This window comes from Pedobacter metabolipauper, from assembly GCF_004362715.1.
Classification (GTDB): Bacteria; Bacteroidota; Bacteroidia; order Sphingobacteriales; family Sphingobacteriaceae; genus Pedobacter; species Pedobacter metabolipauper.
Map to the genome: position 1 here is coordinate 154,715 of NZ_SNYC01000008.1, position 57,671 is coordinate 212,385.

Annotated in this window: 57 protein-coding genes (2 of these 57 running past the window's edge); 34 read left to right on the forward strand and 23 right to left on the reverse strand. The window is 40.7% G+C overall.

Annotated elements, in window-relative coordinates; translation table 11 throughout:
* Positions 1 to 726, forward strand: the 3' portion of a protein-coding gene (porN, locus tag ATK78_RS21010; RefSeq protein ID WP_133578102.1) for a type IX secretion system ring subunit PorN/GldN. It extends 147 nt beyond the left edge of the window; only the last 726 of its 873 coding nucleotides appear in the window; the start codon falls outside the window, past its left edge; its stop codon occupies positions 724 to 726.
* A 39-nt stretch (positions 727 to 765) separates the two neighbouring features.
* Here porN and uvrC read toward each other — a convergent pair whose 3' ends face one another.
* The 3 genes from uvrC to porW are packed head-to-tail and all read right to left on the reverse strand — an operon-like array spanning position 766 to position 7,625.
* Positions 766 to 2,577, reverse strand: a complete 1,812-nt coding sequence (gene uvrC, locus ATK78_RS21015) for an excinuclease ABC subunit UvrC (RefSeq protein WP_133578103.1) — start codon at positions 2,575 to 2,577, stop codon at positions 766 to 768.
* A gap of 22 nt (positions 2,578 to 2,599) precedes the next feature.
* Positions 2,600 to 4,843, reverse strand: a complete 2,244-nt coding sequence (locus ATK78_RS21020; RefSeq protein ID WP_133578104.1) for a penicillin-binding protein 1A — start codon at positions 4,841 to 4,843, stop codon at positions 2,600 to 2,602.
* A gap of 1 nt (position 4,844) precedes the next feature.
* Positions 4,845 to 7,625 (reverse strand): type IX secretion system periplasmic lipoprotein PorW/SprE, encoded by a 2,781-nt coding sequence (gene porW / locus ATK78_RS21025; RefSeq protein ID WP_133578105.1) that lies wholly within the window; start codon positions 7,623 to 7,625, stop codon positions 4,845 to 4,847.
* A 93-nt stretch (positions 7,626 to 7,718) separates the two neighbouring features.
* On the opposite strand from porW, the gene ATK78_RS21030 reads away from it, so the two are divergent.
* The 10 genes from ATK78_RS21030 to ATK78_RS21075 all read left to right on the forward strand — a co-directional run bounded on the left by ATK78_RS21030 (position 7,719) and on the right by ATK78_RS21075 (position 14,753).
* Positions 7,719 to 7,946, forward strand: coding sequence for an AtpZ/AtpI family protein (locus ATK78_RS21030; protein ID WP_243732600.1), 228 nt, complete (start codon positions 7,719 to 7,721; stop codon positions 7,944 to 7,946).
* 47 nt (positions 7,947 to 7,993) lie between these two features.
* Complete coding sequence (locus tag ATK78_RS21035) at positions 7,994 to 8,380, forward strand: hypothetical protein (RefSeq protein ID WP_166664938.1); 387 nt, start codon at positions 7,994 to 7,996, stop codon at positions 8,378 to 8,380.
* 17 nt (positions 8,381 to 8,397) lie between these two features.
* Positions 8,398 to 9,528 (forward strand): F0F1 ATP synthase subunit A, encoded by a 1,131-nt coding sequence (atpB, locus tag ATK78_RS21040; protein ID WP_133578106.1) that lies wholly within the window; start codon positions 8,398 to 8,400, stop codon positions 9,526 to 9,528.
* A 40-nt stretch (positions 9,529 to 9,568) separates the two neighbouring features.
* Positions 9,569 to 9,778: an ATP synthase F0 subunit C gene (gene atpE / locus ATK78_RS21045; RefSeq protein ID WP_108553637.1), complete on the forward strand. Its 210-nt coding sequence runs from the start codon at positions 9,569 to 9,571 to the stop codon at positions 9,776 to 9,778.
* Positions 9,779 to 9,856: 78 nt separating this feature from the next.
* Entirely contained in the window at positions 9,857 to 10,351 is a 495-nt protein-coding gene (atpF, locus tag ATK78_RS21050; RefSeq protein ID WP_133578107.1) for a F0F1 ATP synthase subunit B, read from the forward strand.
* Positions 10,352 to 10,384: 33 nt separating this feature from the next.
* Positions 10,385 to 10,933, forward strand: a complete 549-nt coding sequence (gene atpH / locus ATK78_RS21055) for an ATP synthase F1 subunit delta (protein WP_133578108.1) — start codon at positions 10,385 to 10,387, stop codon at positions 10,931 to 10,933.
* Positions 10,934 to 10,992: 59 nt separating this feature from the next.
* A complete protein-coding gene (atpA, locus tag ATK78_RS21060) occupies positions 10,993 to 12,567 on the forward strand; it encodes a F0F1 ATP synthase subunit alpha (protein ID WP_133578109.1) in 1,575 nt (524 codons plus the stop codon).
* 26 nt (positions 12,568 to 12,593) lie between these two features.
* The gene (atpG, locus tag ATK78_RS21065) at positions 12,594 to 13,478 is read left to right on the forward strand and encodes an ATP synthase F1 subunit gamma (RefSeq protein WP_133578110.1); all 885 of its coding nucleotides are present in this window, start codon (positions 12,594 to 12,596) and stop codon (positions 13,476 to 13,478) included.
* Positions 13,479 to 13,556: 78 nt separating this feature from the next.
* A complete protein-coding gene (locus ATK78_RS21070; protein ID WP_133578111.1) occupies positions 13,557 to 13,772 on the forward strand; it encodes a hypothetical protein in 216 nt (71 codons plus the stop codon).
* A 132-nt stretch (positions 13,773 to 13,904) separates the two neighbouring features.
* A complete protein-coding gene (locus ATK78_RS21075; protein ID WP_133578112.1) occupies positions 13,905 to 14,753 on the forward strand; it encodes a DUF4349 domain-containing protein in 849 nt (282 codons plus the stop codon).
* Between the two features lies 1 nt (position 14,754).
* On the opposite strand, the gene ruvC is transcribed toward ATK78_RS21075, so the two are convergent.
* Positions 14,755 to 15,321: a crossover junction endodeoxyribonuclease RuvC gene (gene ruvC, locus ATK78_RS21080; protein ID WP_133578113.1), complete on the reverse strand. Its 567-nt coding sequence runs from the start codon at positions 15,319 to 15,321 to the stop codon at positions 14,755 to 14,757.
* A 43-nt stretch (positions 15,322 to 15,364) separates the two neighbouring features.
* Here ruvC and ATK78_RS21085 point away from each other — a divergent pair, with 43 nt between their 5' ends.
* The 4 genes from ATK78_RS21085 to ATK78_RS21100 are packed head-to-tail and all read left to right on the forward strand — an operon-like array spanning position 15,365 to position 19,198.
* Positions 15,365 to 16,342, forward strand: coding sequence for a lysylphosphatidylglycerol synthase domain-containing protein (locus ATK78_RS21085; RefSeq protein ID WP_133578114.1), 978 nt, complete (start codon positions 15,365 to 15,367; stop codon positions 16,340 to 16,342).
* A complete protein-coding gene (locus ATK78_RS21090; protein WP_133578115.1) occupies positions 16,320 to 17,462 on the forward strand; it encodes a glycosyltransferase family 2 protein in 1,143 nt (380 codons plus the stop codon). The genes ATK78_RS21085 and ATK78_RS21090 overlap by 23 nt, the downstream gene beginning before the upstream one ends.
* Positions 17,462 to 18,553 (forward strand): ABC transporter permease, encoded by a 1,092-nt coding sequence (locus ATK78_RS21095; protein ID WP_133578116.1) that lies wholly within the window; start codon positions 17,462 to 17,464, stop codon positions 18,551 to 18,553. Before ATK78_RS21090 ends, ATK78_RS21095 begins: the two co-directional genes overlap by 1 nt.
* 33 nt (positions 18,554 to 18,586) lie before the next feature.
* On the forward strand, positions 18,587 to 19,198 hold the full coding sequence (locus tag ATK78_RS21100) for a ribonuclease HII (RefSeq protein WP_133578117.1): 612 nt from the start codon (positions 18,587 to 18,589) through the stop codon (positions 19,196 to 19,198).
* Between the two features lie 18 nt (positions 19,199 to 19,216).
* Here ATK78_RS21100 and ATK78_RS21105 read toward each other — a convergent pair whose 3' ends face one another.
* Positions 19,217 to 21,067, reverse strand: coding sequence for a TlpA family protein disulfide reductase (locus ATK78_RS21105; protein WP_166664939.1), 1,851 nt, complete (start codon positions 21,065 to 21,067; stop codon positions 19,217 to 19,219).
* A gap of 659 nt (positions 21,068 to 21,726) precedes the next feature.
* On the opposite strand from ATK78_RS21105, the gene ATK78_RS21110 reads away from it, so the two are divergent.
* From ATK78_RS21110 to ATK78_RS21135, 6 genes are read left to right on the forward strand one after another with little or no spacing between them, the layout of a single operon-like run.
* On the forward strand, positions 21,727 to 22,254 hold the full coding sequence (locus ATK78_RS21110) for a hypothetical protein (RefSeq protein ID WP_133578119.1): 528 nt from the start codon (positions 21,727 to 21,729) through the stop codon (positions 22,252 to 22,254).
* Between the two features lie 50 nt (positions 22,255 to 22,304).
* A complete protein-coding gene (locus ATK78_RS21115) occupies positions 22,305 to 22,823 on the forward strand; it encodes a hypothetical protein (protein WP_133578120.1) in 519 nt (172 codons plus the stop codon).
* 28 nt (positions 22,824 to 22,851) lie between these two features.
* Complete coding sequence (locus ATK78_RS21120; RefSeq protein WP_133578121.1) at positions 22,852 to 23,391, forward strand: hypothetical protein; 540 nt, start codon at positions 22,852 to 22,854, stop codon at positions 23,389 to 23,391.
* Between the two features lie 40 nt (positions 23,392 to 23,431).
* Positions 23,432 to 24,634, forward strand: coding sequence for a glycosyltransferase family 4 protein (locus tag ATK78_RS21125; RefSeq protein WP_133578122.1), 1,203 nt, complete (start codon positions 23,432 to 23,434; stop codon positions 24,632 to 24,634).
* Positions 24,635 to 24,674: 40 nt separating this feature from the next.
* Complete coding sequence (gene gcvT, locus ATK78_RS21130) at positions 24,675 to 25,754, forward strand: glycine cleavage system aminomethyltransferase GcvT (RefSeq protein WP_133578123.1); 1,080 nt, start codon at positions 24,675 to 24,677, stop codon at positions 25,752 to 25,754.
* Positions 25,755 to 25,780: 26 nt separating this feature from the next.
* Positions 25,781 to 26,500, forward strand: coding sequence for a 2-phosphosulfolactate phosphatase (locus ATK78_RS21135; RefSeq protein WP_133578124.1), 720 nt, complete (start codon positions 25,781 to 25,783; stop codon positions 26,498 to 26,500).
* Here ATK78_RS21135 and ATK78_RS21140 read toward each other — a convergent pair.
* A complete protein-coding gene (locus tag ATK78_RS21140) occupies positions 26,493 to 27,281 on the reverse strand; it encodes a patatin-like phospholipase family protein (RefSeq protein ID WP_133578125.1) in 789 nt (262 codons plus the stop codon). The two genes, ATK78_RS21135 and ATK78_RS21140, sit on opposite strands and share 8 nt — an antisense overlap.
* 7 nt (positions 27,282 to 27,288) lie before the next feature.
* Positions 27,289 to 28,404 carry a gliding motility lipoprotein GldB gene (gene gldB, locus ATK78_RS21145; protein ID WP_133578126.1) on the reverse strand — a complete coding sequence of 372 codons (1,116 nt, stop codon included), beginning with the start codon at positions 28,402 to 28,404 and terminating at the stop codon, positions 27,289 to 27,291.
* 18 nt (positions 28,405 to 28,422) lie between these two features.
* Between gldB and ATK78_RS21150 the strand changes: the two genes are divergently transcribed.
* Both ATK78_RS21150 and ATK78_RS21155 read left to right on the forward strand, forming a co-directional pair.
* Positions 28,423 to 29,091, forward strand: coding sequence for a porin family protein (locus ATK78_RS21150; RefSeq protein ID WP_133578127.1), 669 nt, complete (start codon positions 28,423 to 28,425; stop codon positions 29,089 to 29,091).
* Between the two features lie 37 nt (positions 29,092 to 29,128).
* The gene (locus tag ATK78_RS21155) at positions 29,129 to 30,769 is read left to right on the forward strand and encodes an NAD+ synthase (protein WP_133578128.1); all 1,641 of its coding nucleotides are present in this window, start codon (positions 29,129 to 29,131) and stop codon (positions 30,767 to 30,769) included.
* Here the strand turns inward: ATK78_RS21155 and lnt are convergent.
* The 3 genes from lnt to rsmI all read right to left on the reverse strand — a co-directional run bounded on the left by lnt (position 30,761) and on the right by rsmI (position 33,886).
* Positions 30,761 to 32,335 carry an apolipoprotein N-acyltransferase gene (lnt, locus tag ATK78_RS21160; protein WP_394346957.1) on the reverse strand — a complete coding sequence of 525 codons (1,575 nt, stop codon included), beginning with the start codon at positions 32,333 to 32,335 and terminating at the stop codon, positions 30,761 to 30,763. The two genes, ATK78_RS21155 and lnt, sit on opposite strands and share 9 nt — an antisense overlap.
* 151 nt (positions 32,336 to 32,486) lie before the next feature.
* The gene (locus ATK78_RS21165; RefSeq protein ID WP_133578130.1) at positions 32,487 to 33,143 is read right to left on the reverse strand and encodes a PH domain-containing protein; all 657 of its coding nucleotides are present in this window, start codon (positions 33,141 to 33,143) and stop codon (positions 32,487 to 32,489) included.
* Between the two features lie 35 nt (positions 33,144 to 33,178).
* A complete protein-coding gene (rsmI, locus tag ATK78_RS21170; protein ID WP_133578173.1) occupies positions 33,179 to 33,886 on the reverse strand; it encodes a 16S rRNA (cytidine(1402)-2'-O)-methyltransferase in 708 nt (235 codons plus the stop codon).
* 75 nt (positions 33,887 to 33,961) lie between these two features.
* Between rsmI and serS the strand changes: the two genes are divergently transcribed.
* Positions 33,962 to 35,233, forward strand: coding sequence for a serine--tRNA ligase (serS, locus tag ATK78_RS21175; RefSeq protein ID WP_133578131.1), 1,272 nt, complete (start codon positions 33,962 to 33,964; stop codon positions 35,231 to 35,233).
* 160 nt (positions 35,234 to 35,393) lie between these two features.
* Here serS and ATK78_RS21180 read toward each other — a convergent pair whose 3' ends face one another.
* From ATK78_RS21180 to ileS, 5 genes are all read right to left on the reverse strand, one after another.
* A complete protein-coding gene (locus ATK78_RS21180; RefSeq protein WP_133578132.1) occupies positions 35,394 to 35,708 on the reverse strand; it encodes a hypothetical protein in 315 nt (104 codons plus the stop codon).
* Between the two features lie 117 nt (positions 35,709 to 35,825).
* Positions 35,826 to 36,530, reverse strand: coding sequence for an SIMPL domain-containing protein (locus tag ATK78_RS21185; RefSeq protein ID WP_133578133.1), 705 nt, complete (start codon positions 36,528 to 36,530; stop codon positions 35,826 to 35,828).
* A gap of 82 nt (positions 36,531 to 36,612) precedes the next feature.
* Positions 36,613 to 37,215 (reverse strand): lipoprotein signal peptidase, encoded by a 603-nt coding sequence (locus ATK78_RS21190; protein ID WP_133578134.1) that lies wholly within the window; start codon positions 37,213 to 37,215, stop codon positions 36,613 to 36,615.
* Positions 37,215 to 37,598 (reverse strand): TraR/DksA family transcriptional regulator, encoded by a 384-nt coding sequence (locus ATK78_RS21195; protein WP_133578135.1) that lies wholly within the window; start codon positions 37,596 to 37,598, stop codon positions 37,215 to 37,217. The genes ATK78_RS21190 and ATK78_RS21195 overlap by 1 nt, the downstream gene beginning before the upstream one ends.
* A gap of 5 nt (positions 37,599 to 37,603) precedes the next feature.
* Positions 37,604 to 40,996, reverse strand: coding sequence for an isoleucine--tRNA ligase (gene ileS / locus ATK78_RS21200; RefSeq protein ID WP_133578136.1), 3,393 nt, complete (start codon positions 40,994 to 40,996; stop codon positions 37,604 to 37,606).
* Between the two features lie 239 nt (positions 40,997 to 41,235).
* Between ileS and ATK78_RS21205 the strand changes: the two genes are divergently transcribed.
* The 4 genes from ATK78_RS21205 (at position 41,236) to ATK78_RS21220 (ending at position 44,506) form a co-directional block, all read left to right on the forward strand.
* On the forward strand, positions 41,236 to 41,874 hold the full coding sequence (locus ATK78_RS21205) for a hypothetical protein (RefSeq protein WP_133578137.1): 639 nt from the start codon (positions 41,236 to 41,238) through the stop codon (positions 41,872 to 41,874).
* 346 nt (positions 41,875 to 42,220) lie between these two features.
* Entirely contained in the window at positions 42,221 to 43,219 is a 999-nt protein-coding gene (gene hflK / locus ATK78_RS21210; protein ID WP_133578138.1) for an FtsH protease activity modulator HflK, read from the forward strand.
* Positions 43,219 to 44,154 carry a protease modulator HflC gene (gene hflC, locus ATK78_RS21215; protein WP_133578139.1) on the forward strand — a complete coding sequence of 312 codons (936 nt, stop codon included), beginning with the start codon at positions 43,219 to 43,221 and terminating at the stop codon, positions 44,152 to 44,154. Before hflK ends, hflC begins: the two co-directional genes overlap by 1 nt.
* A 79-nt stretch (positions 44,155 to 44,233) precedes the next feature.
* Positions 44,234 to 44,506, forward strand: a complete 273-nt coding sequence (locus ATK78_RS21220; protein WP_133578140.1) for an isoleucyl-tRNA synthetase — start codon at positions 44,234 to 44,236, stop codon at positions 44,504 to 44,506.
* Between the two features lie 37 nt (positions 44,507 to 44,543).
* On the opposite strand, the gene ATK78_RS21225 is transcribed toward ATK78_RS21220, so the two are convergent.
* The 7 genes from ATK78_RS21225 to ATK78_RS21255 are packed head-to-tail and all read right to left on the reverse strand — an operon-like array spanning position 44,544 to position 51,308.
* Entirely contained in the window at positions 44,544 to 45,902 is a 1,359-nt protein-coding gene (locus tag ATK78_RS21225) for an alkaline phosphatase family protein (RefSeq protein WP_133578141.1), read from the reverse strand.
* A 1-nt stretch (position 45,903) separates the two neighbouring features.
* The gene (gene eboE, locus ATK78_RS21230) at positions 45,904 to 47,112 is read right to left on the reverse strand and encodes a metabolite traffic protein EboE (protein ID WP_133578142.1); all 1,209 of its coding nucleotides are present in this window, start codon (positions 47,110 to 47,112) and stop codon (positions 45,904 to 45,906) included.
* The gene (locus tag ATK78_RS21235; RefSeq protein WP_133578143.1) at positions 47,102 to 48,313 is read right to left on the reverse strand and encodes a 3-dehydroquinate synthase; all 1,212 of its coding nucleotides are present in this window, start codon (positions 48,311 to 48,313) and stop codon (positions 47,102 to 47,104) included. Before ATK78_RS21235 ends, eboE begins: the two co-directional genes overlap by 11 nt.
* A 16-nt stretch (positions 48,314 to 48,329) precedes the next feature.
* Positions 48,330 to 49,217: a UbiA-like protein EboC gene (gene eboC, locus ATK78_RS21240; RefSeq protein WP_208112416.1), complete on the reverse strand. Its 888-nt coding sequence runs from the start codon at positions 49,215 to 49,217 to the stop codon at positions 48,330 to 48,332.
* 5 nt (positions 49,218 to 49,222) lie between these two features.
* On the reverse strand, positions 49,223 to 50,209 hold the full coding sequence (locus ATK78_RS21245; protein WP_133578144.1) for a TatD family hydrolase: 987 nt from the start codon (positions 50,207 to 50,209) through the stop codon (positions 49,223 to 49,225).
* A 19-nt stretch (positions 50,210 to 50,228) separates the two neighbouring features.
* Positions 50,229 to 50,930, reverse strand: coding sequence for an EboA domain-containing protein (locus ATK78_RS21250; RefSeq protein ID WP_133578145.1), 702 nt, complete (start codon positions 50,928 to 50,930; stop codon positions 50,229 to 50,231).
* Between the two features lie 6 nt (positions 50,931 to 50,936).
* A complete protein-coding gene (locus ATK78_RS21255; RefSeq protein ID WP_133578146.1) occupies positions 50,937 to 51,308 on the reverse strand; it encodes a transmembrane 220 family protein in 372 nt (123 codons plus the stop codon).
* A 198-nt stretch (positions 51,309 to 51,506) separates the two neighbouring features.
* Between ATK78_RS21255 and ATK78_RS21260 the strand changes: the two genes are divergently transcribed.
* From ATK78_RS21260 to ATK78_RS21280, 5 genes are all read left to right on the forward strand, one after another.
* Positions 51,507 to 52,982, forward strand: coding sequence for a PQQ-dependent sugar dehydrogenase (locus ATK78_RS21260; RefSeq protein WP_133578147.1), 1,476 nt, complete (start codon positions 51,507 to 51,509; stop codon positions 52,980 to 52,982).
* A 129-nt stretch (positions 52,983 to 53,111) separates the two neighbouring features.
* A complete protein-coding gene (locus tag ATK78_RS21265; protein ID WP_133578148.1) occupies positions 53,112 to 54,455 on the forward strand; it encodes a PAS domain S-box protein in 1,344 nt (447 codons plus the stop codon).
* A gap of 74 nt (positions 54,456 to 54,529) precedes the next feature.
* A complete protein-coding gene (locus ATK78_RS21270) occupies positions 54,530 to 54,760 on the forward strand; it encodes a hypothetical protein (protein ID WP_133578149.1) in 231 nt (76 codons plus the stop codon).
* Between the two features lie 52 nt (positions 54,761 to 54,812).
* Positions 54,813 to 55,469, forward strand: a complete 657-nt coding sequence (locus tag ATK78_RS21275; protein ID WP_133578150.1) for a PAS domain-containing protein — start codon at positions 54,813 to 54,815, stop codon at positions 55,467 to 55,469.
* A gap of 105 nt (positions 55,470 to 55,574) precedes the next feature.
* Positions 55,575 to 55,838: a CBU_0592 family membrane protein gene (locus ATK78_RS21280; RefSeq protein ID WP_133578151.1), complete on the forward strand. Its 264-nt coding sequence runs from the start codon at positions 55,575 to 55,577 to the stop codon at positions 55,836 to 55,838.
* Here ATK78_RS21280 and ATK78_RS21285 read toward each other — a convergent pair.
* Positions 55,806 to 56,432, reverse strand: a complete 627-nt coding sequence (locus tag ATK78_RS21285) for a TetR family transcriptional regulator (RefSeq protein WP_133578152.1) — start codon at positions 56,430 to 56,432, stop codon at positions 55,806 to 55,808. The two genes, ATK78_RS21280 and ATK78_RS21285, sit on opposite strands and share 33 nt — an antisense overlap.
* 184 nt (positions 56,433 to 56,616) lie before the next feature.
* Here ATK78_RS21285 and ATK78_RS21290 point away from each other — a divergent pair, with 184 nt between their 5' ends.
* On the forward strand, positions 56,617 to 57,671 hold the beginning of the coding sequence (locus ATK78_RS21290; RefSeq protein ID WP_133578153.1) for a SusC/RagA family TonB-linked outer membrane protein. 2,155 nt of this gene lie beyond the right edge of the window; 1,055 of the gene's 3,210 nt are visible here — the first part of the coding sequence; the start codon lies at positions 56,617 to 56,619; its stop codon lies beyond the right edge, outside the window.

Consider the following 57,671-nt stretch of genomic DNA (forward strand, 5'->3'; position numbering starts at 1 on the left):
AGCGGTGTGATGGTGAAGTATCCTGACATCAGGGAAGAGGACGTTTTCTATTCCAAAAGAATTTGGCGTGAAATTGACTTGAGAGATACCATCAATTCTGTGTTAAAAGCAGAGAATGCGAAACTGATCGATGTCTTACTGGAAGCGATAGGAAACGAGGAACTGCGGACATTCTCTAATAAAGATACGACTGCCGGAAGGGTTTTAGAGGACAATGATTCCTTCAAAATAGAACTGACGGCTAAGCAGGCGCTTGAAAGTGCAAGGGGGATCCGTGAGGGTGAAGCCGACAGTACCGGTAAGATAGGTGAGCCTACTCTTGGGAAATTGAGATCTGATGATTTCCAGAAGTACCGCATTAAGGAAGACTGGGTACTGGATTCTAAGCGTTCTGTATTTGAACCGAGAATTATTGGTATTGCACCAATGAAACAGGTTGAAGGTAACTGGCAGCCGGTGTTTTGGATTTACTATGAGGATGCCCGTGAAATTTTGAGCAAGAAAAAGCTGGTTAACCCAAGCAATGATGCTTCTACATTAACATTTGATGATTTTTTTGTAAGACGTCTGTTTGCGAGTTATATCATTAAGGAAACGAATCCTGCTAATAAAAGCATCATAGATATTTTAGGACAGGTTGATCCTAAGGATCCCCGGAAATTATATGAGTCTGAGCGCATTAAGAAATCAATCTCTGACTTTGAACAAAGTCTTTGGGAATACTAATCGCTTAAATTTTTCAAGATATATAACAAAAGCCTTAATTTAATTAAGGCTTTTGTTTTGTTCAAAATAATTGAGAAGTGTTTTTACCTGTGCTTTATTGAGTACCAATGCCAACTCTTCTTCTTTTGCTTCCCGGATTCTTTTGACGGATTTAAAATGTCTCAACAACTTATCTGCTGTCGTTTTGCCAATGCCTGCAATTTGCTCCAGTTCTGTTTTTAAAGTGCCCTGGTCTCTCTTTTTACGGTGAAACGTGATTCCAAACCTGTGGGCTTCATCTCTCAACTGCTGAATCACCTTTAGGGTCTCCGACTTCTTATCCAGATAAAGCGGATAGGAGTCTCCCGGATAATATAATTCTTCCAGCCGTTTGGCGATTCCAATGACGGTAACTCTTTTCTCTATACCTAGTTTTTTTAAACTCGTCAATGCAGAGGATAGCTGGCCTTTGCCGCCATCAATGATGATCAGTTGAGGCAATGTATCCTCTTCTTCCAGCATGCGCTTATATCGCCTGTAAACAGCCTCTTCCATCGTCGCAAAATCATTGGGACCTTCTACCGTTTTTACATTAAAGTGCCGGTAATCTTTTTTAGATGGTTTTGCGTCTTTGAATACGACAATGGCAGATACCGGGTATTGGCCCTGAAAGTTTGAGTTATCAAAACACTCGATGTGTTTTGGCAGCTGTGTTAACCTCAGGTCCTTTTGCATTTGTGTGAGGATCCTGTCGATTCTCAGATCCGGATTTAGTTTTTCATACTGGTTCAGCTTTTCTTTTTTAAAGAAGAGCACGTTCTTTTGCGACAGTTCCAGCAGTTTTTTCTTTTCACCTAATTTTGGAACGGTAAATTTAAGGTTTGCATCAAGCAATGTAATCTCAAAAGGAACGATGATCTCTTTGGAGGTACTGTGAAACTTGGTACGGAATTCGGTGATGGCTATGGTCAGTAATTCTTCATCACTTTCATCCAAACGTTTTTTGATCTCAATGGTCTGCGTTTGTATGATACTCCCGTTCATGACCTTCAGGTAATTCACAAACGCATATCGTTCATCTGATGCAATACTGACTACATCTATGTTGGTGATGGCGCTGTTTACTACGGTAGACTTGCTTTGATATTTCTCCAATACCAGTAATTTTCGCTGGTATTGGTGCGCATATTCAAAGTTCAGTTGTTCTACGGCTGTTTTAATCACCTGGTTTACATTTCTGATTACATTTCCGATCTTTCCATTGAGGATATCTTTGATCTCTTCAATGTTCGATTCGTAATCTTCCAGTGTTTGATAGGCCTGACAGGGGCCTTTGCAGTTTCCGATCTGGTATTCCAGGCATACCTTAAACTTACCATCGTCAATATTTTTAGGTGTAAGTGGAAGATTGCAAGTGCGGAGGGGATAGGTTTCTTTGATGAGGTCCAGAATGGTATGCATCATCCCTACGGAAGCATAGGGGCCAAAATACGTAGATCCGTCCTTAACCATGTTCCTGGTCCAGAATACCCTGGCAAATGGTTCTCTTTTGATGATGATCCATGGATAGGTCTTGTCATCCTTAAGCATGATGTTATACCTTGGCTGATGTTTTTTTATCAGGCTGTTCTCCAGCAGCCAGGCATCAATCTCCGTATCCACGATGGTAAAAGTGATCTTTCTGATCTTAGACACCAGTACACGGGTCTTTCCGTTTAACTGTTTATCGAGGTTAAAATAAGAACCTACCCGGTTTCTCAGATCCTTGGCTTTCCCGATATATATAAGCGTATCGTCAACATCCCAATACTGGTAAACGCCAGGTTTATGGGGAATATCGGCCAATGCCTTTCTATGATCGAAAGCACTCATTGATAGGGTCTGTGATTAATGGTTAAAAGCCTAACTTCTCATCCAGCTCTGTATTTTGATCCTGTTGCTGGTATTGGTTACAATCGTATACGATCGTTCCCTTACTTTTAGGAGGTTCAAAGTCTGCCTGAGAAATCTTAAGTTTTGGATTTGCGTAAACGCGTTTCATGAAGCCTGCAAAAATAGGCAGGGCCGTGGTTGCACCATCACCCTGTGCGGTGCTTGTAAAGTGAAAGGCACGGTCTTCGCAGCCGGTCCATACTCCGGCTACCAACTGCGGACTGATTCCCATAAACCATCCGTCTGAGTTGTTTTGGGTTGTTCCGGTTTTTCCGCCAATTGCGGCTTTAACACCGAACTTGCTTGACAATCTCCAGCCTGTTCCACTGGTAATTACACCCCTGAGCATGCGGGTCATGACGTAGGCAACTTCTTCATCCAATACCGGGACAGGTATGGGTTTTTCTGTATGTATTACTACGCCGTTCTTATCTTCTATTCTTAAAATGTAAGTGGGTTTGGTCCACACCCCTTTGTTTGCAAATACGCTGTAAGCACCCACCATGTCGTAAACGGATGCATCAAATGAGCCCAATGCAATAGATGGGTATGCGGGTACTTCTGAAGTGATCCCCATCTTTTTTGCCAGGGTAGCTACTGCTGGTGCACCGACTTGTTTCATCAGGTAGGCTGCAATATAATTTTGGGAAAGGGCAAGTCCTTTTTGTAAGGTTAAGTAGCCGGGTACTGTTCCTCCGGAGCGGGGGATCCATGGTTTACTTCCCGGAATTTCGATGGTTACCGGTTCATTCAATACCGTATAACATGGTGAATAGCCATTTTCTACAGCCACGGTATAGGTGAATGGCTTAGCTGTTGATCCGACCTGGCGGGTCCCCATTCGTACCTGATCGTATTTAAAGTGTTCAAAGTTAATGCCGCCAACCCATGCTTTTACATAACCGGTTTGCGGATCCATGGCCATCATGGCGTTTCTAAGAAGCATTTTGTAATACTTCACAGAATCTATGGGTTTCATGAGCGTATCTAAATTTCCTTTCCAGGTAAAGATCGTTAAGCGTGTGGGGGTATTGAAATCTTCTGCAATCTCAGCTTCTGACTTTCCTTCCAGTTGCAAGGCCTTATAGCGATCTGAGCGTTTAATACCCTGCTGGATCTGCATTTCTTTTCCTTTAAAGGGATTTCTGCCTTTCCAGCTTTTGGTAAAGGATTGCTGGAGGGTTTTCATATATTCTTTCTGTGCCTCTTCTGCATAAACCTGCATGTCATAATTGATGGTGGTGATGATCCTTAGTCCATCCCTGTCCAGGTCGTAAGGTGTTCCGTCAGGTTTAAGGATAGAGCGTTCTTCGAAGATCTTACGGATGTCGTTCTTTAATACCGATCTGAAATAGGGTGCAATACCATCGTTTACCGTAGCCGCACTAAATCTAAGACCAAGCGGTTTTCCCTGTTCAGCTTCCAGCTGCTGTTCTGTAAGGTACTCTGCTTTAACCATTAGTCCCATGATGGTGTTTCTTCTGGCCAGTGAACGGTCTGGATTTCGGGTAGGTGAATATCTTGTAATTCCTTTTAGGATACCAACCAGTGTAGCAGACTGTGCTACAGATAATTGATCCGGGGTGGTATTGAAATACACACGGGCAGCTGATTTGATACCATAGGCCTGGTTTCCAAAGTCTACCGTATTTAAGTACATGACAATGATCTCTTCCTTGGTATAGTTACGCTCCAGTTTCACGGCAATTACCCATTCCTGGAATTTTTGAAGCAGTCTTTTTGCGAAGTTCTTTTGTCTTCCTTCTTCAGAGAACAGGTTTAGGGCCAGCTGTTGGGTAATGGTACTTCCCCCTTGTTTCTTCCCGATCAGGGCATATAGAAATATAGTGAACGTACGTTTAAAATCTATGCCTGAATGTTCTTTAAAACGAATATCTTCCGTTGCAATCAGGGCATTGATCACATTTGGTGATATTTCCTGGTAGCTTACACTGGAACGGTTTTGTACAAAGTAGGTTCCAAGCACGCGCCCATCATCGGTAACGATCTCTGAAGCCTGGTTGCTCTTAGGGTGTTCTATATCGCGGAATGATGGAAGCTCTCCGAACAATCCGAACCCTATTGAGACGATGAACAGGGCGAATATGACCATTGCCCCGATCAGTATTTTCCACAATGTAAAATTATACTTTCTAACATCCTGAGGCGAAAGTTGTTTATTCGTTTTAGAAAGTGGTCTATTCATTTTAATAGTTGTTTTTATAAAATTCCAGGTACATGTTCAGCAATGCCTTACCCGCAACTTTATCAAAATTCTCTTTACTGATGATAAAGCTGGTGTAGATGTTAACGGGAACCTTCATGATTTGTTTTAACTGAGGATCGATTCCTGCAGCGTATGTTTTTGCGTCTTCAAAATTACTAAAGTTCCCCACATAAATGAGCTGATCATTGTCAAATTCTTTTAGCTGGTGTTTTAAGTTGCTCCCCGTATAGTTTCCACGGTTAAACTGGCCAATACCAAACCTGGAGGAGCTTAAGGTTAGCGAAGCATCTGCCACGTGGATCACGTAATAGTATACGGTTGATGTTACCGTACTGAACGGACCATTTACTTTTACCGGGTTTGCCGGTACAGTTGTTTTTTGATCAACAGGTACTTTTACGGTCTGCACAGGTACCTGAACAGCAGGAGGAGGGGCTTGTGTTGTAACGGGCGTATTAACTGGTGCCTGTGTTTTAGCGAGTGTAGCTGAGGTATTCTTTATTGGTGCAGGAACAAGGAATTCATTTGAATCGGATTCCGGAAGGGCTATTTTACGGTCTTTAAACTCTGATAAATGCTGTGTAATAAATGCCAGATGATCTTTTACAAGCGGGGTGACCAGCTTGTCTTCAGGAAATTGAACCGTAATGCTGGTAAATGCCGTAATCAGGCTGTCAGCCGTACTGGTTCTGCCGATAGCGATGGCACGTAAATAAGAAAGCTGCGGGGACAAATAACTGCTGCCGCTTGTTTTTAATGATTCATCTACCTGCTCAATAACGGCTGGATACGCTTTCTTCTCGTATTGCTGGAAGATCTCGTTATATCTTTTGTTGGCTGCAGTTTCCAGTTCAGATTGTTTGATGGAAAATGAGGGGTCGAGGATGGTCTTTGCATAGGCAGAAGATGGAAACTCTTTCAGGATCTTATCTTTAAAATCAGCTGACCGGGCAGGGTTGGATTCCTTGTTGATCAAGAACAGGCTATAATATATCGCTGCCAGGTGGTTATTTGATGGAAAGCGGTCCAGTAATTTCTGATATACCTGTTCTGCTTCTTCCGTGTCATTCAGTTCCTGGAGGTAAAAGTTAGCAATGTCATAATACGCATCAATGATCTTTTGATTGGATTTGGCAACGAGTTCCGGAGTAAGGGGAAGGCTTGTGCTGTATTGTTTAACCAGATCTCCCTGGTCTGCAGTAACTGTGGTACTATCCGGATTGGAAGGTACACCACTGATGTTGGCTGCAATATCCTGTATGGTTTCCTGTGCAGAAGATTTGATGCTTTGGCGCCAGTTGTTGTCTAATTTCCGGTTTCCCCATTTTTTCCTGAAATCAGAAAAACCAATGCCTACAGCGGCAGGGTTGCTGAAATAGAATGAACTTTGGCTCACTGCTTTATTGTTTGAATTGGGATTTGCAGCGATCTGACTATAATTAAACGCAGTGCCTGTGGGTGTTGCCGGCATTTGCACTACCGGGTTTACAAAGGCTTCAATTCTGGCCATCCGGTTGTCTTCCGGCAGCCGGGCAATGAACTGCAGCGTATCTTGCAGAGTTACGGCCTCATACCTGTCGGTCAGGTATTCTAAGTTTTGGTTCTTTTTAAGGATCAGGTCGTAGCCGGGGTAATTCTTTGGCAAGGTATTCACCGTACTGTCGTAATAGGATTTTGCCTTCAGGTAGTTCTTGAAATATTTGAAGTTCAGATCTGCCATGCTCAAATAGGAGCGTCCTTTTTGGTAGGCGTTGGTTGTACTTTTTTGAATGGACAGCAGGTAGTATTTTTCTGCCTGCCGGTAATCACCGTCTGCCGCATAGCTTTCAGCTACCTGATAGTATACCTGGTCGTTATATTCGAGGTTTTTGTCGTCTTTTAAGAGTGCCAGAAGCTGATCCTGTTTATTGGTTTTGATACCGCTCATGGCAGACTTTATTTTAATGCGGTTGAGGTTGGCATTAAAATACATCTCAAAGGGGGCATTACTTTTTTCTACCTTTCTATAGTTTGCGAGGGCTTCAGTGTCATTCTTTTGTTTTTCATAAAGCTGGGCCAGGATATAGGTCCACCTGATCTTGTGCTGGTTTTGGTTGGTTGCTTTAATTGCATCTTTTAGATAAGCAATGGCTGAGGTGATGTCATTTTTATAAATGCTCATCTGGGCCATTGTTGCCAGTGGTTCTGCCTGATTTTTTGACTTGATCTGGTTAAGCAATGGGCTAAGGCTGTCCAGCGTGCTGCTGGCTTCTGAGATCCTTCTGGTCTGCATCAGGCTCCGGGCTTTCCAGTTCAATGCTTCTGTATAGCTGTTGAGGTTGCTTTTGTAGTTTGAAGCGGTATAATCGAAATATTCTGAGGCGTTAAAGTAATTGGCGTTGAAAAAGTTGGCTTTGCCGAGCAGGATGTAGGCGTCGTCAATATAATTGCTATAGCTTTTTTCGAGGATGATGAGCTGGGCCTTTTTGATGATGTCGTCCATCGACTTGATGTTCAGCGATGCATTTGGCTGGCTATTGTCTGCTTCAGGTGCAATATAAACGGGAAGAACCTGGTCGTAATTATCGGCATAGGTTTCTGCAAGTTCCAGCTGGTGGTTATTCAGCATCACTTTTGTATTGTAGATATAGTTGTAGCGTGCGGTTAAATTCTGCATACCCCTGCTCATGGCGGTATCTTTTTGTGAGCCGCATGAATATAATACGCCAATGCATAAACTAAATAATATTACCTTTAAATTGCGGGTGTTAAAATTTTTCAAAAAACAAGGTTAAGTTTAAACAACAAAATATATACAAAAGTATTTTATTCAACTATAACTTCTTAACAAAACGTATTTTATTTAAAGAGGTTGATGATGACCGATCCAAAAGAACAAAAAAAGAATGTAAATAGCTTTGCGAAGTACTCCTCAATCAGCTTCCAGATGCTGGCTACCATTGGGTTGTTTGCATTTGCAGGCTATAAAATTGATGAATATAAACAGAGCAAGACCCCTATATTTACGGCGATACTGAGTATAGCCGGAGTGGTGATCTCCTTATACCAGGTTGTAAAACAACTTAATAAAAATGAAAAGTGATGGTTTAAACTGTGTGTAATTCTATACTTTTGTGAAAAATTATAGAATTGAAATTATCCCGGTTTACGTTGTTTTATTTGATCTATAGCGGCTTCCTCGCTATTGTGGCTTACCTGCTGTCTGCATTATTTCCTGATGTTACCATTCTGGCCGGTAAATTCTGGTTTGTATTCGCCTTTCTTGCAGGCATTACCTTTATTGCTTATGTGGTTGCTGATCTGGGTATCAAACGGAATCCTGAAACAGGCATTATGGCCATTATGGGATCAATTGCATTGAAAATGATTTTTTCTATGGCTTTTGTGCTGATTTACAGCTTAAACACTAAAGAGAAGGGGATGGTTTTTGTGCTGAATTTTTTTTCTTTATATTTATTGTTCAGCTTCTTTGAAATATACTGTTTGTTACGTAACTTGCGCCACCAAAATAAATAGTAAAAATCTGCGAGTAAATGGATTGTAGCCACGTTTTTGAGTTTAAAGTTAATAGGTTAATTGTTGTTTTTGCGCTTTTTTTAGCGTTTTTTTCTGTAACACACGCTGCTTTAGCTCAGGCAGACACCTTACATACTCCTGCAAGTTCTTCTCATGAGGAACCTCAGAAGAAAAAATTTGACATCGGCAAGTTTGCGCTGCACCATATTGGAGATTCGCACAGCTGGCATGTGATTGGTGATACCTATATCAGTCTGCCAATCATCCTATATACTTCTAATGGTTTTGTGACCTTCAGTTCTGCTGATTTTCATCATGATGACGAGGCAAAGATCCTTGTGGAAAAAAAAGGGTTAACGTTTGTAAAGCTTCATGAGAAAATCTATTACGGATCTCCAAAGCCCAATGCGCATGGTCAATTCATTGATCTTGATGAAAAGCACCACGCCAGCAACGCACGTCCTTTAGACATCTCTTTCACCAAGAACGTTTGTACCTTATTCTTATCTATTGTTATTATCCTTGCAGTTTTCTTAAACGTTGCCAATGGCTATAAGGTCCGTAAAGGTAAATCACCAAAAGGATTACAGTCCTGGATGGAGCCGATCATTCTTTTTGTTCGTGATGATATTGCAAAACCAAACCTTGGTCATAAATATGAGCGTTTTATGCCTTATTTATTAACGGTGTTTTTCTTTATCTGGTTTAATAACATGCTGGGTCTTGTTCCTTTCCTTCCGGGAGGGGCCAACTTAACCGGTAATATCGCGGTTACTTTAGTGCTTGCTGTTTCTACGTTTTGCTTAACTGTATTTAACGGTAACAAATACTACTGGAAGCACATCTTTATGCCTGATGTACCATGGTGGATGTATATTGTTATGGTTCCCGTAGAGTTGTTCGGGATCTTTACCAAGCCAATCGCCCTGATGATTCGTCTTTTTGCGAACATCACAGCAGGACACATTTTAGTTTTATCTTTGATCTGCCTTGTATTTGTATTCAACAGTCTTTATATCGCACCGATCTCAGTTGCATTTGCAGTGTTCATTGGCGCAATAGAATTGCTGGTTGCATTTATACAAGCCTTTATATTTACCATATTGTCTGCCTTGTTTATTGGTATGGCGATAGAAGAACACCATTAATTAGAATTATTTTTTAACACAATTAACATATAAAATCATGATTACAGGAAGTATTGCTGCAATTGGTGCAGGATTAGCTGCGATTGGCGCTGGTCTGGGTATCGGTAAAATTGGTGGTTCTGCAATGGACGGTATTGCTCGTCAACCGGAAGCAGCCTCTAAAATCCAAACTGCAATGTTAATCGCTGCCGCTTTCGTTGAAGCTGTTGCGCTTTTCGCAGTTGTTGTTGCCCTAATGGGTAATGGCTAAAACTAATTTGTACCGGGTGTAATTACCCGGTACATTTTTTTGTTAAAGAAGAATAAAAAATATTAAAAATATACTTAGATGGAATTATTAGTACCTGAAATTGGCTTGGTTATCCTTCAAACAATAGCATTCTTATTGCTAATGTTTTTATTGGCTAAATTTGCATGGAAACCTGTTTTGGCAGCAATTAAAGAGCGTGAGTTATCAATTGATGAAGCCTTAAATAAAGCTGAGCTTGCAAAACAGGAGATGACCCGCTTAACAGCTCAGAACGAAGAATTGATGAAAGAAGCGCGTAATGAGCGTGATTTGATCCTTAAAGAAGCGAAAGCACTTAAAGACAGTATTGTTCATGAAGCTAAAACACAAGCCCATACGGAAGGTGTTAAGTTAATTGAGAAAGCTAAGATTGAAATTGAGAATCAAAAGAAAGCAGCTTTAGCTGAATTAAAGAACCAGGTTTCTACGTTGTCACTTGATATTGCAGAACGTGTTTTACGCGGACAGCTGGAAGATAAGTCAAAACAGCAGGATTTAGTTGCTAACCTTTTAAAGGATGTTGAATTAAACTAGTTGTAGTTTGTTTAGCCAGATATAACAAAGAAAATGTCAGAAAATAAAGCAGCATCGAGATACGCCAAATCATTAATTGATCTTTCCAATGAGCAGAATTCATTTGAGGAAGTGAAGAATGATATGGTTCTTTTAGCTCGGATTATTGATGAGAACCCTGAACTGGAGGCAATCCTTAAAAATCCAATCGTTCCTTTGGATAAAAAAGCAGGGATCTTAAACGATCTTTTTGGGAGCAAGGTACAATCGCTAACCACTATTTATATGAAGCTTGTGGTAGCAAAAGGACGTTCAGCGATCTTGTTTGATACGGCTAAAGCTTTTGTTGCCCAATACAATGCGATCAAAGGTATCGTTACTGCAGAAGTTACTTCGGCAGTTGAACTTACTGCAGCAAACAGGGAAGAGATTGTGGCCATCGTTAAAAGAGAAATGAATGCTAAAGAAGTACTGATCAAAGAGAAGCTTAATGATAAGCTGATTGGAGGCTTCATTTTAAAAGTTGGTGATAAGCAGTTTGATGCAAGTATTGCCAGCGGTTTAAATAAACTTAAAAAAGAATTTGCTCAGGGCATTGTTTAACTGGGTTGAAATAATAGATTATCATATATACTGATTTACAAAAGAAATAATATAAAATTATGGTAGAGGTAAGACCAGACGAAGTATCGGCAATTATCAGGCAACAATTGGCGGGCTTTAAATCAGAAGCAGAACTTGAAGAAGTTGGTACCGTATTGCAGGTGGGTGATGGTATTGCCCGTGTTTATGGTTTAACTAAAGTTCAATCGGGAGAATTAGTTGAATTTGAAACCGGATTGCAAGGTATCGTTTTGAACCTTGAAGAAGATAATGTTGGTGTGGTTCTTTTGGGCCCGTCTGACAATATCAAAGAAGGTGATACCATTAAACGTACTAAGAAAATTGCCTCTATTAAAGTTGGTGAAGGTATGTTGGGCCGTGTTGTTAATACACTTGGCGAGGCTATCGATGGTAAAGGACCAATCTTAGGTGAGACGTATGAAATGCCGATCGAGCGTAAAGCTCCCGGTGTAATTTATCGTCAGCCGGTTACTGAGCCTTTACAAACCGGCATCAAAGCGATTGATGGTATGATTCCAATTGGCCGCGGACAGCGTGAGCTGGTGATCGGTGACCGTCAGATTGGTAAAACTGCGGTATGTATTGATACCATCATCAATCAAAAAGAATTTTACGAAGCAGGAAATCCTGTATTCTGTATATATGTAGCTTGCGGACAAAAAGCAAGTACGGTAGCGAACATTGTTCGTACGCTTGAAGAGAATGGTGCAATGCCTTATACGGTTGTTGTTGCTGCTTCTGCTGCTGAACCTGCTCCATTGCAGTTTTATGCTCCTTTCTCTGGTGCAGCAATTGGTGAGTTCTTCCGTGATACGGGCAGACCAGCTTTAATCGTTTATGATGACTTGTCTAAACAAGCTGTTGCTTACCGTGAGGTTTCGTTGTTATTACGTCGTCCACCGGGCCGTGAAGCTTATCCTGGTGACGTGTTCTATCTTCACAGCCGTTTGTTAGAGCGTGCTGCTAAGATCAACTCAAATGATGAGATTGCACAAGCCATGAACGATCTTCCTGAATCTTTAAAAGGTATTGTTAAAGGTGGTGGTTCATTAACCGCACTTCCAATTATCGAAACTCAGGCTGGTGACGTTTCAGCGTACATTCCAACCAACGTAATTTCAATTACTGACGGACAGATCTTCCTGGAAAGCAGTTTGTTTAATGCGGGTATCCGTCCGGCTATTAACGTAGGTATCTCGGTATCCCGTGTAGGTGGTAATGCCCAGATTAAATCCATGAAAAAGGTTGCTGGTACGTTAAAATTAGACCAGGCTCAATACCGTGAGTTAGAGGCATTCTCTAAATTCGGTTCTGATCTGGATGCGGCTACTAAATCTGTATTGGATAAAGGTGCGCGTAACGTAGAGATCTTAAAGCAAGGTCAGTTCTCTCCAATGACTGTTGAGAAACAAGTTGCGATCATTTACATCGGTACTAAAAACTTAATGCGTTCTGTTCCTATCAATAAAGTAAGGGAATTTGAAGCTGAATATTTACAGCAGCTGGAATTGCGTCATCCTGAAACTTTAAAAGCCCTTAAAGCTGGTAAGTTTGATAATGACATTACAGGTGTATTAGAAACGGTAGCTAAAGAGCTTTCCAGTAAATACTAATTACGCTGAACTGAAGATAAAGAAGAATGGCTAATTTAAAAGAAGTAAGAATTCGTATAGCATCGGTACAATCTACCCAGCAGATTACCAAAGCCATGAAAATGGTTTCGGCTGCGAAGTTAAAGCGTGCTACCAATGCCATTGTACAGTTACGTCCTTATGCGACCAAGCTGAAAGAGATCCTTGGAAATCTATCAGCAAGTTTGGAGGGATCATCATCACCTTTTATTCAGGAGCGTGAGCCCAACAAGGTTTTAATTGTTGTGGTTTCTTCTAACCGTGGTCTTGCTGGTGCATTTAACATGAATGTAATTAAGGCAACCAACAATCTAATTGCTGATAAATACAGTGAGCAGTATAAGAACGGGAATGTAAGCATCGTGGCTATTGGTAAGAAATCTCAGGATTTTTACGAGAAACGGAATTACAATACGATCGGAAATAACAACGAGGTATACACGGCCCTTACTTTTGAAAACGTAACTAAAATTACGGATTCGATCATGGCCGGCTTTGTGAAAGGTGAATTTGATAAAGTAGAACTGGTTTATAACCGCTTTAAAAATGCTGCCGTTCAAATTGTTACTACGGAACAATTGCTTCCCCTGCCTAAAACTGCTGAAGCAGCAGTGAAGGTTAAAGGATCGAATGTAGATTATATCTTAGAACCTTCTCAGGAAAACATTGTTGAACAGTTAATTCCTAAGTCGATCAAGATCCAGTTGTATAAAGCCGTATTGGATTCTCATGCTTCAGAGCATGGTGCCCGTATGACTTCTATGGATAAAGCTACTGAGAATGCAGGCGACCTGATCAAAGCGTTAAAACTATCTTACAACCAGGCAAGACAGGCCGCAATTACCACAGAACTTACAGAGATTGTAAGTGGTGCTGCAGCATTGAACGGTTAAGAAAGAATTTAAATACAGATCTATTTCCGTATTTATTATAAAATATATTATTTTTGAAACGTAAATAAAAACAATAACATGGAACAAACACCAAAACATAATACAGAAAGCATGAAAACGGCTAATGAAACAGGAATCTATAAACTGATCACTGTAGGTATATTGGTTGCCATGCTGGGCGTTTACCTGCGTTTTGCAGCTGATAATTCCATCTTATCTATTGTATCCTGGGTGATCTTATTTCTCGGTGCTTTTATCGCTTGTAAAGGTGTATTTAAAATACTGGGCGCATAATCCATTCTTAAAATATTTTTCTAAAAAGTCCTGAACTGCATACGGTTCAGGACTTTTTTTGTGATCTGCCCTTTTTTATAGGTTACCTATTACAATATTTTGTATTAAGGTAAAACAATCACAATTACCATCATGAAAAAATATTTAATTTATTGTGTAATCACGATAGCGGTTTTGGGCTGCAACAGTGAAAAGAAATTTAATAATGAAAGTGCCGATACGGTTTCGTCAAACCTTTTAGCTGAAGATACCACTTTATCAGCGAAGATCATTAAAACTGCTGATATGCGCTTTAGGGTTAAAGATGTTCAGCAAACCAAAGAACAATTGAGCAGTGCCGTTAAAACAATGGGTGGCACCATTGCTGAATTTTCTATTCAGAGTACGATTGCAGAAACCGATAAGGTTAAATATTCTACAGATTCCCTGCTGGAACTTACTTCTTACCATACTGAGGGTTTAATTCTGGCTAAGGTACCTTCAGATCAGCTTGATGAGTTTACCAACCGGGTAGCAAAAATGGCGTTGTTTGTAGACAACCAAAGTATGAAGCTGGACGATCAGAGTATCTCTTACCTGGAAAACAACCTGAAGAATCAGAACCGGGTTGAGGCTGTTGCCCAGCTGAACAAACATGCTACAAAAAAGAGTAATAATGTGGAGACTTCTTTATACATAAAGGATGATTATGTAGATAAAAAGATAGAGAATATGCGAATTAATGATAAGGTTAAGTATAGTAACATTACACTTAATTTTTACCAGGCCAATACCATTAAAAGCACACTTGTTCTTAACGACAATTTATACGATTACCGTCCTGGATTCTTTAAACGGCTTTGGCTGGGTATTGACAACGGCTGGACAATATTTAAAGAGTTTATACTGGCCATCTCCAACTTGTGGATGCTGATTGTGATTGGAATTGCCGGTTATTTAATGTACAGATACTTCCGTAAGAAGAAATTAGAAGCCGTTTAAATTATTTAAGTCTTTTCTTATTGTCCTTTGCAAAAGCCTCCCAGCCGGAATAGGATTTACTGCTTCCTCCGCTGGTACTGATCCGCTGAAAAGAATGACATACTGCTACCGACAATCCGTCGGTAGCATCTAAAAATTCAGGTGTTTCCTTAAAGTTGAGCAATCTTTGCAGCATTGCGGCTACCTGTTCTTTACTTGTGTTTCCGTTTCCCGTTATGGATTGTTTAATTTTACGGGGTGCATATTCAACCACCGGGATGTTTCTGGATAAGGCGGCAGCCATGGCAATTCCCTGGGCCCGTCCGAGTTTCAGCATAACCTGAATGTTCTTTCCATAAAATGGGGCTTCCAGTGCCAGCACATCGGGTTTATATTCATCCAGAAGTTTTACTGTTTTTTCAAAGATCCGTTGAAGTTTCAGGAAATGGTCATCCAGATGGTCCATCCTAACAATGCCCATCGTAATCAGTTCAATTTTACTGCCTTTTTCTAAAATCAATCCATAACCCATAATTGAGGTTCCCGGATCAATTCCCATGATCACCCTTTCCTTTTTTTCAACCAACATAAAACAATATTAAGCATATTTGCAGAGAGTAAAAGTAAAAAAGTTGACAACGAGATATAAAAAGATAGTTTCACTGATACTTAAAACGGCAATTGTTCTGCTTGCATTTTGGATCATTTATAGCAAACTATCTGCTAATGAGAATTTAGAGGAATTTAATAACCTCCTTAAACAGATTCCGCAAACAGAGATCATCCTGGTTATGACCTTTGTTTTTCTGCTGATGCTTTTAAACTGGTGTATTGAAGCACTGAAGTGGAAACGTTTAATTGCACAGGTTGAACGGATTAGTGTGTGGCGGGCTATAGAATCAGTTTTTTGCGGTCTAACCTGGGCCGTTTTTACACCTAACCGGATTGGGGAATATGGCGGACGGGTTTTCTTTCTATCCCCTAAAAGAAGGGTAGTGGGAGTCGTGGCTATGGCGGTAGGGAATATCGGACAGATGGTGCTGACCAACATTTTCGGGGCCATTGCACTTTTTGTGTTCATGTACCGGTTTGTTGAAATTGATTACCGGCTTCTGTATGCCCTGCTGACCTTATCAGTCATGTTTTGCCTCTTCTTTATTATTTTTTATTTTAATATCAAGTGGCTGAATGGAATATTACTGTCTATGCGCTTTACGCGCAAGTACAAGAAGTTTTACAGCATTCTTGGCCGGTATGATAAAAAAGAACTGTTCAGGATCTTAATGTTCTGCCTGGCAAGGTATGCGGTTTTCAGCAGTCAGTATTTCATCTTGTTTTTTTGGCTTATTCCCGAGATACATTACCTGGATATTTTTATGCTGGTGAGTATTCTTTTCTTTGTTCAGTCTACCTTACCCTCACTGGATCTGTTTGATATTGGTGTTAGAAGTGCCACGGCATCTTATTTTTTTAGTTCGGTTACAGATCAGAATGTTGCAGTTATTGCATGTACGGCGAGTATTTGGCTAATTAATATTATTATTCCTGCTATATTAGGATCTTATTTCGTCTTTAAACTCAATTTCTTTGGAAATCTTAAGCGCAATTAGCTACATCTCCTTATTTCTGGGTGTTTTTTATATACTGGTCATCATTGCCTTTATCCGGGGATGGTACCGGTTAAGCGATTACACACCTGCACTTTCTTCCAAACAAGTAAGGACAAAAGTTTCTGTTATTGTTGCGGCCAGGAATGAGGAAATGAACATTGCTAAGACGCTGGATGACCTCGTTGCACAGAATTACGATAAGAATCTTTTGGAGATTATCTTTATTGATGACCATTCAACCGATCGAACTTCTGAGATTATCTCTTCTTATGCAGACAGAGGTGTGAAATTGATTACATTAAATGAATCGAAACCTTTAAATTCCTATAAAAAGAAAGCCATCCAAATTGCCATCGCGCAATCTGAAGGTGATTTGATCGTTACTACCGATGCCGATTGCAGAATGGGTGCAAACTGGTTAAAAATGATTGTTTCTTTTTATGAAGAGAAGAAATATAAGATGATCTCATCGCCTGTGGCCTACCACCAGGAGCAGGGCTTTTTTGAGCGTGCACAATCTCTTGAATTTTTATATTTAATTGGGTTGGGTGCATCTACCATCGGCAATGATAAGCCATCTACCTGTAATGGGGCTAACCTGGCCTATGAAAAGGCTGCTTTTTATGAGGTCGGCGGATTTAAGGGTATTGATGATCTGGCTTCGGGTGATGATGAGTTGCTGCTGCATAAAATGGCGGCAAAGTATACAGGCAGGATTGGTTTTTTAAAGAATGATGCTGCTGTTGTTTATACACATGCCAAGGCTACATTGGCTGATTTTATTCAGCAGCGTAAGCGCTGGGCTTCTAAAAGCACGAGCTATAAAAATAAAGCGATCATTGTATTGGGTGTTTGTATCTGGTTGTTTAATGTGGATATTTTTGTGAACCTGATCTCTGGTATCTTTGTTGGTTATTATTTCAAGGTTGCGATTGTTCAGCTACTGATCAAAATGTTCTTCGAATTCTTATTTTTATACGATGTAACCAAGTTTGCCAAGCGGCAAAGTTTGCTGGTATTATTTCCGGCTGTTAGCTTGCTGCACATCGTTTATATCGTTTATATTGGCATTGCAGGTAACTCCGGAAAATACAATTGGAAAGGAAGAATGGTAAAATAATGGAAGCGCATGAAAGCCCGTCGAAAAAGATCTGGAAGCGGTTTAAGAAAAATAAACTTGCTTTTGCCGGATTGCTATTTATTGGGCTATTGATGGTGATGGGTATTTTAGGATACGTGATTACCCCGGATCAAACGCCATATTCAAATACCATGCATTTGCAGCTTAGCAATAGAAAGCCGGGCAGAAGTTTTGACTTTTTGATTGTCAGCAAAAACAACCAGGTTCCTAAAGTAAATATTTTTGAAAAGATGCTTAACGGACAGGAAGCAGATTTTAAAAGTATCCCAATCAGTTCTTATCGAGAGGCGAATGGTAAAGTTTATGCCCGGGAATATATTGGTGACGATGAGCAGTCGGAAGAAACCGTTTATCCGTTAATAAAGGGGGAGAACAGGTACAGCCAAACGTTTTGGCTGGGGACTGATATTTATGGCCGGGACTTACTGAGCCGGTTAATCATTGGTATCCGGGTGTCTTTATCTGTGGGACTTATCGCTGTACTCATTTCCCTTTTTATTGGGGTTAGTCTCGGGGCACTGGCAGGTTATTTCGGCGGACGTACTGATGCGTCGATCAGCTGGTTTATGAATGTGATCTGGTCGCTGCCATCCTTGCTGCTGGTTATTGCGATCTCATTTGCATTAGGGAAGGGCTTCTGGCAGATATTTATTGCTGTAGGTCTTTCTACCTGGGTTGATGTTTCGCGCCTGGTACGCGGGCAGGTGATGGCTTTAAAAGAGGTTGAGTTTGTTGAAGCTTCCAAAGCACTGGGATATTCCACTTCCAGAACGATCATTAAACACATTCTGCCGAATATTGCAGGACCGGTTTTGGTTGTCGCCTCTGCAAATTTTGCAGCAGCTATCTTGCTTGAAACGGGACTGAGCTTTTTAGGTTTTGGTGCCCAGCCGCCTATGCCAAGCTGGGGGGGCATGATCAAGGAACATTATGGCTACATCATCATGGATGCCGCGTACCTGGCTATTTTACCCGGACTTGCAATTATGCTCACGGTTTATGCGTTTAATCTTTTAGCCATTGGGCTGAGGGATGCATTTGATGTGAAGTCTCAAAATATTTCTATTTAATCAACGTATCGAAATCGTTAACTTTGTTTGCGTATGCTTTTAAACTGTTATCAGAATGAATTTTTAGAAGCCGGCTGTGATGAAGCTGGCCGTGGTTGCCTGGCAGGTCCGGTATTTGCTGCCGCTGTAATTTTGCCTCCCGATTTTATTCCTGGCGAATTAACTGATTCTAAGAAATTGACCCATAAACAGCGCTGCAGCTTAAGGCTGATCATTGAAAAAGAAGCAATTGCCTGGGCTGTGGCCGAAGTTGATAATTTGGAGATCGATAAGATCAATATTCTAAATGCTTCTTTTCTCGCAATGCACCGTGCCGTTGAAAAGTTAAGCATTCAACCGCAGTACTTAAGTATTGACGGGAACCGGTTTAAAGCGTATCCGGATATCCCGCATACCTGTATTATAAAAGGGGACGGTAAGTACCTGAATATTGCTGCCGCTTCTATTCTGGCCAAAACCCATCGTGATGAGTTCATGGATAATTTATCAGGTCAGTATCCGCATTATCAATGGCATCAAAATAAAGGATATCCTACTATTGTTCACCGGACTGCTGCCATTGAGCATGGTTTATCACCCTATCACCGTAAAACGTTCACGATTACCAATCCGCAGTTGGATCTGTTTTTAGAAACTGAAAGGTAATCTAATAGGTATTATTGATTATTCAATATGCCATTTCATGTATTTGCCAACCAAATCTTTATAATCACTTCTAAGTGGAAGGGGTAAATAAGTGCCATTTGGAAGTATCAGCAGTTTGGTTGGGTAATGACTGATTTTGGTTTTTTTCTCTATTATGCCGTCTGACATCAACACTGGAAAAGAATATTGATTGCCTGACATATACTTCTGGATATTTTCCTTCTTATCAAAACAAGCGATGGTAATAACCTTTAGATCGGTATTTGCCTGATTTGATTTGAAATAGGCATCAATGTTACCCATCTCAGGCAAACATGCACCGCACCAGGTTCCCCAGAAATCAATAAAGATAAATTTACCTTTATGGTCCAGTGAGTTAAAGTTTGAACCCAGGTAATCGTCTAGTTTAAAGTCTACCGATGGCAAATATTTCTTGATTTGACTGTTAAAATACACTTTAAAGTTGCCCTCCGGATGTAATCGCTTATATTCACTTTCCAGGGTTTTATACCGAAGTGGTTCAACAATGCACATGGAGGTTAATTCTTCTAAATATGCATCCGGATCTGTATCTTTAGCTGAAGAGAGGTAAAATTCATCAGGCCGATTTGGCAGAAAATCATTTTCTATTTTAATCTCCAGACCTAGGTCTGCGATTTCTTTTAAATCAGGACGGTACTCACGGGCAAGTTTTTCATAGCTATTTTTAAGTTCAGGGCTACTTTCGCTTTTTCTGGAATAGGCCTGGCTTAAGTATATTTTGTACAGTAGTCTTAATTTCGGCCGATATCTTTTCCAATAATAGCTATCTGAATTTGTTCCCGCAGCAAGTGAATCAATAACTTTTATATCTTTTTGAATTCCATTTAAAATGCTGTCTAAATATACCGTGGATACAGAATCTGATATTTTAATTTTTTTAAGGAAATCGTAGGTCATCAATTTATACCTCCAGGTATATTCAGAAAAAGAGCGTGAGTCCTCAGCCAATAGTTTGAAAATCAGATCAGTATCCTGGGATTTGCTCAACTCTATATAATCAAAAAGCGTCAGAAATGGAGCCGCTATTCGCTTATTTTTAGCGGTTAAGATTTTTGCGCGAAAATTATCAAAGAATATCCTTTCTTTGGAATTGGTTGATGTCAATGCCTTTTTTGCAAACTCAGTATTTATTAACTCATCCAGGTCTTCTGTAAATATATTTATTTCAGTTCCTGCATCATTGGTATTATATAATCTGGTAAGCGTAGATAAAAAAGCATCTGCATCTAAATCTTCGAAATTCCTGCTGAGTTTTTCAATAAGAATTAAATAATTAGTCATAAATGTTACCGGCACTTTCTCAAGTAAATCATCGAGGTCATCTCCAATATACAAACTTACTTCCAGACGTTTGTTCCAGTATTCATAATCATTTGCAGGCATATGCCGATCTATCAGTTCAATCTGCTTTGTATAAAATTCTTCGGAGTTTTCAAGTTTGTTATCTTCATACTTCTTAAGCAGTGCATCCAGCTTCCATACTGCACTTGGATCGTTATTGATATATCCATTTGGATATAATTCCTGATAGGCCAACTTAAGGGTCTTTGATTCTTTGTCTGCATGATTTAAGCGCGTAATAACCCGTCTTTCTGAAAAAAGCTTTGTGGAGGATTTGTAGGTTACAGTTGAATCAAAACTATAATTAGCCAGTAATCCATTTACATCATATTTAATATCAGTTTTGTAAATCAGACGACCTAAATTGTTATTGACTTCTTTAGTTTCGCTTTTTTCGGGTTTAAAAATCTGCCTGCATATGTTCAGAAAACCTGGATTTTTTACAAAGTTAGCTGCCCCCTTTTCAAACCTTGTCCGATCTGTCATATCAATGTATTTGTATTGTTCTTCCAGGATCTTTTTTTGCAAATTATCCCTGTCCTGAACATTCAAGATATTTCCAGAATTATCGATTTGTATATACAGTGGTATGTAACACAGGAGATTATCTTGAATTAGATAGGGTAGTGGATCATATCTTAACTTTGAATTGGTATCATATTTACCAAAAAATGGGTTAAATGTAATTGTTCTGGGTTGCTTTACTGATATTAGGTAACCAGCTTTATTTTTTTCCTTTATAGTTAGTTCGATTTTGAGGTATTTTGTTAACGAGCCATCGCTCATTGGTTCCTTGTGAATTTTAACAATCAAATATTCATAAGAAAATGTTTCACCTTCTAATAATTTTAGTTCTTGGCTAAATGCGGAACAGGTTAAGAATAGAATAATAATTAAAAGAAGGTTTTTTTTTAAGAATTTCATGTGAGTGTTAACAATAGTTCTGTAAGATATATAATTAATTCTGTTACCTTACTTGCGGTTAAAGTATAGCCATGTTAAGATATGTTAAATTTTTATAAACAGTGTTTAATTAATAGGCTAAAGAAGCACTCATAAAATGAATACAGGGATTTGTTTTTACTTAACAATAAATTGCAGAACTTCCATAATAAGATTATGTTTCTAATAAAAAAGACCTTCGCGTGAAAAAATATATTCTCTTCATAAGTGTCCTAGCTTTCTATTATCTACCTGCTCAATGCCAAGGAATAAAGAAAAAGGATATCCTTGAAGTTCACCAATTGGTTATTGATTTTCATAAGAAATATAAACTTGGAATCGTTCTCCGTTCAACTACGAATAAGAATATTTTGAAGGAATTCGAGTTTAATGATCTTAATACTATTTCTGGTAATTTTAAGAAAAAACTTGAAGAGAATGATTTAATTGACTTTTTAAACGAAATTGACACGTCCAAAATTCGTGATTATAAATTGGAGAGCAAAGGTGAATTAGTTTTGGATACAACTAAATATCCCCTAACAGAGCACAAACTAACATTTTCTCCAGCCATTATTTCCAACGACTCTAAAAAGGCTATGGTTTTAGCTAAAATATACATAGTTACTACGTATGGTTCCACCTCGGGGTCAATTATGGCTTGGTTTTTTGAAAAAATAGATCATAAATGGGTAATGAAAATCGTAGAAACATTAATGTATTTGGATTAATGGGATTAAGCCATAACGTATCCTCAATTCTACAACAAACGGATGTTAGTATGAAAAGATACTTAACTGTTTGTTTAATTTTCATGTTTTCATCATGCAACATTTTGCATGGTCAAAGAACAGAGCAGAATGAATCTTTTAATATTTATAATCTTGTAATAAAGAATTTAAAGAAAGCCGATAAGTTAACTGTTCGTGAAAAAACAGAAAAAAGTTATTTGAAAGATTTTGATTTTAAAAACCCAATATTTGGTTATGACGTTAATGGATCATTTAATCAGAAAGACTGGATCTTATTTTTGAATGATGTAGATACCGGCACTATTAAAGATTATAAATTACAAACAAAGGGAGATAAGTGGTTTAAGGATAATTTGGAAAATAATCCATCATATGAAATAATATTTGCGCCAGTTATTTTCTCAAATAACTTAGATAAAGCAATAAGCATTTTTGGCTTATACTCCACATTAAGTAAGTCTTCTGGAGGAACAACGGTATTCTTTTTTGAGAGACAAAAAAATGAGTGGATGTTAAAATCATATGTAACCGTTCTATATTTTGATTAATTTATAGGCCAATAAACAGAAAGTCAATTTGAGAAGATATTTAAATAGGACCCTGCTGTTTTGTGCTCTTCTGCTAACTGTAAGTAAGACTTCTTATGCTCAGAAATTAAGACGAAGTGACACTATATCAATTCATAATCTTGTTGTTGACCGATTAAAAATCCACAAAAATCAGATAACAATAAATCTACAAACAGACAGGAGTGATTATCTAAGGTATTTCGATTTCAAAGATTTAAATACTGTAGGAGGTGATACGAAAAGGTTTCTGGAACAAAAAGAATGGCGTACTTTTTTAAGTAACGTAGACACCTCAAAAATTGCAGATTATAAATTGGAAACCAAAGGCAAGAGATGGTTTAAGGACATTGAAGGTATACTGCCAGCGGAGCGACTTATATTCTCTCCAGTTATTTTCTCGAAAGAATCAAATAAAGCTATAGTAATGTTTACTTTGTTGTCTTTCTCTGGATCAAACCTTTCAGGTTCAAAAACGGCATGGTTTTATGAAAACCTTAAAGGTAAATGGCTTTTGAAAACAGGCCAAGTTATCGTGTATATAGATTAATTGATGATTTTTTTGCAGATAATGTGTATTTTCACATGATTTGAAAACTCTGATCCTCACAAACCGCGTCCCCTTTCCGCCAAACAGCGGATATCCGATTGTAGTTTACAACACGATCAAGGGATTGCTGCGTTTGGGGGTCGACATTACGCTTTTTAGCATCAATACCAATAAACACCGCGTAGATACAGACGACATCTACGATCCTGTATTTGAAAACATCAATTTTCATTCATTTAACCTGGATACTGAAGTAAATGTTTGGGGTGCACTCTTTAACATCTTCTCCAACGAATCTTACAACGTTTCCCGGTATTTTGATGATGATGCGGCTAAGCTGCTCGAAGATATTTTAAAGGAAAAGCAGTTTGATGTCATTCAATTTGAGGGGCTGTTCGTGGTTCCTTACCTGGATATTGTTAAAGCAAACAGTTCTGCCAAAATAATATACAGGGCACACAACATTGAGTTTGATGTATGGGAGCGCATTGCAATTACCGAACGGTTTACGCCAAGGAGGAAGTATCTCCAATTCCTTGCCCGCCGTTTAAAGATCTATGAAACCGAACAGATCAACCGTTTTCACCAGGTCTTTGCCATTAGTGAGCAGGACAGGCATGCCATCCTTCGGTTTGGCTGTGAGGTAGGAATTGAAGTATTCCCTGTAGCATTAGATTTTGAAAGATATGTTATAAATACAGCGAAACCCAGTTTCCCGACCTTATTTCACATTGGTTCGATGGACTGGCGCCCTAATAAAGAAGGATTGGAATGGTTTCTGGATGAGATCTGGCCAGATATTGAAAAGCTAAACAGTGAACTTCGTTTCTATATTGCCGGTAAGAACATGCAGCGGGAATTCTTCGAATACGACTCCGACAACCTCGTTGTGGAAGGTGAGGTTTTTGATGCCGTAGAATTTATCAACTCTAAATCGATCATGATCGTTCCTCTATTATCAGGCAGTGGTATGCGCGTTAAGATCATTGAGGGGATGGCCATGAAAAAATGTGTGATTGCTACCAGTATGGCTGCCGAAGGGATCAGGTGTGAGCCCGGAAAAGACATCATGATTGCCGATACTGCCGATGAATTTTACCGGTCTATCCTTCAATGCATCACCAATCCCAATAAATGGCACGAAATCGGTGAAAATGCCCGTAAAACCGTGGAGCGGGACCATGATATTTCTACTATATCTGAAAGAATGTTGAATATCTATCAAAAATTAGTTAGTGCTTAAATTTTATGTACTTTTGCCCACGTTTTTACAGATATAAAATATGAATAATACCGCATTAACAGACAAACACATTTCTTTAGGGGCTAAAATGGTACCATTTGCAGGGTACAATATGCCGGTACAATATGAAGGCATCAATGCAGAGCATGCTGTAGTTCGAAACGGTGTTGGCGTTTTTGACGTTAGTCACATGGGTGAATTTATTTTAAAGGGAGAAAATGCCCTTGATTTGATCCAACGCGTTACCAGTAACGATGCTTCAAAACTTTATGATGGTAAAGTTCAATACTCTTGTCTTCCAAATGAAGATGGCGGTATTGTTGACGATCTATTGGTTTATCGTATTGACGAAAAAACATACATGCTGGTTGTTAACGCTTCCAATATTGAGAAAGACTGGAACTGGATCCAGAAATACAACGATAAGGATGTAGAAATGCATAACATTTCTGATCAAACATCTTTGCTTGCTATCCAGGGCCCAAAAGCTGCAGAAGCATTGCAGAGCTTAACTGAGGTTGACCTCGCTTCTATGGAATATTACAACTTCGTAAAAGGCCGCTTTGCCGGGATCGATAATGTGGTAATTTCTGCAACTGGTTATACTGGTGCCGGTGGTTTTGAGATCTATTTCGAAAACGAACATGCTGACCAGATCTGGGATGCTATTTTCAAAGCTGGCGAGTCTTTAAACATCAAACCAATTGGTTTGGGTGCAAGAGATACCCTACGTCTGGAAATGGGATTCTGCCTTTATGGAAACGACATTGATGATACTACTTCGCCGATTGAAGCTGGTTTAGGATGGATCACTAAGTTCACTAAAAAGTTCACCAATTCTGAAGCTTTACTGGCTCAAAAGGAAGCTGGCATTACCCGTAAACTTGTTGGATTTGAAATGATCGACAGAGGTATTCCCCGTCACGATTATGAGATTGTTGATGCTGAAGGTAATGTAATTGGTAAAGTGACTTCAGGTACCCAGGCCCCATCTTTACAAAAAGCAATTGGAATGGGTTACCTTAACAAAGGTTTTGACAAAGAAGGAACGGAAATATTTATCAATATCCGTAACAGCAAGATCAAAGCTAAAGTGGTTAAGTTCCCATTTTATAAATAATTCCTGTACCGTATCCCCAATTTCAGATGCAAAGAAGAATAGAAGTTTGTTTAACCCCGGCACTGCTTAATCTATATACCATCGATAGTAGTATCGTGGTTGTTATTGATGTGCTCAGGGCAACTTCGTCCATTGTATATGGCATAAATAATGGTGCAGAAGCCATTATTCCCGTTGCCAATGTAGAGGATTGTTTGACGTATGCTGATCAGGGGTTTTTATTGGCCGCAGAGCGGAATGGAGAAGTGGTTGAAGGATATGACTTCGGCAATTCTCCATTCTCTTATACTAAGGAAAAAGTTGGCGGTAAAACAGTTGTTTTAACCACCACCAATGGTACCAAAGCCTTGCATATGGCGAGTACAACTGCACACCAGGTGGTAATCGGTTCCTTTCTAAACCTGAAGTCCCTCTGTAACTGGCTTAAAGTACAGGATAAAGATGTGCTGTTACTTTGTGCCGGATGGAAAGATAATTTTAACCTGGAAGACACCCTGTTTGCTGGTGCTGTTGTTGCTGAACTGCGTAAGGACTTTACCCATTTTGATGATTCTTGTGTTGCTGCCGAAGATTTGTATCAGCTTGCAAAAGACGACCTCAGGGCTTATCTTCACAAGTCTTCCCATAGTCACCGCTTAGCGGCGCTTAACATCGAAGAAGACGTTAAATTCTGTCTGCAGTTGGATATTTGTGAAGCGATACCTGTATTGCAGGGAGACAGCCTTGTGCTCCTTAAAACTACGTAACTTTCTGTACGGGTTTTTTGATTAATTCCGACAAGCTATCGCTGTTCTTAATGGTTTTAAGTGTTTCTTCATAGGCCAGCCAATAGATCGTCTCTGCCTTTTTCATATCAAACGTACTGATCTCACCCATTCCTTTTGGCTCAATCAATACATTACAGAACTTTACCTTTTCTTCCATATCCTTATTGATGGACATGATGCCGGCCCTGGTCATTAACGAGGTAATGTTGGTGATCTTATCTACCTTCTTTAAATGGTTGCAGGATGAACCGATGATAAAGTCGCAGGTCTTCAATAACGGTTCAACCGGGAAGTTATTTAGAATCCCGCCATCTACATACATCTGCCCATCAATCATGATCGGCTTAAAGATACCGGGAATACAGCTGGATGCCTGTATCGCCCTGATCAATGGTCCCTTATTGAAATAAACCAATTCGCCTTCGCTAAAGTTCGTTGCCGCAATGGTAAGCGGGATCTTCAGGTTTTCTATTTTATCGTCCGGAAAATATTCTTTCAGCAGATCTGCGGTATGCTCAATATTGATTAGTCCCAATGAGCCTACAGCTGGCCTTATAAACCTTAGTAATTTTGTTTTGATAAATATATTAAGTCCTTCTTCCGGATCAATCCCTGCGGCGTAGAATGCACCGGCAATAGAGCCTGCACTGGTTCCGCTAATGTGGCTAAATTTTATTCCGGCATTGATAAAGGCTTTTAAAACACCTAAATGTGCAATGCCCCTGATTCCACCACCAGATAATACGATTCCAACTTTCATGTTCGGGCTATTTAGGTTTATATCTTGATAAGTTTAAGATCTTTTGTGTATCCTGTTCTTTCATCAGCTGCTGCAGGGTAATGTCTTTATTCTCTTGCATGTACTTTCTTACAATTTGCCAGCCAACCCATACACCCAACTTAGGTGCAGATTCTCTTTTTTCTCCGAGTCCAGGTGTAAATGGCCCCTCGCTCAAATAAACCTGGATCTTTTGATAGTCCGTTTCAAACAGCAGGTTATTCTCCAGGAAAAATCCCCAGATGTCTGGTTCAAATGTTTTACACCATTCCAGCTGGTTCATGGTATAGCCAATTTTAACCGAATCGGGTACTTGCCCCGATAATACCTGGTCCATAAAATACAGGATCTTTCCATTCTGGATCATCCTGGATATTAATGTCCGGTCTTCATCACGTGCCGGGAACAGTTCTTCACGGGAATAGGTTTCTGTAAGGCGCGGTACGATGTATTCCGGGCTAAAACGTCTGGAAAGATAGGTGGGTACGCTGGTTACAATGGCGCCATAAAATTTACTGTTCTTGCCTAAAAACATATCCAGGCCAATGCCCATGTAATTGTCGCCGATTGGCGTTTGCACGGCAAAGCCTGAGATAAAGGAAATGAACCTGGGTGTGCGCGATTTCGGATAATAATATTTGATGTATTTAAAGGCTTCCGTAAGTTCTTGCTCAATGGGCTTTAAATCTTTAAAAACACTGTCTGTTTCGGTATACAGATCTGTAAATGCCTGATCCTTATATAGGGTGCTTAATATTTCTGGATTGGTATAACTCGGATTACCAATGATCCGCTGCATAAAGTCATCATAAAAGAAACCGTATTTTTTCTTTAGCGTTTGATCGGTACTGCTGATGTCCTTCGTTTTTCCGGCATAGAGGTCCTGGTCAAAACGTTCAATTTTTACATCCAGATGTATAGCAGAAATATCAGGTTTTGTACTTTGCGTGCAGGATGCTGTTAACAGTAAACCACCTAAAAGAAAGCCTGAATAAACAGCCCGGAGCTTTGTAAAGCCGAATGCGCGGGAACTTGCGGATGAAAAAAATGCAGGTACAAATAGAAAAATTAGATAGCTTTGGGCGAGTTTTACGTTATATATCATCGTAACAAATATAATAATATGAAAAGAACATTTATCGCTTTGCTGTTATTGATATTAACAGGTCATGCATTTGCGCAAGAATCTCCGGTATATGATTATGGTTTTAGACTCGGCTTAACGGCACATCCTACTATTGGATGGGTAAAGCCAGAGGTGGGTAAGAGCAACAGCGTATCGCCTGGCTTTTCTTACGGGTTGCTGGCAGACTTTGATTTTGCCCGGAATTACAGCTTTGCTACCGGTCTTACAATAACCACTATTAATGGTAAAAGTCAGGAAGTGTTTACGTCTAATGCGTCTCCTGCTATGCCTCCTTCACAAACCCTTTATGATTTAAAATATAAGCTCCAGTACATTGAAATTCCGCTTACCTTAAAGCTCAAAACAGGAATGATCAATAATGTGCGCTGGTATGGACAGTTTGGTCTTTCTAACGACATTAATATCGGTGCGCATCAGGATGCCGATGCAACAGGTGTTAAGATCAGGGACGAAAACATCTCAGAATCGATTAAATTCTATCGTGCCGGACTGATCATTGGTGCCGGTGCTGAGTTTGATATCCGTGGCAATACGGCCATTACCGGAGGTTTAACGTTTAACAATGGTTTTACTGACATTACCAGTGATAAGAATAGCAGTGTAAAAAATCATTATGTAGGCATCAATTTTGGTGTATTCTTTTAAATATCCGCAGTTCAAAAAAGGTTAACCTAGTAATACAATGAAGATAGCATTAGCGCAGTTAAATTACCACATCGGAAATTTTGAAGACAATACCAGTAAGATTATCGATAGTATCCAGTCTGCCAAAGATCAGGGCGCTGATCTGGTTGTATTTGCAGAACTTGCGGTATGCGGCTATCCTCCACGGGATTTTCTTGAATTTGATGAGTTCATTGAACTCTGTGAAAATGCAGCACAACAAATTGCCGCCCATTGCAAGGATATTGCCTGTATCATTGGCTTACCCATTAAAAATACATCCCCTGCGGGTAAAGACCTGCATAACGCGGCTTACTTTATTGCAGATGGCGAGGTGAAATCAGTTGTTAAAAAAGCATTGCTGCCTACCTATGATGTGTTTGATGAATACCGCTATTTTGAACCCGGAATGCATTTTGAATGTATCGAATTTAAAGGACGTAAGATTGCCCTGACCATTTGTGAAGATCTTTGGAACATCAATGACAATCCTTTGTATGTTTCTAATCCGATGGATGTACTGATTGAGCAAGATCCGGACCTTATGATCAACATTGCGGCATCTCCATTCTCTTATTCGCATGACGATGAGCGGATGATCGTACTTGCCGACAATGCAAAAAAATATAACCTGCCGCTGCTTTATGTAAACCAGGTAGGTGCGCAAACAGAACTCATTTTTGACGGGGGCTCGCTTGCGTTTAATAAAGAGGGTTTGTTACTGGATGAAATGCCATATTTTGAAGAGGCCTTGCGCATTTATACAATTGAGGGAGATGAGATTCAGGGATATGCTCCTAAAAGCCATCAGCCTTCATCTGATATTGAACAAATATACCAGGCGTTAATTCTGGGGATTAAAGATTATTTCGCAAAATCTGGCTTTAAGAAAGCGGTTCTTGGACTTTCTGGCGGGATAGACTCGGCCATTGTCTGTGCTTTGGCTTGCCGGGCTTTAGGGCCGGAAAATGTAATGGCAGTATTGATGCCTTCCAAATATTCGTCGGACCATTCTATTGATGATGCGCTGGACCTGGTAAGGAACTTTGGCTGTAAGCATGAGGTCATTCCTATTAAAGAAGCTGCTGATGCTTTTGATGGTATGATGGCTGCCGCATTTGATGGACTCCCATTTAACCTCGCAGAAGAGAATATCCAGGCCAGGTGCCGGGGCATTGTGGTGATGGCCATGTCTAATAAGTTTGGTTACATCTTATTAAATACCTCTAATAAAAGCGAGTGTGCAGTAGGCTACGGAACACTATATGGCGACATGTGCGGTGCCATTGGTGTAATTGGCGATGTTTATAAAACACAGGTTTATGAACTTGCCCAGTACATCAATAAAGATGGTATGATGATCCCGGAGAACTCTATAGTTAAACCACCTTCTGCAGAACTTAGACCCGGTCAGAAAGATTCTGATTCGCTGCCCGACTACGATACACTGGATAAAATACTGTTCCAGTATATTGAATTGAAGAAAAGCTCTGCTGCAATTATTGGACAGGGATACGATGAAGCACTGGTTCGCAGAATCATTAAAATGGTAAATACGGCAGAATTTAAACGCTATCAAACTCCGCCAATCTTAAGGGTTTCTCCAAAGGCATTCGGTATGGGACGGCGGATGCCTATTGTAGGTAAATACCTATCTTAATTTCCTGATCCACTTCCGGTATGGAATGATCAAGGCCAGTAAAATTGCAGTGATGCAAAAGAACCGGGCAATAAGGTCGCCATTCTTTACATAAAAGGTGAGGTCGCTGTTCAGGTTGATCTCTGCTTTTAGCGCGGTTCTGGTCCACCATGCAGATTGCGAAACAATATCTCCTTTTTGGTCGATAAATCCCGAAATCCCGGTATTGGCGGATCTTGCTATCCAGCGCCTGGTTTCGATAGCCCTTAATTTTGCATATAAGAAGTGCTGGTCCTTACCTGAGGTATTGCCCCACCATCCATCATTTGTGATGATAGCGATGAACTGAGCGCCATCCTTTACTGCTTTACCTACCCACTCTCCCCAGATGGATTCATAACAGATCACAGGTGTAACACCCACGCCTCCGTATGAATAAAAAACAGCAGGATGATCCTGCCATCCCCAGCCGCCTACAGAGCCGCCAAGTTCTGCAAATACTGGCTTTAAAAAGGCCAGCGCTGTTGGAAAAGGCATCTTCTCTACGCCGGGAACCAATTTTGATTTGTGATAGAACTGTACATCTGCAGAGTTTTCGATCTGAACGGCTGCATTAAAATTATCGTAATACTGGTTGCTGTTTGCGTCAAACTTCGCACTGACTGTTTCTGCGGTAGGATATGTCTTTACGCTTTCTATGCCAGATATGACGGTTCCATTTTTATACTTTGATAAAAATTCCTGAATACGCATATAGTCCATATTCGTACGGATGCCATACTCATTGGCGAAATTAGGTATGGCAGTTTCCGGCCATATAAAATATTCTGTATTGGTTTGTCCGATAGAATCAGATAGCCGCGTAAGGGTACTGACCTGTTCATAAGCAGAGATGCTGCCATATTTTAAGTAAGGATCTATATTGGGCTGCACCACAACTACATTTACCGGAACGCTTTTCTCTTCATAACTGGTGTATTTAGAAAGAGAAAGTGTAATGGGGATAACGATAACCACAGACAGCACAATAGATAGCTTGTACCTTTCTAATCCGTTTTTTGTTTTATAGGAACGGTAGGCTTCAAAACCTATAATGTTGCTAACCAGCACCCACAGTGTACCGCCATATACGCCAGTATATTCATACCATTGTATCAGCTGGTGCATTTTGGCAAAGCCGTTACCCAGGTTCATCCATGGAAAGGCCAGGTCCCAGCTTTGGTGCAGGTATTCCATGGCAATCCAGAAGCTGACCAATCCCAGGTAAGCAATCCATTTTGAAGTATAAATGCTTAGCCGGTAATACAGCCAGAAGGCGAAGGTCATGAGCAATGCCCCCAATCCATAGGGGATCAAAGAGATCAGTAATGATGTAAATGCATCATTAAAGGAGTGAATGGAATTGTATACCCAATAGATGCAGACGGTGTTCCAAACCAAAAAGCTAAGTCCTGCAGTTAAAAAAATACGCTTGCCTTTTTTAAGCCTGTCATCTTCTTTAATTGCCGATAATGCAACTAAAAGCGGAACAAGGCCTATAAGTAATAGTGGCGCTGTATAATTAACTGGCGGCCATGCCAGCCACATTAAGAATGAGCTTAATAAAGCGAGCACAAGCTTTTGACCAGGTTTAAGTACGTTTAAAGGTGCATTCGGAGCTTTTGGAATCTTTAAAGGAGCGTCTGCAGGATCGGGCTGAACCGGGTTTTTGGTATTCATCTAAAGGTGTACGTTGTTGTTATAAACTAGCTAAGATGTCTGCTTTTTTAGCGTCATACTCATCCTGTGTAATCAGGTGCTTATCGTAAAGTGTTTTTAACTTTCTAAGTTTTAAAGTGGTCTCATCTTCTGCTTCTTCTACTGGTGCCGGAGCAGGAGGGATATATGCCGGGGGCGTGTAAGCAGGCGGCTCATTAATTACAGCAGGTTCTTCAGCCACCGCATTGACCGTGACCGGTGATGCCGATGAGCGTCTTTCTTCCATTTCATTCAGCCTTTGTTGTTCCCTAAAGCTTTCCAGCTGCTCATAAGCGGCCTGGTATAGTTTGCGTGCCTGTACTTTGGGGATGTATTCTGTAATTATATTTTCACCATGCTGCGGTACACAAATAAATTTCGAACCGAAGAACTCTTCTTTAAATGAGACTTCTTTAATGCTTTTCCATGAAATGTCCTTGAAGTTCATGGTGATGCCGAAATTAACCGGTTCACAGTAAAAGATCCGTTTGTTGCTTACTGCAATACAATCCGGTAAAAGGTTTACTGCCGGTTTTTTCTGAACCGCCATATAGATCAGCTCCTCATTGGTGCTGAGCATGTCATTCAATTTACCTAATACCCGTTCTACTGCTTTTGGGTCTTGTTCGTCACTTAAAAATCTATCTATTAATATCATGTGCTTTGTTTAAATAATGAAATCAAAAATTGAACCTAATTCCCGCGTTCGTATTTGGCTTTCTTAACTTCTTCCTTACCGGCAATACAAATTACGAATTCTCCTTTTAATATATTGTTTTCAAAATGTGATTTAATTTCTACTAATGTACCCCTAACGGTCTCTTCGTAAAGTTTGGTAAGTTCCCTGCTTACCGAAGCCTGCCGGTCTCCGCCAAAATAGGTGGCAAACTCTTCCAGGGTTTTTAACAGGCGATGCGGACTTTCATAAAGAATGATGGTGCGGTCTTCTTCAGCGAGTTTCTTAAAACGGGTTTGTCTGCCTTTTTTAACGGGTAAAAATCCTTCAAAAACAAATGAATCGGCAGGCAGTCCTGAATTTACCAGTGCAGGTACAAAGGCTGTAGCTCCTGGCAGGCATTCTACCTGCAAATCATTCTTGATGGCTTCCCGCACTAAAAAGAAACCAGGGTCTGATATGGCGGGTGTGCCTGCATCAGAGATCAGCGCTACATTCTTACCTTCTTTAAGAAACTTAATGATCTCTGAGGTAGCCTGGTGTTCATTGTGCTGATGGTGTGAATATGCTTTTTTATCAATGCCAAAATGCTTAAGCAGTGGTGCGCTGGTCCGGGTGTCTTCGGCCAGGATCACATCGGCTTCCTTTAATATCCGGATTGCCCTGAAGGTCATGTCTTCAAGATTTCCGATTGGTGTGGGCACAAGAAATAGTTTACCTTCCATATAATCAGTTCCGGATTGTAACGCGGCGTTCGCAATCACGAGTTAAGTTATTATCTTTGCTTAAAATATAAAATAATGCTGCAAGTTAACTATATCCGCGAAAATAGAGAGAAAGTTTTAGAAGGACTGAGTACACGTAATTTTAAACAGCCTGAACTGGTTGATGAAATTATTAAAATTGATGAAGAACGAAGACAAGTTCAAACCTCGCTGGATAACCTTTCTGCTATTGCCAATGCCAGTGCCAAACAAATTGGTGAGCTGATGCGTAACGGAAAAAAAGAAGAGGCAGAAGTGCTTAAAGCAGAAACGGCTGCTAATAAAGATCAGCATAAAAAATTATCTGATCAGCTGACAGATGCCGAAACCAAATTGCACAATTTAATTGTACAGTTACCCAACTTGCCGCATCATCTGGTAAAGGCCGGGAGTACTGCTGAAGATAACGAGATCGTTTATGAGCATGGCCAACCTGCTGAACTGCCTTCAAATGCGCTTCCGCACTGGGAACTGACATCAAAATATGACATCATTGATTTTGAACTGGGTACTAAAATTGCCGGAGCAGGATTTCCTGTGTATAAAGGTAAGGGTGCCCGTTTGCAAAGGGCTTTAATTAATTTCTTTCTGGATCATGCCACTGCACAGGGTTACCGGGAAATGCAGGTTCCTCATCTAGTGAATGAGGCTTCCGGATTTGGTACCGGGCAGCTGCCGGATAAAGAGGGGCAGATGTACCATGCTGGTGTTGATAATTTATACCTGATCCCTACGGCTGAGGTTCCTGTTACCAATCTTTACCGGGATGTGATCTTAAAAGAGGAAGAACTTCCTGTTAAGAACACCGCTTATACACCATGTTTCCGTCGCGAAGCAGGATCATACGGTGCACATGTACGCGGCTTAAACCGCCTTCATCAATTTGATAAGGTGGAAGTCGTTCAGGTTGTCCACCCGGATAGATCGTACGAGGTTCTGGAAGAAATGAGCAGCTATGTACAATCCTTATTACAGGAACTGGGATTGCATTACCGCGTATTGCGCCTTTGTGGCGGCGATATGGGCTTTACTTCTGCAATGACCTATGACATGGAAGTGTGGAGTGCTGCACAACAGCGCTGGCTGGAGGTTTCTTCTGTTTCCAACTTTGAGACCTATCAGAGTAACCGTTTAAAGTTAAGGTTTAAAGGAGCAACTGGTAAAACGCAGTTTGCACATACCTTGAATGGTAGTGCTTTGGCCCTGCCGCGTATTGTGGCTTCTATTCTGGAAAATAACCAGACGGAGAAAGGGATTAAGATTCCGGAAGCTTTGGTTAAATATACCGGCTTTGAATACATTGATTAATGTATTGGAGTAGTTGACGTTAGGCTGATCCGCTGGCTGCATTGCACCTCCGGGTAATTCTAATCAAGAGGATACAATTAATAAGGATTAACTTACAAATCATATCAAATAAAAAAAGCTTCCCGTAAAGGAAGCTTTTTTTATAGGTAGATGTTGAGTATTAAAGAATAAGGATCAACAATAAGATGATGATGATGATCGCTCCAACAGAAAGATAAACACCACCGCCCATTGCGTTAGCTTCTTTTTTCAATCCTTTCAATTCATTACGCAGTTCTTTTCTTTCCGCTTTAGTTAAATCAGATTTATCCATAGATCTGATCTCTTCTACACGGTTAGTAATGCGCTTAAGTTCGAATTGCTGCTCAGCAGTCAGTTCAGTTTTAACTTTATCAGTTTTGTCTGCAGCAGAAACTGTGTTGACGCTAATTGACAATGTAAAAATCAGCGCTAAAGAGTAAATTAATCTTTTCATAATGATTTGAGTTTAGTGTATGTGATTTCTTAAATAACAAAAAACCTACCAAATGTGATTTGATAGGTTTTTTAAGGTTATTTTATTAAAACTGTCTACTCTTTTAGTCAATCGCTATTATTTTATTTCAAAAACTGTATTCATTATGTAGTTCAGTTTTATTTTTTTGAAATCAATATCTGCGGGGGCTGCACCCATGGCATCTGCACTTTCTGCTCTTACCATCATGGTATTGCGGTACATTGGCTGAGGATATTGCTCATTGTTTACTTCCTGTATGTCGATCACACTACCTAATTTATCGCCAAGTGCTTCTACCAGGTAAGATGCTTTCGCTTTTGCGGCCTGAAGTGCTTTGATCTTCAGCTCTTTTTTTACGGTTTCGATTTTAGAATAATCGTAGCTGTCAATATTGGTGTAGGCAATACCTTTTACATCAACTGCGCCAATGATGTCATTGAATTTATTCAGGTCAGAAACTTTTAAGCGATACTGTTTGCTTGCCAGAAAATCAGGGTTTTTCTTTTTCTCAGTAGCAATGGCATAGCTGGATAAGTTATTGATCGTAAGATTTTCTTTATCGATACCTGCTTTTTGTACGGCAGCAAACAATTGGTTTTCTAAGGTAGTGATCTCTACTTTCTTTTTACTGTTGTTGTCTTTTAAGTATTCTTTTAAAGAGATGCTGATGTAAATAATGTCTGGGGTAACTTCCATTTCGGCAGAACCGCTTACACTTATTTTCTTTCTAAGGTCTGCTTGCTGAGCCATGGCACTTACACTAAAGAAGGCGGCAATGGCAAGGATAAATAACTTTTTCATAGTATTAAATTTTATTTGTGTGTTTGATAGATAGATGTAAATACCCTGCCAATTCCACACAAAAATTTAATTAAATTTATAATTACTCTTCAACCACCTCATTATTAGGGCCTATTTCTTCTTTTATTTCTTCTTTGAAATAAGTTTTTTGGAAGATCAGGATAATAATTACGCCAACAGAGATCGCTGCATCTGCAATATTAAATACAGGTCTGAAAAAGACAAAATCTTCTCCTCCCCAGATTGGGACCCAGGATGGAAAGTTACCCTGCAGGATCGGAAAATAGAACATATCTACTACACGTCCGTGAAAGAGACCTGCATAACCGTAGATCTTTCCATAAAGCACCGAGTCTATAATATTACCTAAAGCACCTGAAAAGATCAGCGCAACGTTTAATATCAATCCCCTGTGGTATTTGTGTTTGATCAGGTAATGCAGACCATAACCAATACCTGCAACGGCAAAGATGCGGAATAGTGAAAGGGCAAGTTTTCCAAACTCACCGCCAAACTCAAGGCCAAAGGCCATTCCATTATTTTCAGTGAAGTGAATAATGAACCAGTTTCCTATGATCTTAAACTCCTGACCAATGTACATATTGGTCTTGATCCAGGTCTTTAAGACCTGGTCTGCAAGTAAAACCAGGAAAATGATCAGTAAAGGTTTCGTATATCCTTTCATTAAGACTGCTTCAGTTTAGCTTCCATACTTAATGTAGCGTGAGGTACTGCACGTAAACGTTCCTTTTGGATCAGCTTACCAGTTTCTCTGCAAATACCGTAAGTTTTATTTTCAATACGAACTAAAGCAGCTTCCAGGTTGTCAATGAATTTTTTCTGACGGGCAGCCAATTGATTCAATTGTTCTTTTTCCATAGTTGCAGAACCATCTTCAAGTGTTTTGTACGCACCGGAAGTATCTTCTGTCCCGTTAGAATTTGGACTGCTCAATGAGTTGGTAAGGTCAAGAAATTCTTCTCTTGCCATACGAAGTTTATCCTGGATCAATTCTTTAAACTCTTTAAGTTCACTATCAGAATACCTTGTTTTTATAGCTTTTTCCATGTTAATTATAGTTTTGTAATCAAAATTTGTAGTTCAACATCATCGATTACTATTTTGTTTCCCTTGTCTATGCTTTCTGTTAATTTAACCTGATCCGCTAAAATTTCGGAGCAAATGTATGTTTTATTCTGTGCTACTGCGTCTGCAATCAGGTTATGATTCTGTAAAGTAACCGTTATCCTGTCTGTAACTTCAAAGTTCAGCTCTTTCCTTAAATTCTGAATCCGGTTGATCAGCTCACGCGATAAACCTTCCTGTTTCAGCTCTGGTGTAATGGTTACATCCAGGGCAACCGTTAAATTACCCATATTGGTAACCTGCCAGCCCGGAATGTCCTCAGCCATGATCTCCACATCGCTTAAATCAATACTGTAATCTGTTCCTGAAACCAGGTAAACTCCCGCGGCCTCAAATTGGCTTAACTCTTCCTGGCTTAGGTTATTGATAACTTCAGCAACAAGTTTCATGTCTTTGCCAACTTTTGGACCTAAAGCCTTAAAATTAGGTTTTATTTTCTTAGTAATAAAGCCCGCCGTATCAGTAATATATTCAATATCCTTAATATTGGTTTCAGAAAGGATTAATTCTTTAACCAATTCCACTCTTTCGGCAAATTTATTGTCCAGTACAGGGATCAATATTTTTGCTAAAGGCTGGCGTACATTGATACTTGTCTTCTTGCGAAGGGACAATACCATCGATGAAATGTCTTGTGCCAGGTGCATCCGCTCATTCAGCTCGATATCCATCAATACCGGATCAGCTTCTTTAAGGTAGGTTAAATGCACCGATTCAAATTCATTGCTGGCATCACCTGCGGTTAAATTCAGGAATAGCCAGTCTGCAAAGAATGGTGCTATTGGCGCCATCAATTGCGAAATGCTCATCAAACAGGTATATAAGGTCTCATAAGCAGCTTTCTTATCTGCGGTCATCTCACCTTTCCAGAAACGGCGGCGTGATAAGCGGATATACCAGTTGCTTAAATGCTCATCTACAAAAGATTGAATGGCCCTTGCAGCCTTTGTTGGCTCGTAGGTATTGTAGCTTTCATCAACTTCAGCAATCAGCGTTTGAAGGAGTGACAAGATCCAGCGGTCCAGTTCACTGCGTTCAGAAACGGGTGTCTGGTTGTCGTGATCAATCACAAACTTGTCTATATTGGCATATAGGGCAAAGAAGGCATAGGTGTTGTAAAGTGTGCCAAAGAACTTTCTGCGCACTTCATCCAGGCCTTCCATGTTAAACTTCAGGTTATCCCATGGGGATGCATTACTGATCATGTACCAGCGTGTAGCATCGGCACTGTAGGTATCTATGGTGGAGAAAGGATCAACGCCATTGCCTAAGCGCTTAGACATTTTATTGCCGTTCTTGTCCAGCACCAGTCCATTGGATACTACATTCTTGTAGGCTACCCCTTTATTACCAACACGTGCATTAACAGCTTTGATCTCGTCGCTGGTCTCGCTCAGCATCACCGCAATGGCATGCAGGGTAAAGAACCATCCGCGGGTTTGATCTACCCCTTCTGCAATAAAATCTGCAGGATAGGCATTTTCAAATTCATCGGCATTCTCAAAAGGGAAGTGCCATTGTGCATAAGGCATGGCGCCGCTATCAAACCAAACATCGATCAGGTCGAGTTCGCGTACCATCTTTTCACCTTTGGAAGAGGTTAAGATCACATCATCCACATACGGACGGTGCATATCCTTTAGTTCAAATCCGGCTTCCATGAACCCGGCATCAACTGATTTTTGGATCTCCGCATTCAGTTCTGCAATAGATCCGATACATTTTTCTTCCAGTCCATCGGCAGTACGCCAGATGGGCAGGGGTGTTCCCCAATAGCGGGAGCGTGAAAGGTTCCAGTCAACCAGGTTTTCGAGCCAGTTTCCAAAACGGCCTGTTCCGGTTGCTTCCGGTTTCCAGTTGATGGATTTATTCAGTTCAACCATCTTCTCTTTAACGGCAGTTGTTCTGATAAACCAGCTGTCTAGAGGATAGTATAAAATAGGCTTGTCCGTTCTCCAGCAGTGCGGATAACTGTGTTCGTATTTTTTAACATCGAAAGCCTTGTTGTCTTCTTTTAATTTAATGGCAATCAGAACATCAGTCGTTTTAAAGTCTGCTTGTTGGCGTACTTCATCGCTGTAATATTCTTCTTTCACATAGCGGCCTGCAAAGTCGGTTACCTCGTCTACAAACTTACCTTGTTTATTTACCAGCGGCAGTTCATTTCCCTGGTCGTCTTTGATCATAACTGCCGGTACGCCGCTCTCTTTGGCAACCCGGAAATCGTCTGCACCAAATACGGATGCAATGTGTACGATGCCTGTACCATCTTCAGTGGTTACATAATCTGCAGGGATTACACGGAATGCTTTTTCTTCCAGCTCCGGATTGGTTACATAGTCCATCAGCTGGTGATAACGTAAGCCCACCAGGTCTTTCCCTGTAAATTCAGCAACGATGGTCCAGGGGATTAGTTTATCACCTCCTTTAAAATCATCAAAAGAAAGGTCTTTTGCATCACTTTTAAAGTGTTTGCCCACCAGGTCTTTTGCCAGTATCACATTTACCGGAAGAAAAGTGTATTGGTTAAACGTTTTCACCTTTACATAACTGATCTTTTCCCCTACCGCTAAAGCCCCGTTAGATGGAAGTGTCCATGGGGTAGTTGTCCAGGCAATGATTGCAGTTTCTTCATGGTCGTTAAACAAGATGCTGCTTAACGGATGCTGCTGGTCTTTTTTAAGAAAGAACTGTGCAGTGATCGATGTATCTTTCAGCATCTTATACGTGCCTGGCTGGTTTAGCTCATGAGAGCTTAAGCCGGTTCCGGCAGCAGGAGAATACGGTTGTACCGTATATCCTTTATAAAGCAGGCCTTTATCATAAAATGATTTTAAGATCCACCATAGTGTTTCAATGTATTCGTTTTCGTAGGTGATGTATGGGTTTTCAAGATCAACCCAATAACCCATTTTTTCAGTAAGGTCGTTCCATACGTCAGTATAGCGCATCACCTCTTCCTTACAAGCGGTATTGTATTCTTCAACGGAGATCTTCTTACCGATATCTTCTTTGGTGATGCCCAGTTTTTTCTCTACAGCAAGCTCAATAGGCAATCCATGGGTATCCCATCCGCCTTTGCGCTTAACCTGGTAACCTTTAAGGGTTTTGTAACGGCAAAAAATGTCTTTAATGGCACGGGCCATTACATGGTGAATACCAGGCATACCATTAGCAGAAGGCGGGCCTTCATAAAAGGTAAAAGGGTTTGACTTCGGGCGGCTTGAAATACTTTTTTCAAAGATGTTCTGCGCTTTCCAAAATTCAAGTATGTCTTTTCCTATTTTCGCTAGTTCCAGCTGTTTAAATTCCCTATACATCAATCAAGTATCTCCAAAAAATTAAGGATGCAAAGTTAAGCTATTTGAATGAGAAATTGAAGTGTTGTTTTAAGTTGGTCGGGTTTGAATCCATAACTCCAGCATACATAAAATTAGAATAGTCCGTTTTTAAAGAATAAAAGACAAGTTTAAGCGGCATTAGATTCCAAATGATAAACCTGCGTCATTTTTCTTATCTTGTGTCGGTGTAATGGTCGCTTTGGCGAATAAGGAAAAGAATGAGAAAGAAATTATCTGCTTTACTGGTTTTAATTATAGTTTTTATACACGTTAAAGCGCAGACAAATGAAGTTAAAGGCGTGGTTAAGGCCTTCGAAGATTATAAATATGCGATCCTGAATGATAAAGGCGCAGAGGCTGCAGATCTGATAGACAGCCACACGATCAACTATTACCAGGAAATGATCGACCTCGTTAAAAAAGGAGATTCATCTACGGTAGACAGGTTACCTGTGATCGATAAAATGACTGTGTTTTATTTGCGGCACATTACAAAAAAGGAAGATCTGCTTAAGATGGATGGTAAAAGACTGTTCATCTATTCCATTGATCTGGGTATGATCAGTAAAAGCAGTGTAGCAGGTACTACCATTGGTAAAGTTACCGTTGAAAAGGATTTCGCCAAAGGCATGTTTTTATTTGACGGAAAGGAATCCCCTTATTATTCTCATTTTTATAAAGAAAAAGGCATGTGGAAAGTAAACCTTACGGCCATGTACCCCTTCTCTAATGAAGAGATGAAAAAGGCGATTGTGGAGAGCGGCATAGCTGAAAATGAATACTTGTTTAAGGTACTGGAGTCCATGAGCGGTAAGAAACCAGGCAAAGAGATTTGGGAAAAGCTGCTGCAGGAATAGTCTTTAATTAGTTTATCCTGCACAGCGAAGTTATCATGTCTGACATGCCGGGGGGTATAATGTGAGTTCGTTTCTTAAAGAATAATAACTCGCATGCATTTGCGTATTATGTTACGAGGCGGATTGATAAGCAGTCATTTTATCGATGCAGTAACAAACATGACATTGTACATTACTTCGTATTGTGGGCAGGATAAGCTAATGAACCTTCATTTTGCGGATTACGCTATACAAATGCAGAAAATCCGTGTTTTAACGTGTAATTTCTACTTAACGGGTTGGTTTTTAACTGTAAAATCATTATATTACTAAATTCAGTAATTAATATGCACGATAACCAATTTTTATGAACGGAAATTTTACAGATCAATTTAGAGAATCATCAATTTGGAGTAAGATCAGGGAAAACCTGAAAACGATACTCCTCGCACTCGCGGGTTTTATTATTTTATGGAATTCCTTTTTTCAGATCAGCACTGAAGAGGTAGGTGTCATTACCCGGCTTGGCAAATACACCCGCACCGTTGAACCGGGATTAAATTTAAAGGTCCCTTTTGGCGAAAAGCTGTATAAAGTACCTGTAGAACGGCAGCAGAAACTGGAGTTTGGTTTCAGAAGCACATCGGAGGGTGGTTCGCAGTCGGAATTCAGTAAAGATGGTACCAATGACGAGTCTTTGATGCTTACAGGAGATTTAAACCTCGCTGATGTGGAGTGGGTGGTTCAGTACCGCATCAATAATGCCTATAACTATTTATTTAAGGTCCGTGATCCCGAGAGTACGCTGCGGAACATTTCTGAAGCCGCCACACGCCAGATTGTGGGTGACCGTACCGTTAACGAGGTGCTTACGATTGGCCGTACAGAAATTACCATAAAACTTCAGGGCCTGATCCAGGAGATCTGCAATGAATATACCATGGGCATCAAGATTGAGCAGGTGGTACTTCAGGATGTGAATCCGCCAGACCCGGTAAAGGCGGCATTCAATGCCGTGAATGAGGCACAGCAGGAAAAAGAGACCCTGATTAACCAGGCCAAGTCAGAATACAACAAGGTGATTCCAAAAGCCAGCGGCGAGGCCAAGGCCACCATTCAGAAAGCAGAAGGATATGCCATTGAGCGGATCAATAATGCGCAGGGCGAGGCTACCCGTTTTAATGACTTATATACGCAATACATTAAGGCACCGGAAGTAACCAAGAAAAGGATCTATTTAGAGAACATGGCTACCATTTTATCTAAGCTGGGCAATGTGATCATTACCGATCAAAACGGGGCAAATGTATTGCCGCTGCTCCAAATGCAATTGAATAAGGAAACCGTTAAGGCCGATAAGAAATAATGAGAAAAGAGATATTTATAGCCATTGCGGCCTTTTTTATAGTACTGTGTCTGATGCTGAGCACTTTCACGGTCAAAGAACATGAACAAGTGGTACTTACCCAGTTTGGCAAGCCGGTAGGCAGCGCAATCACCACACCGGGCATTAACTTTAAGCTACCCTTTGTGCAAACGGCAAACGTTTTTGAGAAACGTTTTATGGAATGGAACGGCGACCCGAACCAGGTGCCTACCAAAGACAAGAAATTTATTTTTGTAGATACCTATGCCCGCTGGCAGATTACAGATCCGCTGCAGTTCTTTAAACGCCTGACCAATGAGCGTGGTGCCCAGTCGCGGCTTGACGATATTTTAGATGGTGAGACCAGGAATGTGGTTGCCAAAAATAACATTGAAGAACTGGTGCGCAGCAGTAACCGCAAGCCCGAGCTGGATTCTATCGGAGAGGTATTGGGAGATTCTTTGGCCATTGTATTTGTGGGCCGTGATAAGATGCAGAATATGATCCTCGAATCTGCCAATAAACAAGCCAAGGAACTGGGCATCAAAATTCTTGATTTCCGTTTTAAACGGATCAACTATGTGCAGGAAGTCCAGACCCAGGTTTATGAAAGGATGAAAAGCGAGCGGTTTAGGATTGCAGATAAGTTCCGGTCAGAAGGCCAGGGCGAAGCCTCGAGGATCAATGGAGAGAAAGACAGGGAATTAAAGAACATCCAGTCGGCGGCGTTTAAAAAGGCCGAAGAGATCAAAGGTAAGGCAGATGCCAATGCAGCTTCTGTTTACACGGCTGTCTATAACCAGTCGGCACAGTCTAAAAGCTTATACGGGTTTCTTAAATCTATGGAAACGCTCGACAAGACATTTAGTGAGAAAACATCTGTGGTATTGTCAACCAACAGCGAACTTTATAGGTATCTGAAAAAGGCAGAGTAATTTTTGTACACTGGCAGGAGGCTGCAGATTGGTTTGATTTTTGTACCTTTAAAACAAGTCGATCTAACAATCTCCTGTCATGATAAAAATTTTAAAACTACAGAAAGCTGTGATTGCCTTTATACTGGGTGTATTGGCATTGATTGCGTATAAGATAATGATGGCAAACAAGATCGAGTCAAGCAACTATGTGTTGTCTTTATCAGGACTTCTGTTTATGGCCGGAGCGCTCATGTTCATCTACCCCATACTTTTTGCGAAAAAGGTTAAAGAGGGCCAGGTAGAACTGGAGCCGGACAAACAAGAAGATCTGGACACTGAGAAGGTAGCCGAAACGCCTGCTGAGGGTTAGTTCCTTTTAAATGCTGATCTTTTAAAGTCCGTATTTCTTAACCTTTTTCTGTGAGTGAATTCCAGATCAGCTGGTAAACATCAGTAGCCTTAACATTCTTGCTGTTTAAACCTTTATCCGTAATCAACACCGGGTGGTACTCTTTGGGTGTATCGATACTTCCATGAGACCCTTTAATTAAAGTGGCATCCAAGGGGATCACATCCATTACATAGCGAAAACCGGCTTTCTTTCTCAATAATTTATAGGCTGCACGGGGCTTTGACGACATGAACATTTCTACCGGATCGTAACCTGGTTTCTTGTGGATGTCTACACAACGCGCATAATCGGGGGCTTTGGCATCGTCTAACCAGAAATAGTAGGTAAACCAACTTTCCGGTTTTGCAACCAACACAAAATCGCCCGCCCGTTCATGATCCATGCCATGTTCTTTTTTACCCTGATCATCGAGGATTAGCGCAATGCCTGGTATTTTTTCCAAAATGGCCTTTACCTGTGCCGTAACAGCAGCATCATTGATGTAAACATGGGCAATCTGATGGTCGGCTACTACAAATGCTTTAGAGGCTCCCGCATCCAATAACTCCAAACCACGTTCTACACGGATCTGCAGCAGTCCGTTTTCCCTGAATATGCGGTTTAAATGAACAGGTTTGCTTACCGGGGTGATGCCATATTCTGAAAGAATGATCACATTGGCATTCTTGTTTTCATAAAAGGTAACGAGGTCTTTGATCACAGCATCCACCTCCGTCAGTTCTTTGCTGGTATTGCTCAGGTCAGATCCGAATTTTTGAAGGCAATAATCCAGGTGTGGTAAATAGATGAGGGTTAATGTAGGGTCATGCAGATCGTCTGTGAGCATGGCGGCATCGGCAATCCACCGGGTAGATTTGATGTTGGCCCCTGGTCCCCAGAATTGAAACAATGGAAACTCTCCGAGTTTATCCTTCAGCACATCACGCAGTTCAGCAGGCTGGGAATAAAAATCGGGAAGTTTACGGCCATCTGCCAGATAATTTGGGCGTGGCGTGGCCGAGTAGTCTGCATTGGAGTACATATTGTACCACCAGAACATGTTGGAGCAGGTAAAATCAGGGTTCTCCTTTTTTGCACGGTCCCAGATCTTGTCAGACAGCACCAGTTTATTGGACTGCTTCCAGAATTTGATCTCTGCATCCATTTCATCGTACCATCCATTTCCAACAATGCCATGTTCTGAAGGCAATTTTCCGGTTAGATAGGTAGACTGTACTGCCGTAGTTACAGCGGGTAACATGGGCGCAATACTGGCCAGGTTTTTATCTTTACTGTACTTTTCAAGAAAAGGAGTATGTTTGCCAATCAGGTTTGCCGATAATCCAACAACATCAATAACTACGGTTTTCTTCATGTTATGCTAATTTATTGATCACCCAGTTCAGCTCATTGCTTATGGATTGGGTAATGGGTAATTTTAATTGTTCGGGCAGAACTTCCCAGGTATAGGTTTCAACCTCCATATGGCTGGTAAAAGGGTTGCTTTTCTGCAAATCCAGTACTTCAGAAATATCATCCTGTGTGGATGATAAAAGGCCAATTTCTTTAATGGAGATCGGAACATGGAAATGGGCCCTCCACTGTTTTGCATCTGGATTGTTAAAGTCATCAAGTGCTTGAGGAAGATCGGGATAACGCAGCAGTTCACCGTTTTTTTTAAGGGCGACTACCTGATGCAGGTAAGTAGGCTCATTAAAGGTTTTAAAGGTCTCTTTAATGGTTTCCATTTCATCAGCTGGCCTGTTTAAGTTTGCCTTTAAGGCTGCACTGATCTGGATCTTGCCCACCTGAATGTGCTTTTCTTTAAGTTCGGCCAGTACAGCGGCATGATTTTCATAACCAATTGCAAAATGACAAACGTCATAACACAAACAAAGGTGCTTTTTGATCGATGCTTCAGCTTGTTCTGCCGGCATGCCAAAAGTTTTTTCAAACTCCGGGATCGCCAATACCAGCAGGTCGTTTTCAAACCAGTCTATAAATTCGCGGCCAGTTTCCAAAATGCCGTCCGGTTCTGGTTCTACATCCAGGTGAAGTACTTTGCCTGTTTCCTGGTATACCGATGCCAGCTCAAGAATTACCTCAATCATATTCCTTGTGGCAGTTTCTTTGGCCTGCTTTAATGTTTCTGTAGTTTTAAACCAATGCCGGTAACTCAGCGGAGAGGTAGAAATACCACCGTCCATACCTTCTGGTAAAATGGATAACAGGATCTTAAACAACCTTAACGTATATTCTTTACGATCGTTGGTCGTCCAGTCTGGTGTGTGTACATCTTCCTTAACCACGGTATGGTGAAATTCTCCATAGGGGAAACCATTCATGGTAAACACATAGGCGTCGTTTTCAGTAAGCCATTGTTTAAACTTTGCAAACGGTTCTGCATGCATAAGTTCCAGGCTTGCTTCATTAGAAAGCCTTAGGCCCAGACCAAAAGACTGATCTGCTGAAACTGATCTCTTGATTACCGGGAAGTTTAGCTTCAGGGCCTCAAAATCTTCAGACCAGTTTTTACCGGCATGAATATTTGTACAATAGGTTAAATGTCCGGTGTTAACTTTCATTTGTAAAATTGGTCACATAAGTACTCGCATCGATCAATAGCTGATGATCCATTTCATTTACTTCTTTACCGGTACCCAGATCAGTAAGCAGGGTAATGGTTAATCGCCCTCCAAGGTGTTCCTGGAATTCGGCAAGGCCTTTTAAGATGGGTGATTCCATATCCCTGATCTGGATAAAGGGGTTCGAGATATCAAAGGCAAGAACAAGCAATACCTTTAAAATGCGGTGTAATTTCTCTTCGGTCAGCATTCCTTTTAGAAAGGAGTAGGTGCTGTCCAGCGCAATTCCCATCGCTACTGCTTCACCATGCAATACGCTGAAATTACTTAGCTGTTCTAATTTATGTGCGCTCCAGTGACCAAAATCTAAAGGTCTGGCAGATCCTGTTTCAAAGGGATCATCACCAGCAATATGGTTTAGGTGAAGCTGTGCACAACGCTTAATCAGGTAGTTCATAGTATCCAGATCTCTGGAAACCAGTTTTGCTGCATGTTCTTCTATCCAGTAAAAGAATTCAGGATCTTTGATCAGTGCAACTTTTATCGCTTCAGAAATTCCGGAACGGTAATCCCTGTCAGATAAGGTGGCCAGGAAATTGTCGTCATTGAATACGGCAACGGGCGGTGCAAAAGTACCCAGAAAGTTCTTTTTACCCTGGTAATTGATTCCGTTCTTAACGCCGATACCGGAGTCATTCTGAGAAAGTACGGTGGTCGGGATCCGGATGTGTTTAATGCCCCGGTGAGAAACCGCAGCAGCATATCCTACAAGATCTAATACGGCACCGCCACCAATGGCAGCGATGTAAGAGTGCCTGTCAATTTTATGCACATTCACCGCATCAACCAGCTGGTCAAATAATTTAGTATCATTTTTAGCGGCTTCGCCACCCGGTATGATCAAAATCTCGCTGATCAGCTGGGTTTCATTGTGCTGCTTAAAATAAGTTCTGATCTCATTTTCCAGGTTGGGATGAGTCGCCGCAACACCATCATCAATGACGAAGCATATTTTGCGCAAGGGTTCAGAAGAATACACCTGGTGTGGTATTCCAGAAGTTCCGGGTTCCTGATGCTGCGGAGATTCCAGACGTTCTCTGAAAAAGGTTGACAGTGTTGTATTATTGGGATCGAAAAGTGAGGTGGTAAAGAATATTTTATATTCAAATTTTACACTGAACGACTGTTCTAAATAACTCATAATTGAAATTTCCTGGTTAAGTAACGGCAAAGGCCTTACTTAGCCCTAATGATAATGGTAATAAAATAACAATAATTATGGCCAGCTGCCAGGCGCCAAAAGAAGCTGCCCAGGCTGCGTTTAACAAGATCAACGCAATTACCCCGGCCTTTACGGCTTTACCAATATTCCGTCCTTCCGGATTTTGTATGGCCTTAAATAAAGGCATAAAGATCATAACGGAAAAGGGTACTAAAAAGGCAATGGTTAATGGCAGTTGAGTGTTGATTGCCGCAAAGGCGATTACACTGCCAATAACAAGGAGATAGAGTAAGGCTGCAAAGTAAAGCGTTTTTTTACTTCCGCCATGTACTTCCCCGCGACTGATCATCGTAATTGCCGCAATATATACAATTGGTATCATGGCCAGGTACCACCAAACTTGTACAAATTCTGGAATGATGCTCACGCCGAGCAAAAGGTTTAATCCCCTGCATAACCCCATGTTTAAAGGCCCAAATATGGCACTATGCTTTAAGAAACGGTTGTAGATCAGACAGGCAATCATGATGGCCACGGCAACATGCTGTGAGATCGGATTATAGATTGCTGCGGCAACAACGCCGATAAAGAAAAATACGGCACCAAAAATGGATGCTTCCCGTTTAGAGATCAGTCCGCTGGGAATGGCGCGTTCCGGGCGTTCTTTCTTATCCAGTTCGGCATCAAAAACATCATTAAAGATAATGCCGCCACTGTAAAGACCAATCGTGGAGATGCAGAGCAGAATGATTGGCAGCAACTGCAAGTTGCCGCTGTGCATCAATACGTAGCCTGAAATTGCGATACCCGCAAGCACATCGGCTACAGAGGTAACCACATTTGCCGGGCGCATTAACTGAATATAACCTATAAATTTTTTCAATGTATTTAAGAGATTATGATCGAGTTCTTATCCACTCTTGGCTGTTGTCCGCCGCGAAGGATAGAATTGCTTTCAAATTTCTGGCTTTGGTCAACGTTCTTAACAGACATAAAATCGTTCACGTCAATCTGTCCGCTCTGACCAAATGCGGTAATGGCATTGCCATAAGTAACCAGTTCAATATCTTTCATGCTAATTCCGGATTGCTTCATCAGGTAAGCTGTTTTAGGAACTGCAAGCGGATCACTGATTCCCCAATCGGCTGCAGAGTTGATCATGATCCGTTCAGAACCATATTGTTTAACAACTTCAACCATCCGCTCATTACCCATTTTGGTAAAAGGATAAATGGTAAATGCTGCCCAGAAACCTCTGTCAAGTACTTCCTTCACCGTTTCCTCATTGTTATGGTCTATGATTACGGAATAGGGCGAGAGGCCGTGTTCTATGGCAATATCCATGCTGCGCTGTGTTCCTTTTTTCTTATCGCGGTGCGGGGTATGGACCTGAACAGGTAAGGCTGCTTCTTTGGCCAGTTCTAATTGCAGGCGGTAGTATTTATCTTCTGCAGCGGTCTGGTCGTCAAAACCGATCTCACCAATACCAACAACACCTTCTTTAAACATAAAATGCGGAAGGATCTCCATTACCTGTTCGGCAAGTTTTTCATTGTTTGCCTCGCGGGAGTTTAATCCGATGGTACAGTAGTGCTTAATCCCAAACTGTGATGATCTGAATCTTTCCCAACCAATCAGGGTGCTGTAATAATCTGTAAAGCTATCAGCACCGGTGCGTGGCTGACCAAGCCAAAAGGAAGGCTCAATTAAGGCTACAATGCCTGCATCGGCCATTGCCTGGTAATCATCCGTAGTACGGGATGTCATGTGTACATGCGGATCGAAGAACTTCATCCCACTAATCTCATTCAGATCAAGGGTTGTTTGGATCTTTTCTCCTTCATTTCTTTCCTTGAAATTTTCATTACAGCACATAATTCAACGCGTTATATTTTTAATTGGTTAGTTCTATTAATTTATAAATTTCAGGATGCACAGACCGTTGTGCCGCTAAGCGTTCCTGAACATAATCTTGCAGTGTAGCCGTTAGTGCAGCATTGGCCCTTTCTTTGAAACCTATAATTTTATTAACGTCTTTTTCAGTAAAAAATGCTTTTAATACCAATTGGTTCCAGGATGGCTGCGGCAGGTAAGCTGCAGGGTACGGATTGTGGTACATGATGGCTTCCAATACGGTTCCGATATTGCTGCGGATGCCGTCTTCACAACGTGCAATCCACTCCTGCGGATAGCTTAAAAGCGGCAATGCCGAATATAATGCAACTTGCTCATTCATTTCAGCAGCCGCAAAAAGACCATTGATCTTTTTAAGATAATTTACAGGGTCAGTATCAGGCACCTGCATCAGTATCCATACCCGGCATAGTTTGTCGGTAGTCCAGCCGGTAATAGAAAAACCAGGCAACAACTGATCGATCTGTTCGTTTTCAGCGGTTTCAACCGATACCGGTTTCTTTGCTGCAAGCCTGGGCAAGTGTGCAAATGTAAGACTTAGCTGCATGGAACCTTCTTCGGCTTTAACCAGTCCGGCTTTAGTTTCAAGCCAGGCGAACGCTTCAGGTGTCAGGTTTCGTTGAATGATCTGTAAAAAAAGACCACGTAAGCTTTCTATTTCTTTGGTGTCTGTTAAGGTCATGGTCTTCTAGTTAACCGCAATAAAATAGTTCATGGCCAGGGCGGCACTGATGATCAACAGACCAAAAAACTCCCTTGTTTTCTCTATATAAGGCTTTGTAGCCTGCATGCTTTCTACAATACTGGGCCTTTTATATTTGAAGATCCAGTCTCGTACGCCATCTTTACCAAAAAACAGAATAACCGCATAAACCAGGTAAAACGCAATTGCTCCCAGGTACACATTCGGATAGTAATAATTAAATGCGGCAAGACCACAGCCAATGGCAGCAACCATATAAATTGGTACCCATAACCACGGATCTATGTCGTTTAGGTTTACATAAGCAAACAGGATGAATGCAATGCAAAAAAATGCGTTTAAGATGCTTAATAGCATGTCAATAAGGTTTAAATGTGTGTGTTAATTTTATTTGTACAAAGAAACAGATAATTAACCCGATTTAGCAATAGCCTAATGTAAAAATACGATGTACAAAAGCAGTGTATAACAATACTATGACAAAGTATTTAATCTGGTATGGAATAGCACAATTTGGTGTGAAAGTTGTATTTTCAGGATAGTAAATAAAATCTCATGATTAAAAAATCAGGTGCCCTTGTAATCGTCGTTTCAATCGTTGCTGTTTGTTTAAGTTTTGAAAATGCAACGCACATTGTTCCTTCTAAAAAGACGGCTGGCCATTCTAAAAACTCAGCAGAAAACACCACACTTTTGGCAGATGCAGCGGTTAATTATAAAAATTACTGTGCAGGTTGCCATGGTGAAAAGATGGATATGTTTGTAGACCGTAACTGGAAACACGGCAATAAGAAGGAAGATCTTTTTAAGACCATTAAGTTTGGGGTCGCGAATGATGGTATGCCTTCATTTGGAGAGAGCCTGAGTGATGCCGCGGTAAATGCACTTGCAGATTATATCTTAACCGGAATAAAAAATGTAGCTAAGTATACAGCGAAAGAGAGACCAACATCAGACGTGTTTAAAACACAGGCCATGACCATTAAACTGGAAATGGTAGCCAAAGGTTTCAACGTGCCCTGGGGTATTGCCTTTTTGCCAGGCGGCGAGATGCTGGTTACGGATCGGGGCGGTAAATTTTACCTGGTAAAAAAAGACCAGAGTTTGGTTGAGGTCAGCGGTGCGCCACAAGTGCTGGCTAAAGGGCAGGGAGGCTTGATGGATGTGGCACTTGATCCTGACTTTGCCACCAATAGATACATCTACCTTTCCTATTCTAAATTTAAGGAAGGAGGGGGAGCGGTGCTGGCTACTACCGCCATTATGAAAGCCAAATTTGAAGGGAACCAGCTTACCGAACAGAAAGATATTTTTGTTGCTGAACCTTATCAGCCAACACAGCATCATTACGGCTCAAGAATGCAGTTTGGCAAAGATGGTTACTTGTACTTTTCTGTTGGCGAACGGGGTAATGAGAGGGTGAACCCGCAAGAGATTAAAGGAAACGATCTCGGTAAGATCCACCGGATTAAGCGCGATGGAAGCATTCCGGCTGATAATCCTTTTGTGAAAACAGCAGGAGCTGAAGCATCTATTTATTCTTACGGCCACCGTAATCCGCAGGGACTAACAATGAATCCTGAAACGGGTAAGATCTGGGAAAATGAGCATGGTCCAAGAGGCGGCGATGAGATCAACATTGTTGAGCCCGGTAAAAACTACGGCTGGCCGGTTATTACCTATGGTATAAATTACAATGGAAAGCCAATGAGTAACCTTACTGCAAAGGCAGGTATGGAGCAGCCGGTCCATTACTGGATCCCGTCTATTGGGCCTAGCGGACTGGCCTTTGTAACGGGAACTAAATATAAAGGATGGGAAGGTAATTTACTTTCTGGTTCTTTACGGTTTGAGTTTCTTCAAAGAACAGTGCTAAAAGCAAGTAAGGTTGTTAAAGAAGAGCTGATGTTTAAAAATATAGGCCGGGTAAGGGATGTAAGAATGGCACCTGATGGCTTCATTTACATGGCTGTAGAATCTCCTGGAAGAATTTATAAGCTGGTTCCCATTACTGAAAATATGCGAAATTAGAATGTTACATCAATTTTTTTATCAATTCAAAACTATTTAGTATCATTACTTTCTCATAGGGAGAATTTACTTTTGCCGTTTATAGAGCTGAGATTATGATGATTATTGCGCACGCGTTAAGGGCTTTAAATGGCTAAGATTGATTACTATAATTTATTTGAGCTCTCACCATTGCCCATGTGGGTTTTTGATGTGGGTACCCTTCAGTTTCTTTCCGTTAACCTTGCAGCCATCAGGCAGTATGGCTTTAACATGGGAGAATTCTTATCCATGACCATAAATGACATCAGGCCTTCTGAAGATGCGGCCTTAATTGAGGCAATTGTTGAGAAAAATGCGATTAACGGCGGCCTTCATAAAGATACTTATACGCATATTAAAAAAAGTGGTGAATACATTACGGTAAACATAGAAAGCAGTCCTGTTGATTTTGAAGGCCGTAATGCCCGGCTGGTCATTGCCATAGATATTACCGAGCAAATTCAGAATGAGGTTCAGATCAGGGACAGCATAGAACGGTACAATATTGTTTCAAAGGCAACAAGTGATACCATTTGGGATATGTCCCTAACTGCCAATACCATTGTCTGGAACAAAGGGATCAGGGGCATTTTTAAACATAAAAAGGTAGACACTACAACAAGTATCGCATGGTGGGAAGATCACATCCATCCGGAGGACAGGGAACGGGTATTGTCAAAAATGGCCCATCACATTAAAGACCATATTTCCAGATGGAGCGATGAATACCGCTTTGTTTGTGGAGATGGTACTTATAAACATGTGTTTGACCGCGGTTTTCTCATGTTTGATTCCAATGGTAAACCCTACCGGATGATTGGCGCAATGGAGGACATTACCAAGCGTAAAGACGAAGAACATTGGTCAAAATTACTGGAGTCTGTGGTAATTAATACCAGCGACGGCGTATTGATCATCAATTCAGACCGTGATCCCGGACCATTCATCATCTATGTAAATGATGCTTTCATTAAAATGAGCGGTTTTTCTGAAGCCGAGTTGCTTGGCTCAGAAACGAATGTCTTTTTTGGTGGCGATACCAGCCAAATAGGCCTTCAGCAAATGAACTATGCCGTTCAAAATGGACTTGCATGTAATATAGATCTTATAAATTATACAAAATCAGGCCATGAATACCATGTCAATATAGATCTTTCCCCGGTAACTGACAGTACCGGCATGATCAGCCATTGGGTATCGATACACCGGGATATCACAGAGAACAAAAAGTATATCAAGGCCATAGAAGAACAGAATAAAACACTCAAAGAAATTGGCTGGATGCAGTCACATACCGTAAGGGCACCGCTTACAAGAATCATGGCACTGGTAGATTTGCTTCAGAATCAGGCTGAAGGTGATGATTCACAAGAACTGTTAACCTATTTGTCAAGTTCTGCAAAAGAACTGGATGGCATTATCATAGACATCGCTAAAAATACCAGTATCTAGTATCCTCAACGGGCTGATAAACAATCTCGCAGCAGCGTTGTTGTTATTAAATCAGCACGATTAGCAGCATACATATGGAACAGTTTAGAATCGAAGTAGCCAGTGAAGGCCAGGGCTATTTTTTTAATGTGAAGCCAATTGGTGGTCACCGTTACGAAATTTATAAAGAAGAAGATAAAATTGGAACCATACAGCTGGATGGTCAGGATCATGAGCATTGTACAACGATTGATTGCAAGGTTGATCTTCCCTTATTAAATGCAATACGGGAAGGGATCCTGACACATGAAAGCAGTCCATTGTAGATCAGTTGTTACATTTGATTTGGTCAAATTTTGTTACCTTTAGTAAAGAGATATGGAAAATTACCTGAATTTATTTCATAATGCCCCAATTGCAACTTCTATTTTGAAGGCTGAAGGTTTCAACGTAGAAATGGCCAATCCCGAGATGTTAAATTTGTGGAGACGGGATAAAACGGCCATCGGATTAAATTTGTTGGAAGTAATGCCCGAGATAGTTGGTCAGCCTTATGTAGAACTGATCCGAAGCGTGTTTAAAACCGGGCAGCCCCATACAGAAACTGGTGCAAAGGTTTTGCTTAATAGTAATGGTAAGATGGAAACCATATTTATGGACTACAGTTATACGCCTATTTTTGGCAAAATGCAGCGGCCTACCGCTCTTTTAATTATGGGTACCGATATTTCTGAAAGAGAGATCAACAAGCAGGCCATTCAGCAGTCAGACCGGAACCTGCGAAATTTGATCATGTCCTCTCCGGTACCCATGTGTGTATTTAGGGGAGAAAATCTAAGAATAGATGCCGTAAATGACAGCATGATGGAATTGTGGCTTAGCCAGAGGATGTTGAGAATAAAAGAGGTACGTCATGTTTTAAATACCGGAGTTACCTACAAAGCACAGATTGATAAGATTGACTATACCTTTGCCCCAATAAGAGATGGACTTGGAAAGGTGTCTGGTATTGTGGTAACAGGAAGCAAGGCCTGATTAATGGAATAATAATTTCATGTTAAATCATGGATAAGTAAACCAGCCATAGCATATTCAACTGATTAAAAGGGTATTTTTACAACCAATATATCCACATCGCATATGCAGCAAATTATCATAACAAGTATCGGATGGCTTGGCGTAGCCCTATGCACCCTGGGCTACTTACTGTTAACCATGAGAAAGATCGATGCAGAATCTTTAAGCTTTCAGCTGCTCAACATTATTGGCGGTCTTTGCCTGGTTGCTACTGCAGTTGATAGTAACGACATTCCAAATGCGGCTGCAAATATACTATGGATGTTTATTGGTGTGTATGCAGTTGCACGTCAATCAAGAACCCGCAATGCCGGTGGTAAGCGCTAATGCTTTAATGCCCAAAATCTGATAAGCCTGGTCTTTATAAAAATCCAACCGCTCTCCATATGCTTTATTGTCACTTTCCAGGGATAAATAAAAATAAGCACCATCTACCAGCACAAAGATAAAGTCGGCAGTAGTTTGCGGATCTTTAACCTCAGTTATGTGCTTCACATTACATTGTTCAATCATGGAAGCCAGCGCAAGGCGAAGAGAATCCAGTATGGCCTTATATTTTACTTTGATCTTTTTTTCCCGAAAGGCCAATGCATAGAACGTATAAAAAAGACCATCGTCAAAAAGCAGGTTCCACTTTTTAGAGAAAAGCATCTCAACTGTTTTCTGAAGATCGGAGAGGGTAACCCCATCCTTATTTTTTATGGTATAGATCAGCAGGTACCGCTCCAGTATATAGTCAATCAGCGCATAGGTTAAGTCTTCTCTAGTCTCAAAGTAATGAATAATTAAACTGGGGTTAATATCCATAACCTTCGCGATTTTAGCGATTGATGTATTTTCGTAACCTTCTTTTTTAGCAACCTTATAAAATACTTTAACGATCTCTTGCTGCCTTACTTCTTTTAGACTTTTTCTGCCCATTGTTAAATTCTGAGGCGCCAAACTACTCAAAAAAAATCAATTTGCAATTCTGAATTATCAGAATAGATTGAATGTACGTTCAATTAATCTTTTAATTTGATCTTAACTTGGTGTTAATATTATAAGGAGACTTTAGCCCCGTCAAAAAGTATTTCTAAATCAAATTTTAATATTAACAATCATTATGAAAAAAAAGCTACTCTTATGGATGTTCTGTATGGTACTGCTCAGCACCGGCAGCATCGCGCAAACCGTTACCGTAACCGGTAAGGTGCTGGATGCTGAAACCAATGGGCCGGTACCATCTGTAACCATCAACGTAAAGGGCACTACGTTTCGCACCGCTACCGATGCAAATGGTACCTATACATTTACCAACATCAGTTCAAAAGCAATCCTGGTATTTTCCTATATCGGTTACAAGCAGGAAGAAGTTGCTGTTGATGGAAAAACAGTGGTCAATGTAAGCCTGGCTTCTGACTATGGAAAACTGGACGAGGTTGTTGTGGTTGGTTTTGGAACCAAGAAAAAGATCAACATTGCGGGTGCAATTGACCAGATCTCAGGTGATCAGCTCAAATCAAGACCAATTGCCAATGTGCTGCAGGGATTACAGGGAATTAGCCCCGGATTAAACATCACCTATGGTGGCGGACAGCCTGGAGCTGTACCTACAATTAACATCAGGGGGTATACTTCAATTAACGGAGGATCGCCGCTTGTGGTTATTGATGGAATTCCAGCAACAAGTACGGATGATATGCTGCGGTTAAACCCGTCAGATATTTCTTCGTTCACGGTATTGAGAGACGCGGCATCTGCAGCGATCTATGGTGCAAGAGCTGCATTTGGTGTAATTTTAATCACTACCAAACAAGGAACGGCAGGTACACAGACCATCACTTACAATACATTTACCTCTTTTGGCAAGCCAACGGTATTGCCTAAGCCGGTTACCGATCCTTACATCTATTCAAGGGTATTGGAAACCTCTACAGACAATACCCCATGGGATTATGTAAATTATTCAGATGAGCATTATCGCTGGGCAAAAGAAAGATCTGAAAATCCTTCTATTGCTGATACACGAATAGACCCTACAGATCCAACCAAATGGGCATATATGGGAAGTAATGACTGGTATAAATATTTCTTTAATGATGCCAGCCAATCTGTAAGCCATGCCTTATCACTTTCAGGTGGGGTAAATGTAAACAATACACCAGTTACCTATTATCT

What these genes read in the sequence shown, in the direction of transcription:
- gldB (WP_133578126.1), bottom strand. Translation starts at nt 28,404, where the DNA reads ATGATATATAACGTAAAACTCGCCCAAAGCTATCTAATTTTTCTATTT.
- ATK78_RS21070 (WP_133578111.1), top strand. Translation starts at nt 13,557, where the DNA reads ATGGAACAAACACCAAAACATAATACAGAAAGCATGAAAACGGCTAAT.
- ATK78_RS21115 (WP_133578120.1), top strand. Translation starts at nt 22,305, where the DNA reads ATGAAAAGATACTTAACTGTTTGTTTAATTTTCATGTTTTCATCATGC.
- ATK78_RS21245 (WP_133578144.1), bottom strand. Translation starts at nt 50,209, where the DNA reads ATGTGCTGTAATGAAAATTTCAAGGAAAGAAATGAAGGAGAAAAGATC.
- rsmI (WP_133578173.1), bottom strand. Translation starts at nt 33,886, where the DNA reads ATGGAAGGTAAACTATTTCTTGTGCCCACACCAATCGGAAATCTTGAA.
- ATK78_RS21155 (WP_133578128.1), top strand. Translation starts at nt 29,129, where the DNA reads ATGAAGATAGCATTAGCGCAGTTAAATTACCACATCGGAAATTTTGAA.
- ATK78_RS21095 (WP_133578116.1), top strand. Translation starts at nt 17,462, where the DNA reads ATGGAAGCGCATGAAAGCCCGTCGAAAAAGATCTGGAAGCGGTTTAAG.
- ATK78_RS21255 (WP_133578146.1), bottom strand. Translation starts at nt 51,308, where the DNA reads ATGCTATTAAGCATCTTAAACGCATTTTTTTGCATTGCATTCATCCTG.
- ATK78_RS21195 (WP_133578135.1), bottom strand. Translation starts at nt 37,598, where the DNA reads ATGGAAAAAGCTATAAAAACAAGGTATTCTGATAGTGAACTTAAAGAG.
- atpB (WP_133578106.1), top strand. Translation starts at nt 8,398, where the DNA reads ATGGATTGTAGCCACGTTTTTGAGTTTAAAGTTAATAGGTTAATTGTT.
- ATK78_RS21135 (WP_133578124.1), top strand. Translation starts at nt 25,781, where the DNA reads ATGCAAAGAAGAATAGAAGTTTGTTTAACCCCGGCACTGCTTAATCTA.
- ATK78_RS21165 (WP_133578130.1), bottom strand. Translation starts at nt 33,143, where the DNA reads ATGATATTAATAGATAGATTTTTAAGTGACGAACAAGACCCAAAAGCA.
- ATK78_RS21105 (WP_166664939.1), bottom strand. Translation starts at nt 21,067, where the DNA reads ATGACAGATCGGACAAGGTTTGAAAAGGGGGCAGCTAACTTTGTAAAA.
- hflC (WP_133578139.1), top strand. Translation starts at nt 43,219, where the DNA reads ATGAGAAAAGAGATATTTATAGCCATTGCGGCCTTTTTTATAGTACTG.
- ATK78_RS21265 (WP_133578148.1), top strand. Translation starts at nt 53,112, where the DNA reads ATGGCTAAGATTGATTACTATAATTTATTTGAGCTCTCACCATTGCCC.
- ruvC (WP_133578113.1), bottom strand. Translation starts at nt 15,321, where the DNA reads ATGTTGGTTGAAAAAAAGGAAAGGGTGATCATGGGAATTGATCCGGGA.
- uvrC (WP_133578103.1), bottom strand. Translation starts at nt 2,577, where the DNA reads ATGAGTGCTTTCGATCATAGAAAGGCATTGGCCGATATTCCCCATAAA.
- ileS (WP_133578136.1), bottom strand. Translation starts at nt 40,996, where the DNA reads ATGTATAGGGAATTTAAACAGCTGGAACTAGCGAAAATAGGAAAAGAC.
- ATK78_RS21180 (WP_133578132.1), bottom strand. Translation starts at nt 35,708, where the DNA reads ATGAAAAGATTAATTTACTCTTTAGCGCTGATTTTTACATTGTCAATT.
- ATK78_RS21235 (WP_133578143.1), bottom strand. Translation starts at nt 48,313, where the DNA reads ATGAGTTATTTAGAACAGTCGTTCAGTGTAAAATTTGAATATAAAATA.
- atpA (WP_133578109.1), top strand. Translation starts at nt 10,993, where the DNA reads ATGGTAGAGGTAAGACCAGACGAAGTATCGGCAATTATCAGGCAACAA.
- ATK78_RS21275 (WP_133578150.1), top strand. Translation starts at nt 54,813, where the DNA reads ATGGAAAATTACCTGAATTTATTTCATAATGCCCCAATTGCAACTTCT.
- ATK78_RS21030 (WP_243732600.1), top strand. Translation starts at nt 7,719, where the DNA reads ATGATGACCGATCCAAAAGAACAAAAAAAGAATGTAAATAGCTTTGCG.
- serS (WP_133578131.1), top strand. Translation starts at nt 33,962, where the DNA reads ATGCTGCAAGTTAACTATATCCGCGAAAATAGAGAGAAAGTTTTAGAA.
- ATK78_RS21150 (WP_133578127.1), top strand. Translation starts at nt 28,423, where the DNA reads ATGAAAAGAACATTTATCGCTTTGCTGTTATTGATATTAACAGGTCAT.
- atpH (WP_133578108.1), top strand. Translation starts at nt 10,385, where the DNA reads ATGTCAGAAAATAAAGCAGCATCGAGATACGCCAAATCATTAATTGAT.
- ATK78_RS21185 (WP_133578133.1), bottom strand. Translation starts at nt 36,530, where the DNA reads ATGAAAAAGTTATTTATCCTTGCCATTGCCGCCTTCTTTAGTGTAAGT.
- ATK78_RS21075 (WP_133578112.1), top strand. Translation starts at nt 13,905, where the DNA reads ATGAAAAAATATTTAATTTATTGTGTAATCACGATAGCGGTTTTGGGC.
- atpG (WP_133578110.1), top strand. Translation starts at nt 12,594, where the DNA reads ATGGCTAATTTAAAAGAAGTAAGAATTCGTATAGCATCGGTACAATCT.
- ATK78_RS21220 (WP_133578140.1), top strand. Translation starts at nt 44,234, where the DNA reads ATGATAAAAATTTTAAAACTACAGAAAGCTGTGATTGCCTTTATACTG.
- ATK78_RS21250 (WP_133578145.1), bottom strand. Translation starts at nt 50,930, where the DNA reads ATGACCTTAACAGACACCAAAGAAATAGAAAGCTTACGTGGTCTTTTT.
- ATK78_RS21190 (WP_133578134.1), bottom strand. Translation starts at nt 37,215, where the DNA reads ATGAAAGGATATACGAAACCTTTACTGATCATTTTCCTGGTTTTACTT.
- ATK78_RS21205 (WP_133578137.1), top strand. Translation starts at nt 41,236, where the DNA reads ATGAGAAAGAAATTATCTGCTTTACTGGTTTTAATTATAGTTTTTATA.
- ATK78_RS21225 (WP_133578141.1), bottom strand. Translation starts at nt 45,902, where the DNA reads ATGAAGAAAACCGTAGTTATTGATGTTGTTGGATTATCGGCAAACCTG.
- ATK78_RS21140 (WP_133578125.1), bottom strand. Translation starts at nt 27,281, where the DNA reads ATGAAAGTTGGAATCGTATTATCTGGTGGTGGAATCAGGGGCATTGCA.
- lnt (WP_394346957.1), bottom strand. Translation starts at nt 32,335, where the DNA reads ATGTGGCTGGCATGGCCGCCAGTTAATTATACAGCGCCACTATTACTT.
- ATK78_RS21020 (WP_133578104.1), bottom strand. Translation starts at nt 4,843, where the DNA reads ATGAATAGACCACTTTCTAAAACGAATAAACAACTTTCGCCTCAGGAT.
- atpF (WP_133578107.1), top strand. Translation starts at nt 9,857, where the DNA reads ATGGAATTATTAGTACCTGAAATTGGCTTGGTTATCCTTCAAACAATA.
- ATK78_RS21260 (WP_133578147.1), top strand. Translation starts at nt 51,507, where the DNA reads ATGATTAAAAAATCAGGTGCCCTTGTAATCGTCGTTTCAATCGTTGCT.
- ATK78_RS21280 (WP_133578151.1), top strand. Translation starts at nt 55,575, where the DNA reads ATGCAGCAAATTATCATAACAAGTATCGGATGGCTTGGCGTAGCCCTA.
- gcvT (WP_133578123.1), top strand. Translation starts at nt 24,675, where the DNA reads ATGAATAATACCGCATTAACAGACAAACACATTTCTTTAGGGGCTAAA.
- ATK78_RS21285 (WP_133578152.1), bottom strand. Translation starts at nt 56,432, where the DNA reads ATGGGCAGAAAAAGTCTAAAAGAAGTAAGGCAGCAAGAGATCGTTAAA.
- ATK78_RS21100 (WP_133578117.1), top strand. Translation starts at nt 18,587, where the DNA reads ATGCTTTTAAACTGTTATCAGAATGAATTTTTAGAAGCCGGCTGTGAT.
- eboE (WP_133578142.1), bottom strand. Translation starts at nt 47,112, where the DNA reads ATGAAAGTTAACACCGGACATTTAACCTATTGTACAAATATTCATGCC.
- hflK (WP_133578138.1), top strand. Translation starts at nt 42,221, where the DNA reads ATGAACGGAAATTTTACAGATCAATTTAGAGAATCATCAATTTGGAGT.
- ATK78_RS21270 (WP_133578149.1), top strand. Translation starts at nt 54,530, where the DNA reads ATGGAACAGTTTAGAATCGAAGTAGCCAGTGAAGGCCAGGGCTATTTT.